Source organism: Pedobacter sp. UYP30 (assembly GCF_040547165.1).
Lineage (GTDB): Bacteria > Bacteroidota > Bacteroidia > Sphingobacteriales > Sphingobacteriaceae > Pedobacter.
On record NZ_JBEPPD010000001.1, the window covers coordinates 230,687 to 288,357 of the forward strand.

The 57,671-nt window shown below is 37.9% G+C and carries 47 protein-coding genes and 1 pseudogene (2 of these 48 running past the window's edge); 31 read left to right on the top strand and 17 right to left on the bottom strand.

All coding sequences use genetic code 11. The features are described from left to right. The 6 genes from ABIB40_RS01070 to ABIB40_RS01095 form a co-directional block, all read left to right on the top strand. Nucleotides 1-530, top strand: partial view of a glycosyl hydrolase gene (locus ABIB40_RS01070; protein WP_354355065.1) — the 3' portion only. Its footprint begins 499 nt before the window's first position; only the last 530 of its 1,029 coding nucleotides appear in the window; the start codon falls outside the window, past its left edge; it ends in the stop codon at nucleotides 528-530. A 7-nt stretch (nucleotides 531-537) separates the two neighbouring features. Continuing rightward, nucleotides 538-1,524 (top strand): hypothetical protein, encoded by a 987-nt coding sequence (locus ABIB40_RS01075; RefSeq protein ID WP_354355067.1) that lies wholly within the window; start codon nucleotides 538-540, stop codon nucleotides 1,522-1,524. A 1-nt stretch (nucleotide 1,525) separates the two neighbouring features. Then, the gene (locus tag ABIB40_RS01080; RefSeq protein ID WP_354355069.1) at nucleotides 1,526-2,986 is read left to right on the top strand and encodes a family 43 glycosylhydrolase; all 1,461 of its coding nucleotides are present in this window, start codon (nucleotides 1,526-1,528) and stop codon (nucleotides 2,984-2,986) included. A gap of 3 nt (nucleotides 2,987-2,989) precedes the next feature. After that, complete coding sequence (locus tag ABIB40_RS01085) at nucleotides 2,990-5,002, top strand: MGH1-like glycoside hydrolase domain-containing protein (RefSeq protein ID WP_354355071.1); 2,013 nt, start codon at nucleotides 2,990-2,992, stop codon at nucleotides 5,000-5,002. Between the two features lie 612 nt (nucleotides 5,003-5,614). Continuing rightward, complete coding sequence (locus ABIB40_RS01090; protein WP_354355073.1) at nucleotides 5,615-6,784, top strand: hypothetical protein; 1,170 nt, start codon at nucleotides 5,615-5,617, stop codon at nucleotides 6,782-6,784. Further along, on the top strand, nucleotides 6,777-9,179 hold the full coding sequence (locus ABIB40_RS01095) for a hypothetical protein (protein WP_354355074.1): 2,403 nt from the start codon (nucleotides 6,777-6,779) through the stop codon (nucleotides 9,177-9,179). Before ABIB40_RS01090 ends, ABIB40_RS01095 begins: the two co-directional genes overlap by 8 nt. Before the next feature lie 256 nt (nucleotides 9,180-9,435). On the opposite strand, the gene ABIB40_RS01100 is transcribed toward ABIB40_RS01095, so the two are convergent. From ABIB40_RS01100 to ABIB40_RS01120, 5 genes are all read right to left on the bottom strand, one after another. Beyond that, a complete protein-coding gene (locus tag ABIB40_RS01100; protein ID WP_354355076.1) occupies nucleotides 9,436-9,627 on the bottom strand; it encodes a hypothetical protein in 192 nt (63 codons plus the stop codon). An 8-nt stretch (nucleotides 9,628-9,635) separates the two neighbouring features. Further along, nucleotides 9,636-9,806 (bottom strand): hypothetical protein, encoded by a 171-nt coding sequence (locus tag ABIB40_RS01105; protein ID WP_354355078.1) that lies wholly within the window; start codon nucleotides 9,804-9,806, stop codon nucleotides 9,636-9,638. Nucleotides 9,807-9,824: 18 nt separating this feature from the next. Beyond that, on the bottom strand, nucleotides 9,825-9,977 hold the full coding sequence (locus tag ABIB40_RS01110) for a type II toxin-antitoxin system HicA family toxin (protein WP_354355508.1): 153 nt from the start codon (nucleotides 9,975-9,977) through the stop codon (nucleotides 9,825-9,827). Nucleotides 9,978-10,080: 103 nt separating this feature from the next. Then, a complete protein-coding gene (locus ABIB40_RS01115; protein ID WP_354355080.1) occupies nucleotides 10,081-11,190 on the bottom strand; it encodes a beta-propeller domain-containing protein in 1,110 nt (369 codons plus the stop codon). 191 nt (nucleotides 11,191-11,381) lie between these two features. Beyond that, a complete protein-coding gene (locus tag ABIB40_RS01120) occupies nucleotides 11,382-13,622 on the bottom strand; it encodes a GH92 family glycosyl hydrolase (RefSeq protein WP_354355082.1) in 2,241 nt (746 codons plus the stop codon). 1,005 nt (nucleotides 13,623-14,627) lie between these two features. On the opposite strand from ABIB40_RS01120, the gene ABIB40_RS01125 reads away from it, so the two are divergent. From ABIB40_RS01125 to ABIB40_RS01160, 8 genes are all read left to right on the top strand, one after another. Next, nucleotides 14,628-15,083: a DsrE family protein gene (locus tag ABIB40_RS01125; protein WP_354355084.1), complete on the top strand. Its 456-nt coding sequence runs from the start codon at nucleotides 14,628-14,630 to the stop codon at nucleotides 15,081-15,083. 404 nt (nucleotides 15,084-15,487) lie between these two features. Further along, nucleotides 15,488-15,913: a QcrA and Rieske domain-containing protein gene (locus ABIB40_RS01130; RefSeq protein ID WP_354355086.1), complete on the top strand. Its 426-nt coding sequence runs from the start codon at nucleotides 15,488-15,490 to the stop codon at nucleotides 15,911-15,913. Between the two features lie 4 nt (nucleotides 15,914-15,917). After that, nucleotides 15,918-16,346 (top strand): thioredoxin family protein, encoded by a 429-nt coding sequence (locus ABIB40_RS01135; RefSeq protein WP_354355088.1) that lies wholly within the window; start codon nucleotides 15,918-15,920, stop codon nucleotides 16,344-16,346. Between the two features lie 43 nt (nucleotides 16,347-16,389). Then, nucleotides 16,390-17,286, top strand: a complete 897-nt coding sequence (locus ABIB40_RS01140) for an FAD:protein FMN transferase (RefSeq protein ID WP_354355090.1) — start codon at nucleotides 16,390-16,392, stop codon at nucleotides 17,284-17,286. 2 nt (nucleotides 17,287-17,288) lie between these two features. Continuing rightward, nucleotides 17,289-17,519: a DUF4266 domain-containing protein gene (locus ABIB40_RS01145; RefSeq protein WP_354355092.1), complete on the top strand. Its 231-nt coding sequence runs from the start codon at nucleotides 17,289-17,291 to the stop codon at nucleotides 17,517-17,519. Nucleotides 17,520-17,529: 10 nt separating this feature from the next. Beyond that, a complete protein-coding gene (locus tag ABIB40_RS01150; protein ID WP_354355094.1) occupies nucleotides 17,530-18,744 on the top strand; it encodes a DUF3570 domain-containing protein in 1,215 nt (404 codons plus the stop codon). 150 nt (nucleotides 18,745-18,894) lie between these two features. Then, on the top strand, nucleotides 18,895-19,791 hold the full coding sequence (locus ABIB40_RS01155; protein ID WP_354355096.1) for a LysR family transcriptional regulator: 897 nt from the start codon (nucleotides 18,895-18,897) through the stop codon (nucleotides 19,789-19,791). 440 nt (nucleotides 19,792-20,231) lie between these two features. Next, nucleotides 20,232-21,212, top strand: coding sequence for a YeiH family protein (locus ABIB40_RS01160; protein WP_354355098.1), 981 nt, complete (start codon nucleotides 20,232-20,234; stop codon nucleotides 21,210-21,212). 76 nt (nucleotides 21,213-21,288) lie between these two features. Here the strand turns inward: ABIB40_RS01160 and rpsA are convergent, their stop codons facing one another. The 3 genes from rpsA to ABIB40_RS01175 form a co-directional block, all read right to left on the bottom strand. Continuing rightward, nucleotides 21,289-23,229: a 30S ribosomal protein S1 gene (gene rpsA / locus ABIB40_RS01165; protein ID WP_354355100.1), complete on the bottom strand. Its 1,941-nt coding sequence runs from the start codon at nucleotides 23,227-23,229 to the stop codon at nucleotides 21,289-21,291. 781 nt (nucleotides 23,230-24,010) lie between these two features. Continuing rightward, nucleotides 24,011-24,715 carry an SH3 domain-containing protein gene (locus tag ABIB40_RS01170; protein ID WP_354355102.1) on the bottom strand — a complete coding sequence of 235 codons (705 nt, stop codon included), beginning with the start codon at nucleotides 24,713-24,715 and terminating at the stop codon, nucleotides 24,011-24,013. A 181-nt stretch (nucleotides 24,716-24,896) separates the two neighbouring features. Further along, nucleotides 24,897-26,384, bottom strand: coding sequence for a TPM domain-containing protein (locus tag ABIB40_RS01175; protein WP_354355104.1), 1,488 nt, complete (start codon nucleotides 26,382-26,384; stop codon nucleotides 24,897-24,899). 174 nt (nucleotides 26,385-26,558) lie between these two features. Between ABIB40_RS01175 and ABIB40_RS01180 the strand changes: the two genes are divergently transcribed. Beyond that, a complete protein-coding gene (locus tag ABIB40_RS01180) occupies nucleotides 26,559-26,864 on the top strand; it encodes a DUF6922 domain-containing protein (RefSeq protein ID WP_354355106.1) in 306 nt (101 codons plus the stop codon). A gap of 8 nt (nucleotides 26,865-26,872) precedes the next feature. Further along, nucleotides 26,873-27,445 (top strand): nucleotidyl transferase AbiEii/AbiGii toxin family protein, encoded by a 573-nt coding sequence (locus ABIB40_RS01185; RefSeq protein WP_354355108.1) that lies wholly within the window; start codon nucleotides 26,873-26,875, stop codon nucleotides 27,443-27,445. Here ABIB40_RS01185 and cmk read toward each other — a convergent pair. After that, nucleotides 27,437-28,129 (bottom strand): (d)CMP kinase, encoded by a 693-nt coding sequence (gene cmk / locus ABIB40_RS01190; RefSeq protein ID WP_354355110.1) that lies wholly within the window; start codon nucleotides 28,127-28,129, stop codon nucleotides 27,437-27,439. The two genes, ABIB40_RS01185 and cmk, sit on opposite strands and share 9 nt — an antisense overlap. A 103-nt stretch (nucleotides 28,130-28,232) precedes the next feature. Here cmk and arfB point away from each other — a divergent pair. Next, nucleotides 28,233-28,610: pseudogene (arfB, locus tag ABIB40_RS01195) on the top strand (alternative ribosome rescue aminoacyl-tRNA hydrolase ArfB); the annotation flags it as partial. Between the two features lie 112 nt (nucleotides 28,611-28,722). Here arfB and ABIB40_RS01200 read toward each other — a convergent pair. Both ABIB40_RS01200 and lon read right to left on the bottom strand, forming a co-directional pair. Continuing rightward, a complete protein-coding gene (locus ABIB40_RS01200; RefSeq protein WP_354355112.1) occupies nucleotides 28,723-29,667 on the bottom strand; it encodes a lipid A deacylase LpxR family protein in 945 nt (314 codons plus the stop codon). Nucleotides 29,668-29,750: 83 nt separating this feature from the next. Then, entirely contained in the window at nucleotides 29,751-32,222 is a 2,472-nt protein-coding gene (gene lon / locus ABIB40_RS01205; protein WP_354355114.1) for an endopeptidase La, read from the bottom strand. 289 nt (nucleotides 32,223-32,511) lie between these two features. Here lon and ABIB40_RS01210 point away from each other — a divergent pair, with 289 nt between their 5' ends. The 13 genes from ABIB40_RS01210 to ABIB40_RS01270 all read left to right on the top strand — a co-directional run bounded on the left by ABIB40_RS01210 (nucleotide 32,512) and on the right by ABIB40_RS01270 (nucleotide 47,093). Continuing rightward, the gene (locus ABIB40_RS01210; protein ID WP_354355116.1) at nucleotides 32,512-33,129 is read left to right on the top strand and encodes a tetratricopeptide repeat protein; all 618 of its coding nucleotides are present in this window, start codon (nucleotides 32,512-32,514) and stop codon (nucleotides 33,127-33,129) included. A gap of 269 nt (nucleotides 33,130-33,398) precedes the next feature. Beyond that, nucleotides 33,399-34,904, top strand: coding sequence for a tagaturonate reductase (locus ABIB40_RS01215; RefSeq protein ID WP_354355118.1), 1,506 nt, complete (start codon nucleotides 33,399-33,401; stop codon nucleotides 34,902-34,904). Between the two features lie 5 nt (nucleotides 34,905-34,909). Then, nucleotides 34,910-36,556, top strand: a complete 1,647-nt coding sequence (locus ABIB40_RS01220; RefSeq protein ID WP_354355120.1) for a UxaA family hydrolase — start codon at nucleotides 34,910-34,912, stop codon at nucleotides 36,554-36,556. A gap of 121 nt (nucleotides 36,557-36,677) precedes the next feature. Further along, nucleotides 36,678-38,078, top strand: a complete 1,401-nt coding sequence (gene uxaC / locus ABIB40_RS01225; protein WP_354355122.1) for a glucuronate isomerase — start codon at nucleotides 36,678-36,680, stop codon at nucleotides 38,076-38,078. Between the two features lie 91 nt (nucleotides 38,079-38,169). After that, a complete protein-coding gene (locus ABIB40_RS01230; RefSeq protein WP_354355124.1) occupies nucleotides 38,170-39,228 on the top strand; it encodes a PfkB family carbohydrate kinase in 1,059 nt (352 codons plus the stop codon). Further along, nucleotides 39,218-39,880, top strand: a complete 663-nt coding sequence (locus ABIB40_RS01235; protein WP_354355126.1) for a bifunctional 4-hydroxy-2-oxoglutarate aldolase/2-dehydro-3-deoxy-phosphogluconate aldolase — start codon at nucleotides 39,218-39,220, stop codon at nucleotides 39,878-39,880. Before ABIB40_RS01230 ends, ABIB40_RS01235 begins: the two co-directional genes overlap by 11 nt. Nucleotides 39,881-39,903: 23 nt before the next feature. Next, the gene (locus ABIB40_RS01240) at nucleotides 39,904-41,343 is read left to right on the top strand and encodes an MFS transporter (RefSeq protein ID WP_354355128.1); all 1,440 of its coding nucleotides are present in this window, start codon (nucleotides 39,904-39,906) and stop codon (nucleotides 41,341-41,343) included. Between the two features lie 468 nt (nucleotides 41,344-41,811). Continuing rightward, the gene (locus tag ABIB40_RS01245) at nucleotides 41,812-42,231 is read left to right on the top strand and encodes a MarR family winged helix-turn-helix transcriptional regulator (RefSeq protein WP_354355130.1); all 420 of its coding nucleotides are present in this window, start codon (nucleotides 41,812-41,814) and stop codon (nucleotides 42,229-42,231) included. Between the two features lies 1 nt (nucleotide 42,232). Continuing rightward, nucleotides 42,233-42,637 (top strand): DoxX family protein, encoded by a 405-nt coding sequence (locus ABIB40_RS01250; protein ID WP_354355132.1) that lies wholly within the window; start codon nucleotides 42,233-42,235, stop codon nucleotides 42,635-42,637. Nucleotides 42,638-42,662: 25 nt separating this feature from the next. Beyond that, nucleotides 42,663-43,340, top strand: a complete 678-nt coding sequence (locus ABIB40_RS01255) for a type 1 glutamine amidotransferase domain-containing protein (RefSeq protein ID WP_354355134.1) — start codon at nucleotides 42,663-42,665, stop codon at nucleotides 43,338-43,340. 155 nt (nucleotides 43,341-43,495) lie between these two features. Next, nucleotides 43,496-44,131, top strand: coding sequence for a nitroreductase family protein (locus ABIB40_RS01260; protein WP_354355135.1), 636 nt, complete (start codon nucleotides 43,496-43,498; stop codon nucleotides 44,129-44,131). Between the two features lie 444 nt (nucleotides 44,132-44,575). Beyond that, nucleotides 44,576-45,721, top strand: coding sequence for a glycoside hydrolase family 76 protein (locus ABIB40_RS01265; RefSeq protein ID WP_354355137.1), 1,146 nt, complete (start codon nucleotides 44,576-44,578; stop codon nucleotides 45,719-45,721). Between the two features lie 214 nt (nucleotides 45,722-45,935). After that, complete coding sequence (locus tag ABIB40_RS01270) at nucleotides 45,936-47,093, top strand: aldose epimerase family protein (protein WP_354355139.1); 1,158 nt, start codon at nucleotides 45,936-45,938, stop codon at nucleotides 47,091-47,093. A 96-nt stretch (nucleotides 47,094-47,189) separates the two neighbouring features. Here the strand turns inward: ABIB40_RS01270 and ABIB40_RS01275 are convergent, their stop codons facing one another. The 6 genes from ABIB40_RS01275 to ABIB40_RS01300 all read right to left on the bottom strand — a co-directional run bounded on the left by ABIB40_RS01275 (nucleotide 47,190) and on the right by ABIB40_RS01300 (nucleotide 55,215). Further along, on the bottom strand, nucleotides 47,190-47,822 hold the full coding sequence (locus ABIB40_RS01275; protein ID WP_354355141.1) for a hypothetical protein: 633 nt from the start codon (nucleotides 47,820-47,822) through the stop codon (nucleotides 47,190-47,192). A gap of 396 nt (nucleotides 47,823-48,218) precedes the next feature. Beyond that, nucleotides 48,219-48,419 (bottom strand): T9SS type B sorting domain-containing protein, encoded by a 201-nt coding sequence (locus ABIB40_RS01280; RefSeq protein WP_354355143.1) that lies wholly within the window; start codon nucleotides 48,417-48,419, stop codon nucleotides 48,219-48,221. Next, nucleotides 48,416-48,937 carry a hypothetical protein gene (locus ABIB40_RS01285; protein ID WP_354355145.1) on the bottom strand — a complete coding sequence of 174 codons (522 nt, stop codon included), beginning with the start codon at nucleotides 48,935-48,937 and terminating at the stop codon, nucleotides 48,416-48,418. The genes ABIB40_RS01280 and ABIB40_RS01285 overlap by 4 nt, the downstream gene beginning before the upstream one ends. A gap of 373 nt (nucleotides 48,938-49,310) precedes the next feature. Then, nucleotides 49,311-51,269 carry a DNA topoisomerase (ATP-hydrolyzing) subunit B gene (gyrB, locus tag ABIB40_RS01290; protein ID WP_354355147.1) on the bottom strand — a complete coding sequence of 653 codons (1,959 nt, stop codon included), beginning with the start codon at nucleotides 51,267-51,269 and terminating at the stop codon, nucleotides 49,311-49,313. Between the two features lie 192 nt (nucleotides 51,270-51,461). Continuing rightward, nucleotides 51,462-52,910: an asparagine--tRNA ligase gene (gene asnS / locus ABIB40_RS01295; RefSeq protein WP_354355149.1), complete on the bottom strand. Its 1,449-nt coding sequence runs from the start codon at nucleotides 52,908-52,910 to the stop codon at nucleotides 51,462-51,464. An 82-nt stretch (nucleotides 52,911-52,992) separates the two neighbouring features. Continuing rightward, entirely contained in the window at nucleotides 52,993-55,215 is a 2,223-nt protein-coding gene (locus ABIB40_RS01300; protein WP_354355151.1) for a putative Ig domain-containing protein, read from the bottom strand. 237 nt (nucleotides 55,216-55,452) lie between these two features. Between ABIB40_RS01300 and dnaE the strand changes: the two genes are divergently transcribed. Beyond that, nucleotides 55,453-57,671, top strand: partial view of a DNA polymerase III subunit alpha gene (gene dnaE / locus ABIB40_RS01305; RefSeq protein ID WP_354355153.1) — the 5' portion only. Its footprint extends 2,215 nt past the window's final position; the window shows 2,219 of its 4,434 coding nt (coding positions 1-2,219); its start codon is at nucleotides 55,453-55,455; its stop codon lies off the right edge, out of view.

Genomic DNA, 57,671 nt, shown 5'->3' on the forward strand with positions numbered 1-57,671 from the left:
CTGCGAAATTGAAAGAATTGCAAGAGGCAAAAATTCCTGTCATATTTAGACCTTACCACGAAATGAACGGCGATTGGTTCTGGTGGGGTGGTAGAAAAGGGTCAAATGGCTTTATTGCGTTGTGGAATCAACTGTATGATTATTACACCAACCATCATCACTTAAACAATCTTCTTTGGGCTTGGACATCTGATAAACCCAAACTTGGCGTGGAGGATTTTTTTCCGGGTATTGATAAGGTAGATTTATTGGGCTGCGATATTTACCCGCAAAAAGATGTTGAAGAAGTTTATCCACAAGAATGGTACGATAGAATGCATAAGTTGGCTGGAGGAAAACCATTAGCATTAACAGAAAATAGTATATTACCGACCTTGCAACAGCTTAAAAAGCAACCTTGGGTTTGGTTTATGCTTTGGAGCGAGAAGTCTTTTAAGTTAAATAAGACAGAAGACATCAAAACCGTATTTAATTCTAAAGCCGTTATAACGAGAGACGAAATTAAGCCGATTTATAAAAATAGAAAATAGCATATAGATGATTTTGAAAAGGATAATGCATTCTTTAGGCATGTTGCTGGTTTTTGTTGCCAATCAAGGGCTTGCACAGCAAAACTTTTTAACTCAACTAAAATCTCCAATTATTTTTAAGGGTGATGAAAAAACAGCTTATAGAGATCCTGCCATTCTTTTTTACGATAAAAAAATGTACCTATTTTTTACTTTGGTAAGAACAGAAGAAGGTAAAGTCTATTCCTACACAGCCATGAGCGAATCGAAAGATTTAAAAAAATGGTCGCCAATCAAAATCATCACACCCAAAGACATGTCTTTGGATTTTTGTAGCCCTGGAAATGTGATAAGGTACAATAACGAATGGATTATTTGCTTACAGACTTATCCGCGACCTAATTATTTGGTTAATCAAATGCCGAAGTTTGGTAGTGGCGATGCACGCCTATACATTATGCGCAGCAAGGATTTAGAACATTGGAGCACACCAGAAATTATGAAAGTAAAAGGGCCAGAAGTTTCTTTTAAAAATATGGGCCGTATGATCGATCCTTATTTATTGGCGGATGAGCAGGAACCCGGAAAATGGTGGTGTTTCTACAAACAAAACGGCGTAAGCATATCTTACAGTTACGACTTGCGAATTTGGAAATTTTTTGGTCACACCGCATCTGGAGAGAATGCTTGCGTGTTGTACGAGAACAATGAATACATTTTGATGCATTCGCCAAAGAACGGCATTGCCATTAAAAAATCTACGGATTTGATTCATTGGGAAGATTGGGGAAACCTAATTACGCTTGGGCAACAACAATGGGATTGGGCTAAGGGAAGAATTACTGGCGGCGTTATGGTCAATCTAAAAAAGAATAAAAATTTCGGTAAATATGTGCTATTTTTCCATGGCTCGGGTCCAAAGACCGAGGAACAGGGAGATTTTGATAAAAACGCTTCTATCGGCATTGCCTGGAGCGATGATTTAATACACTGGGATTGGCCCAACAAACATTGATATGAAAAGAAAACTTACAAAAAACTACGTACTAACTGCATTTGTGCTATTTATTAGCGTTTCGGCATTCGCACAGAATCCAGATCAATCGGTTATTAACCTTTGGTTAAATAAAGGTTCTAAATTTAATGCGCCAAAAAACCATAATCCGCTTTTGCCAGGCTATTATGCTGACCCAACCATTATAGAAGATAATGGTACGTTTTACATTTATGCAACGAGTGACATGCCGAACTGGAACGACATTAACAAAATGGTGGTATGGTCTTCTAAAGATTTTGTAAACTGGAAGGCTGAATACCTTAATTGGCCGACAAAAGAATTATGTAAAAGTACCACTGGAACTGCTTCCGGAGTGTGGGCGCCTAGCGTTATCAAAGCAAAAAATGGCAAGTTTTACATGTACGTAACCATTGGCCAAGAAATTTGGGTAGGAATTGCGGATAAGCCAACCGGTCCGTGGAAAAATGCTAGAGCCGATAATGGCCCGCTTGTAAGGCATAAAGAATATTTTTATGTAGAAACCATAGATGCAGAGTGTTTTGTTGATGATGACGGGCAAGCCTATTTGTATTGGGGATCCTCTGACTCTGGCCGCGACATAGAAGGTCGGTGTTTAGGTGCGAAACTAAATCCGGATATGGTTTCTTTTAACGGGATGCCGCAAGATGTTACCCCACCACACTATTTTGAGGCACCTTATATGTTTAAGAAAAATGGAATGTATTATTTTTCTTACTCTTGGGGCAAAACTTGGGATGAAACTTACCAGATAAGGTATTCTACAGGTCCAACGCCTTTTGGTCCTTGGAAAGAAGGCATGATCCGACCAATTTTAAGTACAGACGATTACGACAACAAAATCAAATCTACCGGTCATCATACAATATTAAAGTTTAAAGACAAGTACTACATTGTTTATCATCGGTTTAATACGTTAGACAGCTATCCGATTTCTCAAAAGCTACGTCAGGTTGCTGCAGATGAGCTACTTTTTAATTCAGATGGTTCAATTAAACGTGTGGTAACTACCCATAAAGGAGTGCCGGCATTACAAGATGTGGCTAGTCGAACAAACATTGCCTTTGAAAGTAAGGTAACCAGTTCGCACGATTTAGACTCCGTGATTACGCAAGCCAAATATGCTGTAGATGAGAACAATGGCACGTTGTGGATTGGCGGTAAATATGCTGAAGAATGGTTGCAGTTAGATCTTGGTAGCGTAAAATCGTTTAAGGAAATTCAAGTATTTCCAGAATTTCCGATAAAAGCCTACCAATATAAAGTGGAGCTTTCTGATGATCAGAAGACATGGAAACTTGCCGACGATAAATGGGAAAACACTAAAATCGGATCGCCTATGGTCACCGATAAGGATATGAAAGCCAGGTTTATTAGAATAACCTTGAGAAACAATCAAGATAATCCTAGACCAGGGATATGGGAAGTTAAGGTTTACTAAGGTATGAAGAAGGTTTTTTTAGTCATTTTTATCGCATTTCTGATAGGCCGTTCGGCTTTTGGCCAATCTAAATCTGGGCAATTTTTAAACGAACGAGAGATTGCAAAATTACAATATGGTAAAGATGCCAATTGGTATTTGCAAAACATCCCATTTTTTGAGTGTTCTGATAAAACATTGGAAGAAGTTTATTATTACAGATGGCGTTTACTTAAAAGTCATGTAATAGATCTTGGCGCTGCAGGCCATGCTTTTACAGAATTTTTAAACGGCATGACTTGGGACCTTAAACCTTGGAATACCATAAACTGTGCAACCACATTTCATATTTATGAGGCTAGATGGCTCAAAAACCCAGAATATGTAGAAGATTACATCAATTTTATGTACAAAGAAGGCGGCAACGATAGGCATTTTACCGAAGCCATCGCCAATGCTACCTATGCCAATTATTTGGTCAATCCTGATAAGAAGTTTATTACTTCTCAACTCAGCGATATGGTTAGGATTTACAATGCTTGGAATGACCACTATGATCCTGCAAAAAAGCTTTATTATGTAGAACCGATTAGCGATGCAACAGAATATACCATATCCTCAATTTTGGCAAATGGTGGTAAAGATGGCTTTAGGGGTGGAGATGCTTTCCGCCCATCCATAAATACATATATGTACGCCAATGCCTTGGCAATTAAGAACGTTGCTTTGCTAAATAAAGATAGCGCAACAGCAAACCTGTTTGCCGCAAAAGCTAAACAATTGAAAAGCGATTTTCAGCGGGATATGTGGAATGAAAAACTTCAACATTTTACTGATAGATATAAGGTAACGAACGAGTTTGTAAAATATTGGGATTTTATTCCGGGTAGAGAATTGGTGGGTTACGTGCCTTGGACTTTTAACCTTCCTGATGATGATAAGAAATTCAGTCAAGCTTGGTCTCATGTTAAAGATAGTACAGAACTTAACGGCAAATACGGATTAAGGACTGTTGAGCCAAGTTTTCCGTATTACATGCGCCAATATCGGTATGATAATGGCACCGGGCTAAAAGAATGTCAATGGAACGGACCAAGCTGGCCTTTCCAAACTACTCAAGTATTAATGGGCATGGCAAATTTGCTTCATAATTATCATCAACGCATCCTAACGGCAGATGATTATACGCTTCAGCTAAAGAAATATGCCAAACAGCATTATTACAAAGACTCTTTAAACATCTTAGAAGATTATAATCCAGACAAACCTGAACCTATTGTTTACATTGATGAACGCAGCGAACATTACAATCACTCTGGATTTGGTAACCTAATTATTTCTGGGCTATGCGGTATTGAACCTCAGGCAAATAACGCGGTTAAGGTAAAGCCTTTAGTAGGGAAAAATATTAATTATTTTTGTTTAGAGAACGTGGCTTACCACGGCCATGTACTTAGCGTTTTATATGATCGAGATGGAAAAAAATACAAGCAAGGTGCTGGTTTAATTGTTTTTGTAGATGGTAAATTAGTAAAAACATTAGGTAATGACACCTATCTGGTTGGTGAAAAAAAGATTATAAGTAAAATTCCAGGGAAAGTAAACCTGATGGTTAATGTAAGTGGAAAAGGTTTTCCAATGGCAAAGGCGTCTTTTACTGCTAAAAACTACTTACCATACATGGCCATCGACGGTCGTAATTGGGATTTTAAAAACGTTAGAAACAGTTGGACTAACGCAGGATCTACCCATGCGCTCGACTGGTTAGAAGTAGACTTTGGGAAAAAGACGGAGATAGGTCAAATCAAAATATTATTTTCTGAACAATTAAAGGAATTCAAAAAGCCCAAAAATTACCTGTTGGAGTATGATAATGGGGAAGGATGGAAAACGTTGAAAGCGGTGAAAAATAGCAATTCGAATGTCTTGACCGATATTATTTCCTTTAAACGCAAAGCGATAAATAAAATCAGACTCTCTGTAAAAAATAGTGGAGATCGTTTTTACACGGCGGTATCAGAGATTAGAGCATATTAACATTAGTTCGATTGTTAATATTGATTCAAATAATATCGCAAGCCTCGGCGAAGCCGTAAAATGTCTGGTATCTGCAATCAGATTCTAGCGTTTTTTCCTCCAAACTGCTGCTAGGCCGATTCCACCAAGTTGGTTATAGTAATTTCTTTAACCAAATTTAAACAGAGTCTTAATTAGCTTAGCAGTTTGGCTTTATTTTTTAACTGTTAATTTTTGGAAATATCAGACCGATGATTTGGCTCATTTTTAATTGATTTTTGGCTCATATTTGGGGTTTTTTGGGCTTCATTCGTCTTTGTAATGAGCTTAAAAAGTATAAAGATGAAAATCCCTATTGAAGTTAGAAAATTAAGGTATTCCAAAAGCACGTAAATTTCTTTGTGAATTGGTCTTGAAAACTTGAGTCTTGCAAGGTAATTATTGTTGAAAATCCGTTTTATAGGAGGAACTTATATCGCTTCAAATATTAGTTTTACACAGAAAATAGTAATTCCATTTTATAAAAACTTGTTTTATGAAGGAGCCGTCATCTTACAGAATGTCGTTGTGTTAAAAATTCAGAGTATATTTAGCAAACTTTGAATCACATAAGGTTAATAATAAAGTAAATTGATGCTCAGAATTGATAGAAATCTTGACACTAGGTCTATTGAAAGTGCTTATGAACAGTTAGAAAATAATAAGCCTGACCTTTTTATTACAAAGAAAATTTCAGAGGAATTTGGAATGGTTCCTGCCATAATCCAATTAATTTCAACTTGGTTCAAGAAAGTGCCAAATGGCAATATTATGGTTGATAGTTCTGTCGGCGATGATTTGAAGTTGTTTTACGACTTAGATTACTTCTTCCCGGCAATAACACATTGTTGGTCTAGGAAGATAGTTGATAATTCAAACAACGATTTAAAGCCAACGCTTAGACAGTATAATGCTGAAGCATATCGTAAAATGACTACCCAGCAAGCGGGTGGCGGTCAAAAGGTTTTATTGTCTTGCTTCGATCACCTGAGCAAGAAAAGGGGACTACTTAATGCTTTTTATGTAGATGGTGAGTTCATCGATAGTGAAATTATTTTTGGAATGTCAATTGATAAAGCCTTAAAACAGGTAGTTTCATTTAATAAGCAAAAGACGAAAAATCTTTCAAACGTATATTTAGATTTGATTGACATAATCTATGAACTTATAAAAAACACCGACAATTGGGCGACTACTGATGAGCAGAATAGACCGTTAGTTCAAAGTTCACGAGGACTTTATATGAAGTTTCATAAAAAGAAGCAAACTACATTAATGGCCGAATTTCAGGAACAAGAAGGCATTCGGAACTATTTCTCTACTTCAAAATTTGAAGAAAATAGTCAAGGTGAAGTTTATTTTCTAGAACTGTCAGTGTTTGATACTGGAATTGGATTTGTCCAAAGGTACAGACCAACTTCCGTCGACAAACCGTATTCATCGGCAGAACAAGTTGAAATCGTAAAAGAATGTTTACTCGTTAATAATACGTCAGCGGTTGGTTTGTCTCAAATGGTTAAGGGGAAAGGTCTTGATAGGATAATGAGTATTTTAAATAAAAAAGGTTTTTTTTGGCTTAGAACCGGAAGTGTTTCTCTCTACAGAAATTTGCGACAAAATCAATATTTCTATGGGGGCGGGAAGGAGGATGTCGTCCTTTATGACTGGAAAACTAATTCAAGTGAGAAATTTGCTCATCTAGAATCAGTAGTAGGCAGCGTAGTATCTTTAGTTTATCCGATATCAGCCCTCCTCAATGAATAGCTTTTTTATTTATCCATCTAGATATTTAAAAGAAAACTCTGGGGGGTATACGGCAGATTGTACCGTTACTATAGTTTTCTGTGAAAGATCTGAACTCGAAATGTCTGAGGTTCAAGGGGCAATAAAATTTTATCACGAAAATAATTATCAAACTGACGAAATATTAATCATATGTGGAAATTATAATAGTGATTTGGTCAAATCAATTTTTATAGACAAGAAAGAAGATGCATTTAAGCACATCCCAAAAATAAATATTGAGCACCTCAGTGAAAATCTATACCTATTGATATTTGACAAGATGGGGAAAGTTAGATGTGGCAATAGTAAAAAGCTGCCTAAAATAGATGTTTTGGAAAAAATTCTGGCTGAAGGATTGACTTATATATTTAAAGACAGGGGTGGACTGATTGAAGCTAGTGGCAATGCACATCACTTCGTTTTTCCGTCAGGAAAACACAGTGATAAATTTTTGCGTACTGGTAATATACTCCTACATAGTTCTGAGATTTATTTTATTGCATTTCACTTACTACGCTATTATAAAATCGAAGAGCATAAAAGAATATTGTGCGATACTTCATCTATTAACACCGTGGCATTTGCATTATTAGATTTGAAAAGAAAGCTAGTAATTAAGAGCTTTAAATCTATTCCAATCATAAGTTTTTCTTCCTACGAAGGTATTTTCTCGAACCAAATTAAATTTTTTCATAATTCACTCATCCTTGTTTCATCTTCAACTTCGGCTAACATAATTGAAAAGTTAACTCGGCACGACGGCCGAATCAATAGATTAGATATCGCAATTCTTTACTTTTTGGGCCCGAACAATTTATATAAATTAAACAAAGGGAATATTTTATGTGACTTGACAAAGTCTGACTCGAATCCATATGGTATTGAATTTTATGATACATATACGGAGGAAGACTGCATTTTCTGCAATAAGGGTTCTTATGCTATAGAAGTCAAGGGAGATGTCTTTCTTCTCGAAAAGCCAAAAATAAGAAAGATTATGTTGAAGATTACCGATGCTCCAAAAGGTCTTTCATCTTTCGTTGATAGATTTAAATCAACAACGCCGAATGAGGATAATATTTTAAAGGTAAATTTTAAAGATGGAAATTCCTCTCCAAACTCTAAATATGAGGTCTATTTCGATATGTTTTATTTGCTGTCCAATATTCAAAAAAATAAATATCTTAAATATGCGGAAAAACTAGATGACTTTATAAATCAATATATTCCAAATAGCGTAAAATATTTAATTTGTTTACCAGATGTTGCATCGGAAGAGCTTGGAGCATACATATTAGAAAAAATTAAAGATAACCACGACTTAGGCAAACTTCCGGTAATTAAGTTATTCAACGAAATACCACACACTTTGCCCGAAAAGAATGAATCTGGCTCGGTTGTAATTGTTGCTTCGTGCATCTCAAGTGGTAAGAATCTATTGTTTTTGAGCAGAGCACTGAGGGAATTTGAAAAGCTAAGGATTGTATATTTTATTGGATTGACAACGACTTCTGACGAAGAATCTTTTAATATTTTAAAAAGCAATTTAACCCAAGGCTTATACGGAAAAAACATTCACTCGTTTGTTGAGGTAGATAATTTTTATTGTAATAAAGATTCTAAAAATACTTCATGGTTAAGGGAAAAAGAATTTATAAAAGAATTATCCGAATACTTTGCTGAAAAGAATTTTATAGAATTTGATTTAACTTACTTTTCCAATAGAGTTAAAATTATTGATGAGAGCATGGGGAATCAGAGTAGAGGGCTTGCGAATAAACTTTTCTTGCCTAATACGTCGGGAGAAGAACTTGCAGTAAGAAAAAGCTTTGCATTTTGGAATTTCGATTGTTATTCAGAAAAGGTTAGCCAGGCTGACGTTTATTTTACCATTTCAGCTATAATTAACAAGTTAAGGTACTCTAAATCGCAAGAACAAACTTTAACACAGACTGAGTTTGTTAGGAATTTAATTGATCCGGGGAACTTTCATCGTTACAACGATGGTGTCATCCAAGCAAGTATATTAAGGTCTTCATATCCAAGCGAAATTTGTTATCATGTAGATGAAAAGTTAAGTGCCTACATGCTAACAATTTTAGAAAAGATTATAACTGATCATAAAAGTCCGCAGGGAGAAGGACTTCTGGAGTTTTTGTACGCAATTGCTATTCAAAAGCTTACTTTGAAAAAAGATCATATGAGAAAGATTTCAATGATGCTCGGGGATATAGAACACGCACTGGTAAAGATATTTAAATTTCAAATCGACGAATTCATCATTAAAATTAAACCTTCATCTGCGGAACAAATTAGAATTTTAGAAACGGAGATTGACAGTCTAAAACTAAAATTAGCTGGAAACGGGAGCTAAAAAGTATTTATATGTTTTCATGTTTAGAATATAACCTTAGAACCATAAAGATGGCTAATCTAAAGATTTTGATTTTACCTCACTTATTGCGAGCTTTACGGCATGTGGACTTTTTATGCCACTTTTAGAAAACTAAGACTTAGTTTTTTGCTGCAAATCTTACACACTTTCCAAAAGAAAATCTCCGTTAATGCCCAACTTGTTGTGTAAGGCTTTTAGAAATGGAACATTCATTACCCTCTAACTCCCTTGCCGTTTAAAGAATAAATTGAATAGAAGCAAGCTCTTTGCCCACCTGTTGTACGCCTTTTAAAATACGCTGGGTTTGATTTGCAGATGGCTTTTTGATGCCGTTAATATATTGCGCTAAAAGGCTTTGAATCATCCCTATACGTTCGCTTAGGGCTTTGGCATTTATAACTTTATAGAATTCAAAAAAGCTAGCCAAATCGGGTTTTAATCCAATTCATGAATTGCATAAATATAGCCCTCATTTTCAAACGCCAGATTGACGGCTTCCAATACCATTGTTTTTAATTCCTCCAATGTTTCGCCCTCTGTTGCAATAAAGTGGTTGCCTATAATTGTATTTGCACTATAGCCGACTTCCTCTTTTACAATTGACATGATTATTTTTTGGCTTTTTCATCTTTTGTTAGTTTTAATTTCTGCCTGTTTAAGTATAGCGCTACAAAGTCCTTTTTTAACCTCTTTAGTGCCGTGGTTAGGTACAGTAAGTTGTTGCAACTTTGTATCGTGCTTCATAATAACGTGACTACCTGTTTGCCTAATCTCAATCCAACCATTTTTTAATCAGCCTAAATAACTTGCAATACTACATCAAACAAGGTAATAAATTAATTACTTTTAAATATCACTTGATATTATAAGATATTTCAGATCAATGTTCCGATTGGCCAGGGATTTCAGGAATACCTGGGTCGTCTAGAATTTGAACGGTAGTTACTGGGCCGAGCGTCTTCCAGTCTTGCAAAACCCATACAACCTTCTTGTCCTTGGTTACCTCTACCATCTGCGGCCCTTGGCCATCATTGTCGCCTCGAGATGTAAAAATGGTATTGCCATTGGCTAAACGCGTACAGGTTTGGGGGGCGGTAGCAAATTGATACGCCGCTGGCAAGTCTGTTTTGGTGTTAAATTCCCAAACCGTCTCTCCTTTAGAATTTACTTCTAATGCCTTGGAATCGGCTTCATTGGTAATTAATGTATTGCCATTCTTTAAACGAATAGCCGACCAAGGTTGCTTACAATCATATCTCCAAATTTCTTTGAAGTCTTTGTCGTATTCAGCAACATATCCAAGACCAAAAACTGAAATGAGATAAGTTCCGGCGGCGGTAACGCGAGCCCGTCTATACTGTCCGTGGATACCATTGGGGTTTGCTGGTTTTGAATATGGAAGCTCATGCTCCACCTCAACAACTCCGGTCTTGATGTTGACAATCATTAACTTGGGTGGCAATCCGTTCACAACAAACATTACTTTGTCCAATCCAATGGGCTGACAGGTATGGATTTCCGTGTGTTTCGGTCCCGCTTCCTTTACACAATCATATCGCCATACTACTTTTTTGTCTGGTGTGATTTCTTCCACGTATTCCATACGAGAGAATAGGATATTTCCATTTGAAAGCATCCATACATCATCGTATTCGTAGCTTGTGCCAGTAGAATAGGTCCAAATTACTGTGCCCTTATTAACTAGGAACATTTTATCGTAATTTTCCCCCACCAAAAGCATTGGGTGCTGGGCCAAACCGTTGCCTGGTAGATTTGGAGGAGTTACTCCATTCTGCCAGTTACCTGCAGGGGAAGGGGTTTCATCCGCACCCAACTCAGGAACGTTGGAGGCCGTAAAAAGGTGCAGTACATCCATACATGGTGTTTTTGTGGATGATAAACTTCTGGTTTTGTTTTTCTTTTGTGCAGAAACAAAATTTGTAGAAACCATCAAAAACAAAATTGTGAGAATCAATTTAATACGAGTCATAATATTTTAGTTTATTTATTGTTCGTTAATTTTCCGTTATTTCAATATTTGCCGGTTCAGCAAGGGTGTCTATCGTGGCACTCCCTGCTTCCAAACCTTTTGCAGTAGCTGAAATCTTCACCTTTCGGGGCTAGTTGTTCGATTTTATAATTGCTTTCGTTATTTGTGGGTTAGGCTCTTCTACCGCTAACCTATTTTGTATAAATATCTAGATTTTTACCTTTTAGCATATCATCGTAACTAACAAACCATCCTTTGAGGGGCTTACTGCCTATAGTAATTTTATCTATATTTTTACCGCCCCCTTTTTTGTTAATGGTAAATGTCTTGCCGTCGCCAAGCTGCATTTCAATTTTATCGAAAATAGGCACCGAAACAATATAGTTTGGATCTGTCGGCGAATAGGGATATATACCCATTGCGTTTAATACATACCACCCAGTTAGGGAACCATAATCATCCATACCTGCTAGCGCAAGGCCTTCTGGTCCCATGCCAAAGTAATCTGACAACAGTTTGGTAAGAATGGCCTGAGATTTTTCTGGCTTGTTTACAAAATAATAAAGATAGGGATAGCCAAAGTCGGGCTGGTTGCCCATGCAGAACTGACCGAGAAAAACCGATAAATTATCCTTTGCATATCCGCCCCAGGGAATCGAGAAAAGTGAATCTACTTTAAGCTCGAAGTCTGCGGGACTTTTATACAGGGAGATAAGTCCTTTGGTATCTTGTGGTACGAAGAACGATGCCTGCCAGGCGTTTGCTTCGCGGTACATAAATTCGTAGTATGGATAATTAGGGTCGAACGGTGCGTACCATTTTCCATCTGCCAAACTGCCTCTCATAAATTCCGTTTGGGTATCAAATACGTTCTTGTAGTTTTCGCTACGCTTCATCATGCTTTTGTACGTATCCTTATCGCCCAGCGCTTTAGCCATCAGCGCAATTGAGTAATCCGAATAAGCGTATTCAAGCGTTTTGGTAGTTCCTGCGGATGATACAGTTTCGGTGGTGGCATTCGAAATGTTTGCTTCGGGAACATAACCGAGTTTAAGATATTGAGCGTTGTAAGGTCTTGGTCCTCGTACACTATCACCGGTAGGAGTGTTGGCATTGTTAAGCATAAGATGGTATGCCTTCTTAACATTGTAGTCCTTTACGCCACGCAGGTAGGCACCAGTGATGTATGATGAGGCGAAATCGCCATGGAATGAAGTAGATAGAAATCCCGAACGCTCGCCAGCCAGAACCATCGATTTGATAATATTATTGCTAACATCAGGCCGAAGCATATCTAATACAACAAGTTGTGTACGAGAAACATCCCAAAGGCCTGGGGCAGAATAGGTGTCAAATCCTGGGATTGTATCTTTTGGTGCATATTCTGCGTTAGGAACTTGGCGTTTTCTTTCATACAGTGCTATTTTACCATCGGCATCGCTTGTAACACTTGGGTACCAGAACTGTCTATACAGGCACGAATAGAACATCTCATTTTGCTTTTTCGTTCCGCCCGTAACCTTGACTTTTCCTAGGGTTTTTTCCCAACTTTCATTAGCATCTTTGTAAACCTCTTCGAAACTCTTGTTTGCTATTTCGGCATTATAATTGAATTTCGCACCATCGGGGCTAACTCTAGAAATAGCAATTTTGACCTCTAATGGCTTGTTAGATTTTTCGAAACTGAGAACTGGGATATCAATGTTTCCTGTAAGTTTTCGCTGACCACCAGCACCCTGCCCGCTACGTGGAATGTCGGGCTGGTTAGGATTGCGTTTGTAAATGTCGATGCTTTTGATCTTAGTGTTTATCACTGCGTAGAAATAGAGATTACCCTGTTTCCCTGTAACGATGTTATCACCGACCTTGTTGAATTCCCAGCTGCTGCTACCGCCGCCAGCGTGTACAAGGTCGAATGCGAGTTTTTTATCTTTACCGCCCAAATAGGTACATTTATAATATGCGCATCTTTTGGTTGCTGTAAGTTCTGCTTTGATATTATAGCGGTCTAACAGAACCCCATAATATCCGGGATGAGCCGTTTCATTTTTGTGGCTAAAGGTCGAAGCAAAATCATCGGCAGTAAAATTATTACCTTCAAGAGGCATAATGGGGATGTTAAGTTGTCCCCAATCGGTTCCGCTCGTTTGAGCGAAAGCTTTGATCGTTTTTACCTCATACTCGTAGCCACTACCGCTGCCATAAGTAGTAACCGGAACTGCTTGCACCATGCCAAAAGGGACGGTAGCTGCTGGCCCTACAAGGCCATTCCAAGTGCGCCAAGGCGGATTGTACCCGAGTAAAGCAGAATCAGTCAAAACCGTTGTTCCGATCAAAGGGTTAACGTAATTTGTTAGGTGAATTTTTGACTGGCCATAAATGAAGGTTGGCAAGATGATTCCAGCCAGAATAAAACTGTTTATTTTTTTCATTATTATTTTATCGGTAAAAAATAGGTTCGGTTTAAGATTTGATAGCTCAATTTATAAAAAATAATCAAACTCTAAACAAACAGTAATTATTTGTACTTGATCGCCTTCATCAATCTGCCCACTTTAAGTTGATGTAAGTATTTCAAGAAACTAAGATAAAATCTAAATTTTTACTTCCGTTTTTTAGGTTAATAATTTGCAGAAAATCACATATTAGGTGTCATTTCTCAATTAACTTTACCAGTTTGAGTCTTTGCACTCTAACTGTTCGATTTCGGAAAGAATCGAACGGATAATGTGGCTCATTTTTAATTAGTTTGTGGGTCATAAACGCTATTTTTTGAGCTATATTTGTCTTTATAATGAGCTTAAAAAATATAAAGATGGTGTCATCTATGGTATTAAGTTCATAGTTCAGTTTTTGATCACTGGAACTTCAATTTCACTATCTTCTAAATAAATTGGCATTACTAAGTATTTTGATAGGTTCCAGCTTATTTTTTTGCAACATTTCAAATTGTTCCATATCAATTTTATTCCCGCTCTTCGACATGCAAGCTGCGCCTATCGAAGGTTAGATAAAGCGGATTTTCGAATCCGCAGTAATAAAACTAGGAGGTCTTTCTCGTTCATTGTGTAGGGCTGTTAAAAATGGAACATCAGGCTCACGCTTTCCGTTTAATATTTGTGATGGTTTAAAAGTTCTTATACCTAATAATGCTGCGAGTTTTAACTGATTAATATTCAACTCTGCTATTTTATGTTGTACAACACCGCTTGGCGTAACAGTTAGGGGTATAAATTTTTAAAATGTAGTTCTAGTTCATTTTCGCTTGTAAGGTATAGCCACAACCTTCTGCTGCCGATGAATTTTTTCTTGAGAGTAGATTTCTTTTTAGAATAACAAAACTGTCCGAGGGAAATATTTATGTTTAGTAATTGCAAAACTTTTATTCCAATTTCTGCTTTATTCAAATTGAACAATAATTCTAAAAATAACATCAAATGAAAAGAGTACATCTATTATTTATCTTGATTATGTCTTTCGCCATGTTAGGCAGTGCCAATGCACAAGTTAAGCTTGCTACATTTACCGGTGCAAAAGCTACTTTAAAAAGTTACAAAGCCCTTTACGTTATCAATAGCAAGGATGAGAAGAAGATTGCAGGCACGCTAAGAAATATGAGAAACGCCATGAACGATTCACGGTTGAAGGGAAAACTGAAATTAGAACTCATAGCCTTTGGCGATGGGGTAGCGGTATACGATAAGAAAGGAACATTTGAGAAAACTTTATTGGCGCTGAAAAAAGATGGGGTGATTTTGGCAGAATGCGAAAATACGGTTCGAGAAAGAAAGATTGAAAAAAGCTGTTTGTTCGATTTTATCAATTATGTACCGAGCGGCAACGGAGAAATAATCATTAGGCAATACCAAGGTTGGGCGGTTGTGCATCCGTAGTTAATGAAAACATCATCATTTGAAAGAATATCTATTCTATATAAAAAAAAGGGAGGATGATTGATGAGCCGGGTGAGCTTTTTTTTTAGCGCCAGCTCAAAATCTTCTTTGCCTACTTTAGTCAATTTATGTGGTCAAACCGCTGCTGATCGGGTATGCAGTACTATAAACAGTCTCCTTCAAAACATTCCGGCCAAATTTCATCGAAAATTCATAAATTTTTTTCTTATTGCAATAGGACTTTTTCGGTTTAAGGTTGTCATACAAAAGAACGAAGTAAAATACGTGCTGAGTTGCTGGCGAATTTTGACACAACAGAACGTATTAAGCATAGTTTTCATGCTTTATTTAAATGATTTTGTGTGCAAATTCTAAGAACAATAAACATTCTAAAGTTTAAAAAAATGGATAGAAAAGATTTTTTAAATAGTATGGGGATGAGCGCTGCTGCCTTTGCACTCCTCAATTGTGTCGGCTGTAAAAAGACCGATGGTTCATCGTCAGCAGGTACAACTGGGCCTACGGGCGTAGACTTTACCCTTGATTTGAGTCTTGCTGCAAATGCATCTCTGCTAACCAACGGAGGTTCACTTGTCTCTAACGGCATAATTGTTGCTAAAACCAACACCGGAAATTATATTGCCGTACAGCGTTACTGTACCCATCAAACCTATCCCTTAACTTACGAAGCATCAGATCATGTGTTCTATTGCCCCAGTCACGGATCTACTTTTTCTGAAACTGGTGCTGTAACAAATGGTCCCGCTGGACGTTCTTTATCGGTATATCATACACAACAAACTGGTTCTTCACTAAGAATTTATTCATAAAACGATGAAATTATTATTTATTTGCCTTATCGGTTTCTTCGTTGCTCCACCGCTTTGGATGGGCGATTTCAGTCAGGCAGAGGTAGAAGCTAAAGCATCACATAAGTTAATATTAATTAATTTTTCGGGCTCAGATTGGTGTGGTCCGTGTATCCGCCTGCGAAAAGAGATACTAGAATCTCCAGAATTTACCGCCTATGCAAAAGAAAAGTTGATTCTTGTCAGGGCAGATTTTACTCGTCAGAAAAAGAACCAATTGGCTAAAGATCAAATAAAATTGAATGAGGCACTGGCCGACAGATACAACATGGACGGGAAATTTCCATATACATTGTTGGTAGATGAAAATGGAAAGGTGCTAAAATCATGGGATGGATTGCCAGATGAAAGTGCCGCGGAGTTTGTCAAAGACATTGCTGAAAATGATCACTAGCGAGATCTATACCCAAACTTCCGTTAATCGGATTCTTAAACTGATGGGCAATCGTTTTGAGTTTACCGTAATTGCCGATGATGAAGACTCTGCAAACTGTGCGATTGATTTGGCGGTGGAAGAAGTACGCCGCATAGAGTACCTCCTTACAACTTTTAGCAATTTTAGCGAGACCCATAAAATCAATGAAGCTGCTGGCTTAGCGCCTGTTAAGGTTTCTCCAGAAGTATTTGAGTTGATGGAACGCGCTATAAAAATTTCTGCCATTACAGATGGTGCTTTTGATATTACGTATGGATCGATTGATAAGAGCCTGTGGAACTTTGATTTAACGATGAAGAGCCTGCCCGACGCTCAAGTGGCACTTCAATCTGTAAGTTTGATTGATTATCGAAACATTATTTTAAACAGGGAAGCACAAACCGTATTGTTAAAAAATAAAGGCATGCGCATTGGCTTTGGCGGGATTGGCAAAGGATATGCCGCTGATAAGGCCATGAAGGTTTTAAAAAACGCTGGAATTAAAAGCGGAATCGTAAATGCAGCGGGAGATTTGGTTACCTGTGGGAGACAATTAAACGGCGAAGCCTGGACAGTAGGTATTGCAGATCCAGATCAGACCAGTCGCCCATTTTCGGCCTTAAATGTTAGCAATATGGCCATTGCCACTTCTGGCAATTATGAAAAATTTGTTACGATTAACGGCAAACGCTACTCCCACACCATCGATCCAAAAACAGGACTTCCGGTAAGCGGCATAAAAAGTGTGAGCGTAATCTGTCCTAGCGCAGAATTGGCAGATGCGCTAGCCACACCAATTGTGGTAATGGGTGTTAAAGTTGGACTTAATTTAATTAACCAAATGCATCAGGTTGCCTGCATCATCATCGATGATCAAGACCAGCTGTTTGCGTCAAAAAATATCAATCTGAAATATTAAATATGAAATTTTCTAATAAAACCATAGCAGTAAGTTTGGGCAGCTTTATGGCAACAACGCTAATGGCTTCTTGTTCGAGCGTTAAGCCGTACCAAAAAAATAAGCTTAACGATGCAGAAATGATTCTTTCTGCACGGAAGGTGCAAAAATTTGAACAAAGTTTTCAGCTGTATCGCGAGGGTGCATCTGGTGCCAACGGCGGCAAAAGTGGTGGTGGCTGTGGCTGTAATTAGGTTTAGTTAAATGAAAAAACTCTATCTAAATGTAGCGTTCATGTATTTGAGCCTACTAAGTGCCTATGGTCAAGTAAAAACCGTACCGATTTCAAGCGATACAAGCAGTTATCAATCTAGAAAACTTAAGGTTGATGAAGTCAATCTGGTTTCTGCCTATTACAATCAAGATGGGAACAATTCTGCAGTTACAGGAGGAATTGGTACAGAAAAGCTTAACGACATAGCCAATACCATCGACGTTCAACTCTCGAGGTTCACTAAAACCGGAAAGAAAGATGCTTTTTCGTTTGAGCTTGGTGTGGATCATTATACTTCGGCATCATCTGATAAGATTGATCCCTCAACCATCTCGTCGGCCTCAAGTAATGACACCAGAGTTTATCCATCATTAAATTGGACACGCTCTAACGAGGAAACCGGTAACTCATTCGGATTTACGGGTTCATATTCTACAGAATTCGATTACCAAAGCGTAGGTGCAGCTTTTAACCTTACACGGCAGTCTAAAAATAAGAATACACAGTTTGATTTTAAAGCACAAGCTTTCCTAGATCAATGGACAGTTATTTTGCCGATTGAGTTGCGAACGCCTAAGCTAGGAAACAAACATGACGAGCAATATGGTACCGCGCCAAGGAATTCTTTTAGTGCATCTTTTGCGCTTTCTCAAGTCATAAATCAGCGGTTTCAAGTCTCCATCAATATAGAACCTTCTTATCAACACGGTTTATTGGCTACTAAATATCAACGAGACTATTTTACAGATGGCTCGCTTAAAGCGGAAACATTGCCAGACAAACGCTATAAACTACCAATTGGTGTGCGGATGAATTATTTTCTGGATGACCGATTTATTATTCGTGCATTCTACCGCTACTATTTGGATAATTGGGGGATAAAAGCGCATACTGCCGAACTGGAAATACCAGTCAAGATTAATTCGTTCTTTTCCATTAGTCCATTTTACAGATATAGCAATCAACAAGGAACGAGATATTTTACTGCTTATGGACAGCACCAAGTTGGCGATCAGTATTTTACCAGTGATTATGACCTTTCTACGTTGAACAGCGATTTTTATGGTGCAGGTATAAGGCTTTCTCCCCCAAAAGGTGTTTTTGGTTGGCAGCGATTAAACAGCGCAGAGCTGAGGTACGGCCATTATGCTCGCTCAACTGGTCTTGCGTCTAACATTGTTTCGCTAAACTTGAAGTTTAAGTAAAAAGAGGATTAATGGTAATTGCACATCCGTAAATGGAAACGGGAATGCCGATGATGTAGGATATTTAGATTGCTGTTAACTTTTTTTTAATTAGAGGACTGTTAACAGCTACTTTAAACTTTCCTATACTTGTAACCCATCAAAAACATTATGCTCGATTTTAGACTACAGGTTTTTTATACCGTTGCCAAAAGGTTAAGCTTTACGCGTGCGGCAACAGAACTTTTTATCTCTCAACCGGCGGTAACAAAGCATATTAAGGAACTTGAATTGGCGTATAAAACAACACTTTTTAATCGGAGCGGGAACAAAAAAATGTCTTTAACGCCTGCTGGTAAGGTATTATTGAATTATGCAGAGCAATTGAATGCGCTTTACGGTGAGTTGGAGTATGACATGAATTTGTTAAACAAAGCCCATGGTGGCATATTAAGAATTGGCGCGAGCACTACTGTTGCACAATACATTTTGCCAAAAGCATTGGCGCTTTTTCATCATAAATTTACTGCGGTGCAGGTTCGTTTGATTACCGGGAATACCGAAGATATTGAACGGGCATTGTTAAGTAAAGATATTGAAGTTGGCATTATTGAGGGAATTTCTAAAAATCCACAATTGAGCTATAAGCCTTACTTGAGAGATGAATTGGTACTGGTGGCCGCCACTGGAAATAAGCGCATTAAAAAGGAAATGTTGAAGCCCGAGGATCTTAAAAATTATCCACTGGTATTAAGAGAACCTGGGTCTGGCACTTTAGAAGTAATTGCAGGGGCTTTTTTGAAACACAAAATTAAACTTGCAGACCTCTGGGTCGAAATGCAACTGGGCGGTACCGAGAGCATTAAATCTTACCTGCTTAATAGTGAAGCTTTAGCTTTTTTGTCTATCCACGCCATACTTAAAGAGTTGAAGAATAATCAGCTTACCATCATAGATGTTAAGGGAATGATGATTGAACGTACTTTTCATTTTATAACACCTCACGGACAAGCGTCTTCGCTTTCGGAACTTTTTATGAAGTTTGCTAGAAATCTAACTTTGGATTGAGTGTGGGATACGGAAGCCGAAAGTGCAAGATTAATGGCTCACGGAAATCGGAGGTTGTAAATCGGACTGTAAAGTCATTTTATTTTAGGTCTTTTATCATGATAGAGAGAATTAAAATTGCATCCTCCATGGTATGACCAGAACTTAAACCTGCGAGTCACTCTAGGCGTCTTTCAGAACCCAATCATCTTTGCGCTAACAATCTTAGTCGCTTTCTTTCGTCTGGCCTTTTCGGCATAAAAAAGATATAATATAGAGCGTGTCAAAGCTCCCAAAATCTTCCAGTTAAAACGCTATTATTTTTGTTCCAAACAAGTGCAGTAACTTTTGCAAATGATTTGGAAATCTGGTTTTCGATAACCTAAAGTTATCGTATATTCATATTTATGATAAAAAAAGGACGGTCGGTCTACTGATATTTGCATATCGAAAATACAGATATGGATAGAGACCACGCACTTAACGAAATGCCAAATGGCTTAATTTTTAAAGTAAGCACCCAAACCAGAAAGATTATATTTTTTACAGGTATATTTTTGTGCGCTACACCTTTTGTAAGCCCTGCAATTGCTCTTTTGCTTGGGCTGATTATTGCTCAGTTTACTGGGCATCCATTTATAGAACTTAACCACAAGGCAACCAATTGGTTACTCCAATTTTCTGTGGTGGGCTTAGGCTTTGGTATGAATGTGCATTCGGCATTACTGGCCGGTAGAGAAGGAGTAGTATTTACCGTTTTCTCAATTATCAGCACGCTATTAATGGGCTATTTGATGGGCAGGTGGTTAAAAATAGAGAAGAAAACCTCGCACCTTATATCTTCTGGAACGGCCATTTGTGGTGGAAGTGCTATTGCTGCCATTGCACCTGTAATACAAGCCGACGAGAAGCAGATTTCTGTGGCGCTCGGTTGTGTCTTTATCCTCAATTCCATCGCACTGTTCGTTTTTCCCATGATTGGGCATCATTTTAATCTATCGCAAACCCAATTTGGACTTTGGTGCGCCATTGCAATACATGATACAAGTTCGGTTGTTGGTGCTGCCGCAAAATATGGTACACATGCGTTAGAAGTTGCCACGACTGTAAAGTTGGCAAGGGCATTGTGGATTATTCCAGTAGCATTTCTATCTACGTTTTTATTTAAGAACAAGTCTAAGAAAATTAAGGTTCCTTATTTTATCTTGCTCTTTATTGTTGCAATGGTGGCCAATACTTATGTTGCCGAAGTAGCTGTATTAAGTCCATACATTACAATGGTTGCCAAAGCTGGGTTAACACTTACGCTGTTTTTAATTGGTGCAGGGCTTTCTAGGAATGTAATTTTAGCAGTTGGGTTCAGGCCTTTACTGCAAGGTGTTGTTCTTTGGCTTCTAATCTCTTCTGCAGCACTTTATGCGGTACTTCACTTCGCATCCTAACATCGAAAAATAATAAGCAAAAAAAAGCGCCTCTACCAAATTTGGTCGAGGCGCTTGCTATCTTATTAAAATAAAACTAGCTCTTTTTAGCGCGATTTTTGTTTTCTTCGCCTTCTAACTGAGTTTTAAGCTGTGCTAAAACGTCTAAGTCTCCTAACGTAGATTTCTCTACAGAATCTTTTACTTTTTTTACAGCTGAAACAGCAGCTTTTGCCTCTTTTTTCTTGGTTGCGCGTTCTTCATTTAAAGAATCTGCTTTTGCTTCTTCCCAAATACGTGCATGAGAAGCTACAATACGCTTAGAGTCTTTGTTAAACTCAATGATCATAAACTCATTAGTTTCATCAGACTTTACAGACGTTCCATCTTCTTTTACCATGTGCTTGGTAGGTACAAAACCTTCTACACCGTAAGGAAGTGCAATAACAGCGCCCTTATCTGTTACTTTAACCACAGTTCCTTGGTGGATAGAATTTAAAGTAAAGATGGTTTCGAAAGTATCCCAAGGATTTTCTTCCAATTGTTTGTGACCTAAACTAAGCTTGCGGTTGTCCACATCAAGTTCTAAAACAACTACGTCTAACACATCACCAACTTTGGTAAATTCGTTAGGGTGATTAATTTTCTTGCTCCAAGAAAGATCAGAGATGTGAATTAAGCCATCAATGCCTTCTTCTATTTCAACAAACACACCAAAATTAGTCATGTTTTTAACAGTAGCGGTATGCTGACTGCCAACAGGATATTTTGCTGCAACTTCTTGCCAAGGATCGGTAGAAAGTTGTTTGATACCCAAGCTCATTTTGCGATCGTCTCTGTCTAAAGTTAACACTTCAGCCTCTACTTCATCGCTAACTTTTAAGAATTCTTGTGGATTTCTTAAGTTTTGAGACCAGCTCATTTCAGAAACGTGAATCAATCCCTCTACACCTGGTATAATTTCTAAGAAAGCTCCGTAATCAGCAACGGTAACAATTTTACCTTTAACCCTAGATCCAACTTGGATGTCTTCGGTTAAATTCTCCCAAGGATGTGGGGTTAATTGTTTTAATCCTAAAGCGATACGTTTTTTCTCATCATCAAAATCCAACACAACAACGTTGATTTTTTCATCTAACGATAACACTTCTCTTGGATGCTCTATGCGGCCCCAAGAAATGTCTGTAATGTGAAGTAAGCCATCTACACCACCCAAATCGATAAATACACCGAAATCTGTAATGTTTTTAACAGTTCCTTCTAATACTTGTCCTTTTTCTAATTTAGATACAATTTCTACTTTTTGGCTTTCTAAATCGTCTTCGATAAGTACTTTGTGCGATACTACAACATTCTTGAATTCGTGGTTGATCTTAACAACTTTGAATTCCATTGTTTTACCAACGTAAATATCGTAATCGCGTATTGGCTTAATGTCTATCTGAGAGCCTGGCAAAAATGCCTCAACACCCATAATATCCACAATTAAGCCACCTTTTGTACGGCTTTTTACATAACCGCTAATAATTTGATCGTTTTCAAGCGCATCATTGATCGCTTCCCAACTTCTTTGGGTTTTAGCTCTTTTACGAGAAAGAACCAACTGTCCGTTTGCATCTTCAGGCGCTTCTACAAATACATCTACCGAATCGCCAGGTTTTAAATCTGGTGTGTCGCGAAACTCTGAGGTAGATACCAAACCATCTGATTTGAAACCTACGTTAAGTACTACGTCTTTGTTGTTAATAGAAACAACAATACCGGGGATGATTTCTCCCTTCGTAATCTGGTTAAACGTTCCGGTATACATCTCTTCATACTTTTTACGGTCTGCCTCGCTGTAATTTCCGAATACTTTTTCGTCAGCATCCCAATCAAAATCTTCTGTTGGTGTTGCTAGAGAAGACTTTATGTCTTCGATCGACAAAGAATCAGCTTCTGATTCAATGGTTTCCTTCGGGTTCAAACGCTCGTCTGAGCCCTGAAGTTCAGCTGTTTTAGCTGCTAGTTCTTTTTCTGCTACTTGTTTTTTTGCCATTAATTAATTATCTCCTTTTTTCCCTATTTAGGGATTGCAAAGGTAGAAATATCTTTTTTAAAAGAAAACTTTTTTTGAATTAATGTGATTGATTTTTAGTGCGTTAAGTATTTAGTATTTAGTATTTAGTATTTAGTACAAGGATTGGGTGCGTAAAAGAGCTAAAAATGAAAAAATAGAGAATACCTTTTGTGCGCAGAAATTAGGCGCTTTACAATTCCCCCCTTTTTAGAGGGGTGCCCAAGGGGCGGGGTGTTCTTTTGAAGTACAACCGGGGTGTTTCTTTGAAACATCAAGCTACTTGATTTTTAAACTAAAAGTGAGATAATTTTGAAAATGAGCGTTCAGTTCTATTCGGCAACTGCAGCCCCGTTATATGCTTTAGCCCCGAAAAAAAAATCGGGGGCTGTCGCTTCTACCGGGTTTAGAAATAAAGGGCAATTTAAAAAAATTGATACTCCGTGCAAATGTTAAATACAATCAAAGGAACCTATTTCTTTTCTCAAATTGGAATTTATGTTTTAGAAAATTACCAATTACCAATCAATGCAAACCTTTTGAATGGTTTTTGCACTCCAATCTAGTGTAATGGCTACAAGCCGAAGTACCTAAACCTAGATGTAGCGGCAGCACCTATTTTTGTAAAAAAAAAATAGGTCTACAGCGAAATACAGGACTGTATTTGGTTTTTTAATGCGTCCTTACGTTTTCTAATAACCAATGGGCGTAAAAACTTTTTATTCTTTTTCTGCCATATTTGTTTTAGCTTAAAAGAAACTTTCTAATTTTTCTTATACGTTCCAGACGTAAACCCTTGTCCTTCTAACGTGTTGTCATCCATAATTAAAAGCATAATGGTATTCTGGCCGTCGGCAAACTTTACTACATCGTTTTCTATTTTATAATGCACGGTAAAAGTAGAATCTGTGTAAGTATTTATTACCGTTACAGAGTCTTTGGGCATAAAATCGAAAGACTTGTATTGTTCATCGGTAGCAGTAGCATACAGCCCGGCCACCGCTTTCTGCTTAAAAAATTCTAAATAACTTAAATAAATTACCGCCAACACCACAATGGCCGTTAGCCAAATTAGAAATTGCCGACTGTTTGCAAACTTATATATCAGTCCAATTCCAATAGCAGCCACCACAATCAGCAAGCCTATATATAAGGTTTCATTATTTTGTTTTTGTACTGCTTTTACCTGTACTTTAACAGGCGACTTTTTGGGCGCAGCAATCCGTTGCAAAAATTTGCTACTTACCCATCCTTCGCCGTTGGTTACCTTTACTTTAAACACGGTAACTTTAGAACTGTCAAGGACCATCACATTTTCTCCTTCCGGCAGATGTCCCAAAATCCGGCTATTTGGTTTTTCAGTTTCTCTAATATTTAAATTGTCGCCAGTAACCTTATACATATCTTGAGCCTTTAAAGCGCCAGAAAGTGTGATGAAACCAAGTAAAAGAAAAATATATTTTAACATGATGTTGCCGTTTTGATGATTAAATTTTCTGTACAGATTTACAAAAGTATAAAACTGTTTGAATACAGGGCAAAACAATGAATTAATTATTAATGGTAAATTGTTAATTAACTGCTATTTCAAAAATAAGAGATTATCAACATTAAACGTTAACCATTTAACATTAAAAATTAACAACTGATTACCAACTTCCGCCAGCGCCGCCGCCGCTGCTACTGCCGCCGCCCCAACTACTGCTACTAGAAGAAGAAGAGGAAGAAGAACTGCTGCCACTACTAGAAGAACTTGAACGAACGAGTTTTGGTAGCACCGCAGAGCTGATAAACGTTTCGAAATGGCAATTCTCGCATTCCTTTATCAGCTCTGCGGTACCAGAACTGCTATAAGTTGCACTTTTTATTGTTTTTTTTATTGGCTGTGTAAAGGTTCTAAAATTACAACTTGGACAAATGCTAAATTTAGAATAATCTTCGCCTTCGTTTGCAATTATTTTAGGCTGGTCGCCTGATTTGCTTAGCCAAATATCATATTCGAAAACCTTAATATGTTCTTCTACTTTTTGTCCATCAGTTAAATAAGGTTTGCCTCTAGGGTTTTCATCTCTGTCTACCCGTTGCATTTCTCTACTATAAGAGTCTAAAACTGGTTCAAATCGAGCACCATTCTTCTTGCGTCTTTTAGCTTCTGAAAATAGCGTAAGTAAAACTAATGGAGAGAATAATACTATCCACCAAGCTGATTTGTTAAAGTTTGCAATTGCGTCCTCCTCATTTTTTGGGTCTGTATGTTGCTGCTTTAATTTACTAACGGCAAATTTATAATTACCAAAAACTACTAATCCTAAAATTATGTATAAAGTAACGGGCAAGTTTTTAGTTTTTACCAAAAAACTTAGGTTTTCAAACCCGATAAATGCGAATAAGAAGATACTACCAAAAATTAATAAGAATATAAGGCCACATCCTTTAATAAGTTTCTTGTCTTTATACTCTTTAAGCGTACCATCAAATTCTTTTAAAGATTTTTTCTGCTTGTTAAACAAATAGAAACAAAAGACGAACGCTAAAACTGTAATTAAAATTTTTAACCAATTGTTACTCGGAATTAATTTTGCAGGGTTTGTAAAAAGCTGATTTATTTCTGAAAAATTTCCTTTGTTAAGCAAGACCACACCCACTTTGTCGATAGCGTCCTCAACGCCCTGTCCGTAGTTATTTTCCCTAAAAGCAGGCACCAATGCTTGCTCGCCAATGTGCCTCAGCTTTACATCGGGTAATAAGCCTTCTAGCCCCGTGCCTGTAATAAAACGGTATTTTCGTCGGTCTTTTGCAACGAGCAGCAATAAACCGTTATTACTTTCTTTAGAGCCTATTCCCCATTGTTTAAACAGGTCAAAGGCAAAGTCAAAATCGTTTTGGTTTGGGTTAAAATTATTAACTATAACAACTGCAATTTGTGCATTTGATTCTTTCTCGATCGAGGATATTTTCGCATTAATATCTTCCACTTCTGTGGCGCTAAGAATGCCATCAGGATTGCTCACATAACCGCCACCATTTTCTTTTGGGTCTGGAATTTGATTAACCGTGTAGGCGGTTTGGCAAAATGCTGTGTAGGTGCATGTGAGTAATAGGAAAAAAATTACTGTTTTGAGAATCACCTTGAGCATTTCGGAATGTTTTTTGGTTATGATGAATAAGTATAAAATATCAAGTTGGAATTTTGTTCGTCAGTTAAAAAGCAAGCTATTGGTAGATAAAGCAACAAGGATAGAAAAATATTCTCTGCAAACACAATTTTAGTGTTAAATTTAAAAGCAGAAAATATTAAGTAAATTTGTGATATGTCTAAAAACAAAACCATTCCAGTATTTGAAAAACGTATTTTTTGGGATGTAAATTTTGATTCGCTTGATTATGATAGTAAGGCTTCTTTTATCATTGAGCGTGTTTTTGAGCGTGGCGATGTGCAAGATATCCGTAATTGTAGGCGGTATTATGGTGATGATAAGATAAGCAAAGTATTAAAAAATGCCAAATGGCTTTCTTTGCAAACTATTTATTTAGCGGCTGCAATTTTTAGAAACGAACTTACAGATTTTAGATGTTACAATACGCAACAGTTAAGAGAAGTTCCCTTCTCATATTAAGGCAGTTAATGGCTTTAAAAGAGCTGGGAAACTTCTGTCTTGTGGGTGGAACAGCTTTGTCATTGTATTATGGACATCGAACATCAGTCGATGTGGATTTATTTAGTGTCTTAAAATTTGAGAATGAAGATATTATAAGAACCTTAGAGAAAAACTTTCCAGGTTTTGTTTACAGAAACGCTAACAACCCGATTGGGGTTTTTGGAGCTATTGATGACCTGAAGGTAGATTTGGTAAATTATCATCATCATCCGTTAATAGAAATTCCATTATTTATTGACGGAATTAGGTTGTACCATCCGCATGATATTTTAGCAATGAAGATAGCTGCAATTTTAAAAAGGGGTGTTAAAAAAGATTTTTGGGATATTGCAGAATTGTTAAATCACTTTTCAATGCAAGATTTTATAGATTATTATACCAAGAAATTTCCTTCTCAGCAACTGATGATTTCTATTCCTTTCGCTATGACTTATTTTGCAGATGCAGAAGAGAGCGAGGATCCAATTAGCCTAAAAGGGCAAACTTGGGAAAGCGTAAAAGCGTTTATCAGCAAAAAAGTGAGCGAGTATTTAAAGTGATGATGTGGGTTGCAAAAATAGGCTTACTTTTTCTAGCGCAAAAGCCAACTGTTCTTTTTCTGTAAGATTGGTGTTGTCTAAGATAATCGCGTCCTCTGCTCGCAATAACGGACTTTCTTTCCTGGTCGTATCGGCATAATCTCGGTGGGCAAGGTTTTCGAAGACATCTTCTAACGTAACCTGGTTATTCCCCTTGTTTTCAAGCTCTCTAAATCGTCGCTCAGCCCTTACATTCGGATCTGCTGTCATAAAAAACTTAACAGGTGCATCGGGGAAAACGGCAGTGCCTATGTCTCTTCCATCCATTACAATGTTTTTAGATTTGCCCATGCGTTGTTGTTGTTTAACCATTTCGTGGCGCACAAGTTTTAATGCAGAAACTTCGCTTACATTTTCAGAAACAGGCATCAATCGAATCTCATCAGATACTTCTTTACCGTTTAACGTAATGTGAGATTGATAATCTCTGGCATGAAAATTTAATTCAATCTGTTTCAAAGCTTCTGCAACCTGGTCATTATCAAACGTATTAACCTTGTTGTTAATGAAATATAATGTTACCGCACGATACATGGCGCCGCTATCTATGTAAATAAAGTCGAGTTGTTTTGCCAATGCTTTTGCCAACGTGCTTTTCCCACAAGAGGAATATCCGTCGATGGCAATAACTAGATTTTTTTTCATGCAGAACAAAGGTAAAAAACGAAATTAAGTTTACGATAATTTTCCTTGGTATTCTTTCTACCTTTGAGTGATGTTACCGCATAAAGATGAAATTCTAAAATTTGTTACTTTTAAAACCGCTAGGAGCGGAGGTAAGGGCGGCCAAAATGTAAACAAGGTAGAAACAAAAGTATTGTTGATGTTCGACTTGGAAAATGCAGCCATTTTTACGGACACAGAAAAAATGCTTTTAAGACATCGTCTGTTTAACCGTTTGGATAGCGAAGGATTTTTACATATTTCTTCCCAAGAAGAACGGAGCCAATTGCTTAATAAAGAACGTGCTATAAAAAAGTTATTGTTGTTGATTGAACGTGCGCTAAAAGTTGATAAACCCAGAAAGCCGAGTAAAATACCGAAATCTGTAATTTTGAAAAGACTGCAAAATAAGGCGGTTAGGGCAGAAAGGAAAAAAAACAGGGCTAAGCCAGATTATGACTAGTGGTTAGATATGAGTCCTGAGATTTGAGACGCTAGATTGAGCGCCCATTCTTGGCCTCAATCTTAGCCTTTTTCGCTTTGGTCTTTGGTCTCAACCTCGTCCTTAGCCTTACCTAATTAAACCTATACACCATACTAAAGCTGCCATAATTTTGCGCTTCAGCAACACTTTTTACTTCTTTGGTTTTAAAAATCAAACTGAAATCAAAACTAAGTCTTCTAATCGTGTAATTTACACCGGCTTGCTGTTCGTAAACAATTGGTTTTACGCCAAACGTAACCGGACTATCATTATTAAACAAGCTGCCTTGTATGGTGGCATCATAAGCTACATAGTTTAATTTTGGCCGTAGGTAAAAGAAAAACTCTTTTTCGTTAAAGCGTTTGTCAGCTGTTTCTCCAATAGTAGCGTTATAGCTGCTGCTGTTAAACAACTGGTTCAGTTTTCCAATTCTTAATAAAGCAGAAATACCTGCGCCAGAAAAGGTGGTTCCTAAGTTTGCATAACCTTCGCCTGTTACATCAAAAATTTTATCGTTTGTTCTGTAGAGCAATTTGGCAGCATTTGCTGATAAATTTATGGCCAGCTCGTTTTTAATTTGGTATTCCCAACCCTCGGGCGTATAGAAACCAACTGTTTTGTGTAACAGTTTTTGCCCTTTTTCTGCTAAAGAGTTTGAACCAACAGTACCTATTTGAGCAGTGGTTTTTAACACAAATTCGTTTTTGTAGAATACCGAGTAGGTTGCTCCAGCATCTAAATAACCGGCAAAAGGCCTATCTTGATTTTCTTTTATTGGTGCATCTCCAGAATAGGGTGTATAGATTTTTTGTGCAACAGAAATTTCATAAGTTTTCTTTGCGATATTAGTTTTAAAATTTGCAGGATTTATCGCCCTACGATAATATAAAAATAGGCCATTGGTGTAGTAGCGATCATTTAGAGTGGCTAAATAAGCATCGTTCTCGGTGGTAAAGCCAAATTCGTTTTTATAAACCTGTGCAGAAGATTGCAACCATAAACAAGATAAAAGTAATACACTAAAAAAATACTTCATAAAAAAAACCTGGGCATTTGGCCCAGGCTGTAAATGTATTTATTGTTGCGCATTGCCACAACTCGATTTGCCAAAAGATGCAATTAATTTACAATTGCAGTTGGTCTTACGCTAAAATCTAATGGTTTTTTAACCTTCGTTTTTGTAAGTGCGAGCTCAATCACTTCGCTCATTTCCGTAACGTAATGAAAAGTTAAGTCCTTTACATAGCTTTCCTTAATTTCCAAAATATCTTTACGGTTCGTTTTGCATAAAATGATTTCTTTTATGTTAGCTCTCTTTGCCGCTAGTATTTTTTCTTTAATTCCCCCAACGGGTAATACTTTTCCTCGCAGGGTAATCTCGCCAGTCATGGCCAAATTGGGTTTTACTTTACGCTGTGTAAACGCCGAGGTAAGCGCAGTTAATAAGGTAATGCCAGCAGATGGACCATCTTTTGGCGTAGCGCCAGCTGGCACGTGCACATGCACATCCCATTGATCAAAAAGAACGGCGTCTATTCCAAACTCCGCAGAATGCGCCCTTAAATAAGCCAAAGCAATTACGGCAGATTCTTTCATCACATCTCCTAAATTACCTGTTAAGGTTAGTTTTCCTTTTCCTGGACTTAAACTAGATTCTATAAAAAGAATATCTCCGCCCACGCTAGTCCAGGCCAAACCTGTTACCACGCCTGCTACGTCGTTTCCTTCGTAAAAATCCTTGTCATAAATAGGAGCGCCTAAAATGCGTTCTACGTCTGCCATGGTTAAATTCGGCTCGTATTCCTCTTCCATGGCAATTTTTGTGGCTACGCCTCGCACCAAAGAACCAATCTTTTTTTCCAGCCCACGTACGCCAGATTCGCGGGTGTAATCTTCAATTACACGCTCTATAATGGCAGGTTTTAAACTTATATCCCTTGCGCCAAGACCATGGTTTTCCTTCTGTTTAGGTAGCAAAAACTTTTTCCCTATTTCTACTTTTTCTTCAATAGTATAGCCATTTACCTCTATAATTTCCATCCTATCTAACAAGGCCGGTTGAATGTTGCTTAAAGAATTGGCTGTGGCGATAAACAGTACGCTAGAAAGGTCGTAATCGGCCTCTACATAATGGTCATAAAAAGCATTGTTTTGTTCTGGATCTAGCACCTCTAGCAAAGCTGAAGACGGATCCCCACGATGATCTGAACCAACTTTATCTATCTCATCGAGTACAAAAATTGGGTTGTCTGAACCTGCCTTTTTTATAGAAGAAATAATTCTACCCGGCATGGCGCCAATGTATGTTTTTCTATGCCCTCGTATTTCGGCTTCGTCTCTAATGCCACCCAAAGCCATCCGCACGTATTTGCGGCCCAAGGCTTTTGCTATGGATTTGCCCAATGAGGTCTTTCCAACTCCCGGAGGGCCAACCAAGCACAAAATAGGCGCTTTCATATCTCTTTTGAGCTTTATAACGGCAAGATATTCTATAATGCGCTTTTTAACTTTTTCTAAACCGAAGTGGTCTTTGTCTAAAACACGTTGTGCCCGTTTTAAATCGAAGTTGTCTTTTGTAAACTCGCGCCAAGGCAAGTCTAATAAAAGCTCTAAATAATTTAACTGGATAGAATAATCTGGTGCAGCCGGATTCATCCTCCCCATTTTATCCAACTCCTTATTAAAATGGTCTGCTACAGTTTGCGGCCATTTTTTCTTGCCTGCACGTTTTTCTAAAGCCTCTATTTCTAAATCTGTAGAGTTGCCACCGAGTTCTTCTTGTATAGTTTTTAACTGCTGATTTAAAAAATAATCTCGCTGTTGCTTATCTAAATCTGTACGAACTTTAAATTGGATTTGATTTCTCAACTCCAACACTTGCAACTCGATCATCAATAAGTCCATTACCTTTTTAGCGCGATCTTGCAAATTATCCATTTCCAGAATACTTTGCTTATCAGCCATTTCGGCATTCATATTTGATGAAATAAAATTAATCAAAAACGAATTGCTCTCTATGTTTTTCAGTGCGATACTTGCCTCACTAGGTATATTGGGTGAAAGTTGAATAATTTGAGCAGAAATCTCTCTTATAGACGCAATTAATGTTTTAAACTCTTTATCTGGTTTAACTTTTGCGTCCTCAAACTTCTGTACAACGGCTTTAATGTATGGCCCGCCTTGCACTTCCTCAACCAGGTTAAAGCGTTGCTTACCTTGTATAATTACAGTGGTGTTTCCATCTGGCATTTGCAAAAGCTTAATAACATTAGCAACCGTACCCACGCTATTTAATTGGTCAAAAGTAGGGTCTTCTATAGATACGTCTTTTTGAGAAACAACTCCAATAATTTTATTGCCTTTATACGCTTCCTTAACAAGTTTAATAGATTTATCTCTACCAACTGTAATGGGAATAACTACGCCAGGAAAAAGCACTGTATTGCGCAAAGGTAAAATAGCCAGCGTTTCTGGTGGATCTTCGCTGTTCATATCATCCTCATCTTGTTGAGACATAAGCGGGAAAAACTCTGTATCTTCATTTATGATTGGCATTGAATTACTGAAATCAAAAATATTTTCTTTACTCATGTTCACATTATCCTTATCGCGACACATTGACAGTGGCATCGCATCTTTTGTAATATTTTTTAGTTAGCCTTTTGTTTTCAACTCTTGTGCCAGTATCTTGTTTTAAGACAGCGTATGTTAAAACGGCAGTTTTTATTTTTAGTTAAAAAAATCATAATGCAGCTTTTTTAGCGTTATGAAGATTATTGTAGTGCAAAAAAGCTTTTTTTTTCTTTATTTTAAAAAATAATTGGATTTTGCACATATATAGATAAAAGCAATTCAAAGGGTTTAAACTAACTAGCAGTAAATGAATTTATTAAAACAGACCTGCATAGGTCTACTCGTTTTTTATTCGGGCAATACCTTTGCACAAAGTAATTTCGATAGAAGCGTACAGGCAATTGTAAGAGCGGACTATAAAACTGCAGTGGCACAATTAGAAAAAGCTGACGCGAAAGACCCAGACAATGCCAAGGTATTGAAAATGCTTGGGTACTCGTACTTTCAAAACGGAAACAACGAAAAGAGCATTGCTACCTACACCCGGTTGGCAAGCGTTCAGCCTAATGATGTTTCTGCTTATTATTACAGAGGGAAAGCTCGTTTAAAGATAGCAAATGACCCAAAAGAAGCAGATAATTCGCTTAGGGAGAGTTTCTATACTGCTGCCATAGCCGATTTTACAAAGGCGATCGAGTTAAGCCCTTCAGATATTCAAATGTATCAAAATAGAGGTTTAGCTTATAAAGACTATGCCATTTTTAGGTCTTTTAAATCAAGAAAGAAAGCTGAAAAAGCGGCTTGTATAGCAATGTTTAGCAATTCGATAGCAGACTTTCAGAAATTGCTCACCATGCAGCCCTTGCGAAAAGACATTATAGATTGGATCGCTTATGATAAAGCGCAAATTAAAAGTTTAAAATAAGAACGGTGTTCTTACAACAAAAGCCTCCAAAATTAATGGAGGCTTTTTTTTGAATTATTAGGATGAAGTTTTTAAACAATTCGTCAGTTAATTAAATTTTCAGATAATAGACTCGTTCATTAAGCAGTTTCTTGTCACTACATTTTTACTTATAGTTAAATTTTTGATAAACCGATGTTAAACAGCACGATAGGTGTGTGGTGTGAAATTTAAAACTATTTTGAACAAGTAAAGTCTTAAATTGGCCGTGTAACCAGTCTACAAAAAAAATGGCAGTTGTTTTAAATCGAGAAAATTTATCAAAAATAGCGGATAAGAACGTTTCTATACCTTCTTCAGAAACGTTTGAGTTACCGGAAAGGATTATTCAGTTTGGCACGGGTGTGCTGTTGCGCGGCTTGCCCGATTATTTTGTTCACAAAGCAAACCAAATTGGCCTATTTAACGGCCACATTTTGGTTGTAAAATCTACTTCTTCGGGCGGCACCGATGCTTTTTCTGAGCAAGACGGTTTATACACACTTTGCGTTAAGGGAATAGAAGACGGCCAAAAAGTCGAAGAAAATATCATTAACGCGTCTATAAAAAGAGTGCTTTCTGCTTCGCAGGATTGGGCAGAGATTTTAAAAGCTGCGCAAAAGCCAGAGATGCAAATCGTTATCTCAAACACCACAGAAGTGGGTATTGTAGAAAGTGAAGATAGCATCCAAGATACGCCGCCCAAAACCTATCCGGGCAAACTGCTCTCTTTTTTACACGAACGTTTTACGGCCTTCGGCGGGTCCGCATCGAGTGGGATGGTTATTTTGCCAACAGAATTGATAAGTAACAATGCCGATGTGCTTAAAAATATTTTAATAAAGCTTTCTAACCATAATAAATTAGGAGATGATTTTTTAAATTGGTTATCAAACCATAATTATTTCTGTAATACCTTGGTAGATAGAATTGTGCCTGGAAAACTTTCTACTATCGATCAAAACAAACTGGAAGAAATACTAGGTTACAAGGATGAATTAGCCATCATGGCAGAGCCTTTTAGGCTTTGGGCAATCGAATCTAAAGAAACTCGGGTTGCAGAGCTTTTATCGTTTGCTGCTGCAGATAAAGGTATTTTTATCGTGCCGTCTATCGAGAAATTTAAAGAACTAAAGTTAAGATTGCTTAACGGAACCCACACCATGATTTGTGCGTTAGCCATTTTGGCAGGCTTCGATACCGTAAAAGAGGCCATGGCTAATGGCGCATTTAAGCATCATGTACTAAAATTGATGGAAGTGGAGATTGTTCCAGTTGTAGAAAGTAAAGACATTTTTAAAGCTGAAGCAATGGAATTTGCTAAAAGCGTGGTAGATCGTTTTAGCAATCCAGCTTTGGAGCACCATTGGCAAGCCATCACCTTAAATTATACCTCAAAAATTAAAATGAGGAATTTGCCCTTAATTGAAAAATACTACGCTAAAGAAAATAAAGTGCCTAAACGTAGTGCTTTAGGTTTTGCTGCTTATATCGTGTTGATGAAGTCGAAGAAAGAGGGTCAAGATTATTTGGCAAGTTTAGCTGATACCAGCTTCAAATTACAAGATGAATCTGCGGCAATTATTTATCAATATTGGCAAAACCCAAGCAATGCAGTCAAAAATATATTAAGTGATGAGGCCTTGTGGGGAACAGATTTAACGCGCTATGTAGGTTTTTTAGATGCCGTTAAACAAAGCGTGGACCAATTGCAGGCTAAAGGCACAAAAGCAATTTTACAAGAAATAAACGGGTAGTAGAAATGGCAAGTAGAATTTTAAAAATCCATCCAAACGATAATGTGCTCGTTGCTTTGCAAAATTTGGCGAAGGGCGAAACCATTATACATGACGGAAACGAATACGTTTTGCAAGACAACATTGCAGCTAAGCATAAATTCTTTATGCAAGACATGCAGGCCGGCCACTCGATTATGATGTATGGGGTTTTGGTGGGGAAAGCACAACATTTTATTGCAAAGGGTGGTTTAATGGATACAGAAAACACTAAACACGCTGCCGATTCCTACCAATTTAAGCCTTATCATTACAGTTGGAGCCCGCCAGATGTTTCTAAGTTTGAGGGGCGAACCTTTAACGGCTACATCCGCAGTGACGGTAGGGTAGGCACGGCCAATTATTGGTTGTTTATTCCAACTGTTTTTTGCGAGAATAGAAATTTGGATGTAATTAGAGAAGCGCTGTACAACGAGCTGGGCTATGCCGTAACTGATAAGTACAAAACCTTTACACATAAGTTGGTTGAAGCTTACAAGGAGGGCGAGAGTTTGGCAGGTGCAGATCTGCTTGACATAGGTAGCCCAAACGCCGCCGCAAATCGCGTTTTTAAAAATGTAGATGGGATTAAGTTTTTAAACCATCAGGGTGGTTGTGGCGGAACTAGACAAGATGCGGCCGTTTTAGGCAAGTTGTTGGCGGCCTATGCAGACCACCCAAACGTGGCGGGAGTTACCCTTTTAAGTTTGGGTTGCCAAAACCTACAGGTAAAAGATTTTATAGACGATTTAAAAGTACGAAATCCAAATTTCGATAAACCGCTTTACATCTTCGAGCAACAGCAATCGCAAAGCGAAGAACAACTTATAAAAGAAGCCATTAGAAGCACCTTTTTAGGCCTTGTAGAAGTTAACAAACTTGAACGGAAACCTGCCCCGCTTAGCAAATTGGTACTGGGCGTTAAATGTGGCGGCAGCGACGGTTTTAGCGGCATTAGTGCAAATCCGGCTGTCGGCTATACCTCCGATTTATTGGTAGCCCTTGGCGGGAAGGTGTTGCTTGCAGAGTTTCCAGAGCTTTGCGGTGCAGAACAACAGTTAATTGATCGCACAAAAGAAGAAACGGCAGCGAGGAAATTTATACAATTGATGCGCGCCTACAGCAAAGCTGCCGAAAACGTTGGTTCTGGCTTTTTTATGAACCCATCGCCTGGAAACATTAAAGACGGTTTGATTACCGATGCCATAAAAAGTACTGGTGCTGCAAAAAAAGGCGGTACATCTCCTGTAGAAGATGTGTTAGATTATACAGAACCCGCAGTTAAATCTGGATTGAATTTGGTCTGCACGCCAGGAAATGATGTAGAGGCTACCACGGGAAAAGCTGCAGCTGGTGCCACGCTGATTTTATTTACCACCGGGCTTGGTACGCCAACAGGTAATCCCATTTGCCCAACCATTAAAGTAGCAACAAATAATACCTTGGCCAAACGAATGAGCGATATTATCGACATAAACTGTGGGCCTATAATAGAGGGTGAAAAGACCATTGAGGAGATGGGAGAAGACATTTTAGACTACTGTATTAAAGCGGCAAGTGGCGAAGTCATTCCGAAGGCAGTTTTGTTAAACCAAGATGATTTTATACCTTGGAAGCGCGGAGTAAGCCTTTAAACTATAAAGTGAGCTAATGAGCTGCTAAACTCATAGATCAGTTTGTCATTTTGAAGATATTTAACATAGAAAATTATCAGAGGTAATTAAATCTTAGCTCTAAACTTTTTACATCACCCACATGAAACCTTTTTTAAACGAAAATTTTCTTTTACAGAACGGAACAGCAGAAAAACTATACCACGATTTTGCAAAACCTTTGCCCATTATAGATTATCACAACCATTTAATTCCCGAACAAATTGCCAATAATACCCAGTTTGAGAACATTACGCAAGTTTGGCTGTATGGAGACCACTACAAATGGCGAGCAATGCGCACCAATGGAATTAATGAAAAATACATTACAGGAGACGCAAGCGACGAGGAAAAGTTTATAAAATGGGCAGAAACCGTACCTTATACGCTTAGAAATCCACTCTATCATTGGACACATTTAGAGCTTCAACGTTATTTTGGTATTGATGATTTGCTTTCTGAAAAGACAGCAAGCAAAATTTACGAACAATGTTCATCAAAGCTACAAACGCAAGAATTTTCGGTTAGAGGACTACTTTCCAAAATGAACGTAGAAACAGTTTGTACAACAGACAATCCCTTAGACTCGCTAAACTTTCATCAACAAGTTGCCAAAGAAGGTATTGAATTTAAAATGTTGCCTGCTTTTAGACCAGATAAAGCCATGAATAGCGACGATGTGAAGACGCTAAATGAATATATAAACAAGTTAGAAGGGGTTGTAAATAAAAGCATTAGCTCGTTTGCAGATTATTTAAGTGCGTTAAAATCGAGGCATGATTATTTTGCAGAAAATGGATGTTCGGTTTCAGACCATGGTTTAGAGCAAATTTATGCAGAGGACTATAGCGAGCAAGAAGTGGCTGTAATTTTCGATAAAATTAGGAGTAAAAAAGACATTTCGCACCTAGAGAATTTGAAGTTTAAATCTGCCATGCTCGTTCATTTTGCACAATGGAACCACGAAAAGGGCTGGGTACAGCAATTCCATTTGGGCGCTTTGCGTAATAACAATGCCAGAATGTTGCGGCAGTTGGGTCCAGATACAGGCTGGGATTCTATCGGCGACTTTAGCCAAGCAAAAATGCTTTCCAAGTTTTTAAACAAGCTTGATAACGAAGATAAATTAAGCAAAACAATTATTTACAACCTTAATCCCGCTGATAATGAGATGATTGCTACCATGATTGGGAATTATAACGACGGAACAGTTGCCGGTAAAGTGCAATACGGAGCCGCATGGTGGTTTTTAGATCAAAAAGATGGCATGACAAAGCAACTAAACACGTTGTCTAATATGGGTTTAGTGAGCAGAATGGTCGGTATGTTAACCGATTCTAGGAGTTTTCTGTCCTTTCCACGACACGAATATTTTAGAAGAATTGTTTGTAATTTGTTTGGGGAGGACGTAGAAAATGGAGAATTGCCGAATAACATGGAGTGGATTGGCAAAATAGTGCAAGACATTTCCTATTTTAATGCCAAAAATTATTTTAAATTTTAATTCTGTAAATTTAGCGTGCGCATTTTGATGCTAAAAAAAGGAAATCAATTTTATTATTGATTCATCGCAATCGCGCCGATTTAACATAAAAATGAGCGACCAAATACCACTCGTAGCAAAACAAGGTGAAAAAGTTTTAAGTTTTGGAGAAATATTGCTACGTATTTGTCCAGATTTGCAAGGCAATTGGTTAAAAGAAAATAAATTGCCTTTTTACATCGGCGGAGCAGAACTTAATGTTGCTACGGCATTGGCTCTATGGAATGTGCCTTCTGCGTATTTATCGGCCATGCCAGATAATGCCATCACTAGAGAAATAGAGCAAGAGTTAAAAGACAAGCAGATTGATACTTCGGCCATGCTTTTTGAGGGAGATCGTTTGGGGCTATACTATCTTCCCAAAGGAAATGACTTAAAACACGCAGGTGTAATTTACGATCGGGCAAATTCGTCGTATGCCGAGTTAGCTGTTGGACAAATTAATTGGGATGAAGTTTTTAAAGGCATAACCTGGTTTCATTTTAGTGCGATTTGTCCAGCAATAAATCAATCTCTTGCAGATGTATGTTTGGAAGCGCTAAAGGCCGCAAAGGAGAGAAATATTAGTGTTTCCCTAGATCTAAACTATAGAAGTAAACTTTGGAAATACAAAAAAGCCCCAATTGACGTAATGCCCGAACTTGCGAATTATTGCGATTTGATTATGGGCAACGTTTGGGCGGCTCATAGCATGCTGGGCATCCCATTGCATCCACACTTAGAAAAAAGCCAAGAATACGACAACGAAATTTTACTCCAGCAGGCTATGGATACCTCTAAAGCCATACTTGCTAAATTTAAAAGTTGTAAAGCTGTGGCAAACACGTTTAGATTCGACCATGGCGCGGGGATAAAATATTACACCACACTGTATACAGAAGACCAATTAACAGTATCTCCCGAATATGTTTCGGACGATATTTTGGATAAGGTTGGGAGCGGAGACTGCTTTATGGCGGGTTTAATTTTCGGGTTTTACAATAAACTAACCATTAAAGAAATACTTTCTTTTGCTACCGCAGCAGCATTTGATAAATTATATATTGCTAGCGATGCCACCACAAGTACTGTCGACGACATTAAAGCAAGAATGAAAAGAGATGATGAGTAACAAACATAAAATATTAGATGCCATTTTAGTTCAGGGCATGCTGCCACTATTTTATAATGACAGCGAAATGGTTAGTATTGAACTGATGCGTACGCTTTACAAAGCTGGCGTTCGGGTATTCGAGTATACCAACCGAGGTAAAGCCGCTTTGCCAAATTTTAAGAAATTGGTAGAAGTAAGAAATGCAGAAATGCCAGATTTATATCTTGGCATAGGTACCATAAAGACCATCACAGATGCCCATGCATTTATAGATGCCGGAACAGATTTTGTCGTAGCTCCGATTGTAAATCCTAAGGTTGCAAAAATTGCGAATAAAATCGGCATGTTGTGGATTCCGGGCTGTATGACACCCACTGAAATAAGTGTAGCGCAAGAAAACAAAGCCATGCTGATCAAAATTTTTCCTGCCAATATCTTAGGTCCGGAGTTTCTATCGTCCATTAAAGATTTGTTTGCAGGCCAACTCTTCATGCCAACAGGTGGCGTAGAAATCAACGCAGATAACCTTAAAACTTGGTTTGAAGCAGGCGTTTGCGCAGTAGGCATGGGAAGTAAATTAATTAGTAAAGAAGTGATGGCAGAAGGGCTCTATGAGGAGCTTTTTAAAAATACGCAACTTGCTTTAGCACTCATTAACGAAAGTAAATAATACCTCCAAAAAAATCTAACCAAATGAAAAAAACTAAAATGACCAATTACAGGTGGACCATCTGTTTCATCCTCTTTGCGGCCACTACTATAAATTACCTCGATCGGCAAGTACTTTCCCTTACTTGGAAAGATTTTATTGCTCCTGAGTTTCATTGGGATAACAACGATTACGGCAACATTACTGCATTATTTTCTATTTTCTACGCCATATCTTTGTTGTTTGCCGGTAGGTTGGTAGATAAATTGGATACTAAGAAAGGCTTTTTATGGGCCATTGGTGTTTGGTCTGTTGGTGCTTGTTTACACGCTTTTTGTGGTATCGCAACCGCTGGTTATATTACCGGAGACTGGTTTTTAAATTTCGAACTCGCAAAAGAAACCATTCGTGCAGTCAACAACACGGGTTTGGTTATTAATGTAAGTGTTGTATTGTTTATTTTTGCTCGCTTAGTATTGGCCATTGGAGAGGCCGGAAACTTTCCGGCTGCAATTAAAGCCACGGCAGAGTATTTTCCAAAAAAAGACAGGGCTTTTTCTACCAGTATTTTCAATGCCGGAGCAACGGTTGGTGCCTTGGCAGCGCCTATTTCCATTCCATTTATTGCAAAAGCTTATGGTTGGGAAATGTCTTTCCTCATAATTGGCGCCCTTGGTTTTATTTGGATGGGCTTTTGGGTGTTTATTTATAAAAAACCGCATGTGCACCCAAAGGTAAATACCGAAGAGTTAGATTACATTCAACAAGATTTGGCTTACGACAGAACTTTGGAAGACTATGTAGAAGAAACTGAAGCGAAGGTTTCTTTTGTAGAGTGTTTTAAGCACCGCCAAACCTGGGCTTTTGCATTTGGCAAATTCATGACGGATGGTGTTTGGTGGTTCTTCCTGTTCTGGACACCCGCATATCTGAGCGACGTATATGGAATGGATTCAACACAAAGCGCATTTCCATTATTCATTTTATACTCCCTTACACTTTTATCTATTGTAGGGGGTTGGTTACCGACCTATTTTGTAGAGAAAAAAGGAATGAATCCTTATCAGGGAAAAATGCGGGCGATGCTTATTTTTGCCTTTTTCCCTTTGTTAGCATTGCTGGCACAGCCCTTAGGACACATTAGCTACTGGCTTCCTGTAATCATAATAGGTATTGCCGGCGCCGCACACCAAGCATGGTCGGCCAATATTTTCTCTACCGTTGGCGATATGTTTCCTAAAAAAGCAATTGCGACCATTGTTGGTATTGGAGGTATGGCTGGCGGAATTGCAGGCTTTATTATAAACAAAGGTTCTGGCATGCTGTTCGATTATACTGGGCAAAACCACATCGTTTTTATGGGCTTTAAAGGCGAAGCGGCAGGATACTTCATTGTATTTTCTATCTGTTCTGTTTGTTACCTTATAGGTTGGGTGGTTATGAAAGCGTTGGTGCCAAAATATAAACCAGTAATTTTTAAATAGTGGCCGCGTAATTGGCCCTGAAAATAGTTTTGGTTGTTTTAGGTTTCGTGAATTATAGTCAGATTTAGCTATTGCAATTATTTGTAATTAGCTATAAGTTAGCTTTATAAAAATCAGGTTTTTGGTATCATCAATACTGTCCGGTCTATAATTTTAGCTAGGTAGTATCCATTTTGTTGATTGTCTAAATCTGTGTAGAACTAAAGTTTTATAAATATTCATTTAACGAAGTTTGAAATATTTTTATCTAAAATCAAGCTGTTAAAAATGATTTCAAAAAAGAAGCCTAGTAAACCAATCGAAATTCTTGTTTGAAAAATTTTTCAAAACCGTATGGTTTGTCTCTCCAGAAAACCAATTCTGATTTCAACATGCTAATCAACCAACATTATCAACTTTCCGCATAAGTAAATTGTTAAAAATTAAATTGTGTAAAACTTATTTACATTTGTGTTGTTAAACATACAGATGGAAGATTTACTAAAACTCGAAAGTCAACTTTGTTTCCCCGCTTACGCTTTTTCAAGAAAGCTAACAAGTTTATATAGACCGTTGTTGTCGGCAATAAACCTCACTTACCCACAATATTTGGTAATGCTTGTGTTATGGGAGGAAAGGGAGTGCACGGTGAATCAGTTAGGGGAGAAGTTAGATTTAGATAGTGGGACACTTACTCCCTTGTTAAAGAGACTCGAACAAAAGGGCTTTGTTGACAGGAAGAGAAGTCGTGCCGATGAACGCGTAGTAATTATTACACTAACGGAAGCTGGCAATCAACTTAAGCAAGGGGCAAAAGAGATTCCGAAAAAATTAGTAAAATGTTTAGATGTCTCTATGGACGAACTTCTTCATCTTAAAGGCATCTTAAACAAAATTTTGAACAAATAATATGCAAACCTCAAAAATACAAAACGTTGCTAGAATAATTTTAGGGCTATTTTTAGCCTTCGCCGGAGTGAGTCATCTTACTTTTAATCGGGAAGAATTTGCAGCGCAGGTACCAAAGTGGTTGCCGCTCGGATCTGATTTTACGGTTATAGCATCCGGTATGGTAGAGATAAGCCTTGGGTTGGCACTTATATTTTGGGTTAGGAAGAAAAAATGGGTCGGACTTGCTGCTGCGATATTTTTTGTGCTAGTTTTCCCCGGAAACATTGCGCAATATGTTAACAAAGTCGATGCTTTTGGACTAAACACAGATAAATTAAGGCTAATCCGTTTGTTTTTTCAGCCAGTTTTAATTATTTGGGCCTTATGGAGTACCAACGCCCTAAAAAGAAGAAAAATTAATTAATAATAATCATAAAAATAATAAGCACATGAAAATTTTGTTTGTAGTTACCTCACACGATAAATTAGGCGATACCGGTAAAAAAACTGGTTTTTGGGTAGAAGAGTTCGCCGCACCCTTTTATAAGTTTCAAGATGCAGGTTATGAAGTAACCGTTGCCACGCCAAAAGGCGGCCAAGCGCCAATTGATCCATCTAGCGAAGCAAAATCTGCACAAACCAGCGCTACAGAGCGCTATTATAAAGATCAAAAAGTTCAGGAGATTATTGCAAACACAAAGCAATTGTCTAGCGTAAATGCCGCAGATTTTGATGCTGTTTTCTTTCCTGGTGGTCATGGTCCACTTTGGGATTTGGCCAACGATGCCGATTCTGCCAAGTTGATCTTAGATTTTTACAACAGTGGAAAGATTGTGGGCGCAGTTTGTCATGCTCCAGGTGTTTTCAAAAATGTAAAGTTAGAAAACGGAGAACCATTTGTAAAAGGGAAAAATGTAACCGGTTTTTCTAATACCGAAGAAGCGGCCGTACAGTTAACAGACGTAGTGCCTTTTTTGGTGGAAACAGAACTGAAAAGTTTAGGTGGCCACTATAGCAAAACCGAAGATTGGGGCTTACATATAGTGGAAGATGGTTTGTTGATCACCGGACAGAACCCTGCTTCCTCTGAAAGTGTTGCCGAAAAAATGATTTCGCGCCTGAAGTGAGTATTTCAAAAGGTCGCTTAGAAAAACTCTAAGCGATTTTCACTCAACAGAAGTTAACAATCGGCTAATAAATTTCAGCACTATTTTGGGACTTATAAATTTAATGTGCTGAACATTTATAGTAAAATATCATCAATAACAATCAGAAAATAAAGATGTCACTAATAGAATCATTGAAGTGGAGACATGCCGTAAAAGCATACGATCCAACAAAGAAAGTAAGCGAAGAAGATTTAGATAAAATTGTAGAAGCTGCTCGTTTAGCTCCCACATCTTCTGGATTGCAGCAGTATCGTATTTTAATAGTTGCTAATCAAGAGATTAAAGAAAAGCTTTCGCCAAGTGTATTAAATGCCGAGGTAATGAGAGATTGTTCTCATGTATTGGTTTTTGCGGCTTGGGATCGTTATACCGAAGAAAGGATAGATGCTATTTACAACCGCACTACAGACGAGCGAGATTTGCCCCGGGGTAGGTTTAACAGCTATACAGATAAAATAAAGGAAATCTATCTTAAAGAAACGGCAGATGAAAACTTTGTGCATACCGCCCGCCAGTCTTATATTGGGTTTGCAATGGCTATTGCAGAAGCGGCAGAGTTGAAAGTAGACACTACACCTGCAGAAGGTTTTGACAGTGCGCTTGTGGATGAACTTTTGGAATTAAAAGCCAAAGGTTTAAAAAGTGTAACCTTGCTGTATTTAGGCTACCGCGATACAGAAAAAGATTGGTTATCAACCATGAAAAAAGTGAGAAATCCTACCGATGAGTTTGTGATTGAATATAAGTAGGTAAGAAGCGACGCTATAAAATTGGTTTTCTCAACCAATCGTGTTTAAACAGGATTAAGCTGCACATGCTGCTTATCCTGTTTTATTTAAAAAAAGGTATTGCTACTCTTAAAGTTAAATATTAGTTGGTTTTAAAGCAGGCCTATGCCATACGAACAATTTCTGTGAGAGGTAAATTACCTCATTTTATCAGACGTGTTGTTTTTATGGACAGAAGAACGATTTGTTAAAAAATTGGTACAATCTGGCTTTTTATATAGGCGGTTAAATGCTATGTTTGTAATTAACATAAACCTTATCATCTTCTCAGTTTGATATATGCATTAAAATGGGGTAACGAAAAGAACCAACTAGTAAAACTTTGGCATCTTTTGTAATGATGTATATTCCTACCAAAATCGGCTAAATCTCCAACAACAACATCGCTAAATAAATTATCTGACCATGATTATCACTAAAAAATATTTCTCAGTTCTTTTGTGTTTAACCTTTTTCTCAAGTTTTCTTTCAGCACAGCAGAAAGCAAAAAGAGGCGATGGTTTTTATAAAAAAGAAATGCAGTCGCTTCAGGCTGCAATTAATAAAAACTTCTACAACCAGGCCTCGGGGTATTACAAAATAGTGATAGATTCTACTCAGTGGGAAGTTAAAAACGGTTTTCTTAGAAAGTACACCTATTTCTGGGCACATTGTGCATTATACCAAGCGGCGAACGAGATAGAAAAACTAGAACCGAAAGACGAGTTGATGGCTAGCATAGAAAAGCAACTTACCTATTATTACGATACTGCCGCACCCGCACCAGGCTACTCTGACTATATCATGAAATTAAAACCTGGAGAGCGTTATTACGATGACAATCAGTGGATAGGAATAACCGCTTTAAATGCTTACGCCCGTACAAATCAGAAAAAAGACCTCGAACTTGGAAAGGCAATGTATAATTTTATGATGACTGGCCATGACCAAGTTTTAGGCGGCGGATTGTACTGGAAAGAAGGTTCAACAAGCTCTAAAAACACCTGCTCTAACGGCCCTGGCGTGTTGGTAGCATTGCAATTGTATCGGGCTACCAAGAACAAAGCCTACCTTGACACAGCGTTGAAAATATTTGACTGGACAAACGAGAAATTGCAGGCTCCCAATAAACTGTATTACGACAATATAAAAACAGCTGATGGCAAAGTTGATGGGCCAATTTTATCTTACAATACCGGCACTATGCTAGAATCTAACGTGTATTTGTATGAAATAACAAAAGATAAAAAATATTTAACAGAAGCAAATGCCATAGCAGATAGTTCGCTTACATTTTTTTATGGCCGTGATAAATTTAGAGACGGTTATTGGTTTAATGCAGTATTGTTGAGGGCTTATCAGCATTTATTAAAATATAACAAAGACACAAAATACGTTATGGGTTTTAAAAAATGCCTTGATAATGCTCTACAAAATGAAAAAAACAACCAAGGAGTGTTTACTGGAAAAGACGGTGTACAAAATTTGGTAGAACAGGGAGGAATGCTAGAAATACTTGCGCGTTTTGCTTGGTTGGAAAAAAATAATAATTTAGCAAGCACCAAGCGTTAGCGTCTTTAGACTTAAAGAAAATATTGTTAAAAAAGTATAAGCTGTTGTTGTTTTTGTCTTCAGCAGTTGTTTTGAAAGCCTAGAAAAGCACCAATATTTAGCTGATATAATCCCAACAGCCGACTAATTAGCAATTACTATTGTATTAATTATGATGGTGGGTAGATGTAAAATAAATAATCAATCATAATTTTTTAAAATTCGATAAGTGTTAGTGAAAAAAATAGTGCGCAGCTTCTTCTTTCTTTTTCTAGTTTTATTAACTACTTCTACTTTCTCGAAATCATTGCACCGTAAGCATAAAGGCAGATTTCAGGCAGTTAAACCTACGATTTCCAAAGCACTATTTGGCGAACTAGATGGTCAGAAAATTTATAAATACACCCTTAAAAATAGCCGGGGCATGTTGGTAAAAGTAATCAACTATGGTGCTGCGATAATAGATATAGAAACACCCGATAGAAATGGCGAAATGGGTAGCGTTGTGCTCGGGTTCGATTCGCTCAAGTCGTATACCGGGAAGCAAAACCAATTGCTCGGTTCTGCAGTAGGTCGTGTGGCCAACCGTATTTTTAATGGAAAATTTACGCTCGATGGAAGGGAATTTCAACTAACTTCGAACATACACGGCGGCAAGCTCGGGTTTGACAGAAAAATTTGGAATATTGAGGAAGTTCCCGGCAAAAAGCAGGTGGCTTTAAAGGTAACTTATTTTAGTAAAGATGGCGAGGAAGGTTTTCCGGGAAACTTACACGTAACTATAACTTATACGCTTACCAACGATAATCAATTGAGCATAGATTATGCTGCTACAACTGATAAAGCCACGCCCGTTGTCCTTACCAATCATAGTTACTTTAATCTTTCTGGCGGTAAAAACGACAAAGTTTTGAATACAGAGTTGAGTATTAATGCTGATAAATACCTACAGGCTGACAAAGACGCAATGCCATCTGGTAAATTGCTAGATGTAAAAGGAACGCCTTATGATTTTACTAGCGCAAAGCAAATAGGCAGAGACATTTTAAAAAATGATGAACAACTAATTTTCGGCCAAGGCTATGACCTCACGTTTGCATTGCGCAATAAAACAGGTAAGTTAGCATTGGCAGCTTCTGCTTTCGAACCTTTGAGCGGAAGAACGCTGCAGGTTTATACCACCGAGCCCGGACTGGTATTCTATACGGCCAATTATCTAAATGAAAAAATAATTGGACGAGGAGGTAAGCCGTTGGCAAAAAATGGAGCGTTTTGTCTAGAAACACAACATTATCCAGATTCGCCAAACAAGCCAGAATTTCCGAATACAATTTTAAGGCCTGGAGAAAAATTTAGTTCGCAAACAGTATTTAAATTTGGAGTGAGGAAATAACATCTAATCTTTGCGAGCTATTTTATGCTGGTTTCCAGTTTTATTCATTTTAATTAATAATTCGAAATGTTATCGAATATTACTCAATACGCTCGTTTAATTTAGTTTTACATGCACCACTTCTCCTGCTTCATTAACCTCTACAATTTCCTTAATTAAATCTTGATTGTAATTGGTATAATTTTGATTCTGATAGTAGTCTGCCCTATCTCCGTAATTGTCATAGCCACTACCTGTATATTGTTGATAAGTGCCACTTCGGGTCCAATTGATGATACCTTCGATGTAATATTTACCCGGCTTCATATTTGGGAAGGTAAATTCTCCTGAGCTATTCGTAACCGCTTCCAATCTATACTTAAAGGCTTTTGGCGACATAAAAGCAAATTTTAGTTTTTTGGGATTTTCTTTTTTCTTCAAATCCAAAAACTCATTAAAATAAGAATTAACGGGGAAAAGTTTAATTAATATTTTATTTGCATAGAGTTTCTTACCTGGTAAGTTAAAAGACATGTGGTTTTTTGGTCTTATAAAAGCCACTCCTTTAATGGTTGCCGTGCCTTTGCCAAGTTCGCTTTTGGCCAAATTTACATCGAAGGGTCTTTTAGGCATCAAATAAGTGGTGTCATTTCTTTCTGGTTGCACATATCTTTGCGCAAAGGTAGGTTCTGCGAAAAAAACACAGATTACTAAAGAAATAAACAGGACGGTATTAATTCGTTTATTCATTTTAAGTTTTATTAACGTTTTAAGGACGGGTGGATTAACGTGACAAATCATTTTTTTACTAAAGTATAGAATTCAATTTGATCAGGAATTATTTTTTTAATTTTTTTTGGTTAAATCCTGTCTTACTCGATTAATTGAAGGATGAGATTTTAACAATTTTAGGTAATCATTGTAAATTCTAAAAAGAAAAAATTCTTCAGGCCTCTCAGATAAAAAAAAATAGAGGAAGGTGCGAAAACGGAAGCTTTTGAACTAAAGAAATCCGGCATGACATTTTATATAGCTCATAAGATTTTAAAAGAAAATTTGTTGGAGACTTTTTTCAGGTTTATATTTTTTATGTGCTTCAAGTTTGGGTTAACGTAAAATCGTTAATCTGCCAGAAATAGGGCCGCACTAAGCGCTGATTTTTAATATGTAAAAATATACTCCGTTTGGCAAATCAACACCCTTTACTTTTCCATCAAATGGGGTTTGATAATTTAGAGACTCGAAAACCAACGCGCCAAGCCGATTAAAAATTTTACCGAAATATTTGGATAATTTCCGATATCTTTTAATATCAAGATGTCGTTTATTCCATCTCCATTTGGTCAAATAGTATTTGGGATGTTATACAAGTTGAAGCCAATTTTAACCTTTACTTCTTTTCTGGAACTCTCACAATCGCCTGTAAACTGGGTAATACACAAACTTTTCTTTTTGTCTGTAGTGATGTTGGAGCGCCCGGATTTTTGATCATCTAACGGAATAGAATTTTCAAAATCATCGTACAAGCGATATCCAAATTCAGAAGAAGGGTTGTTGATAATTAATATCGCAGCGCCTGGCGCACAAATTTTTAAGTCATTTGCAAAGGGCTGTGCAATAGCTTTAGAGTTTTCTTTAATTAGAAATGTATATGTTTTTTGGCAACCAACGCCATCCTCAACGTTTAGTTCGTATCTGCCAGATTTCATCATGGAAATATTCTTGTCTGTTATAAAAATCTGACCTTTTTCGTTAGTCCATTTCTGAAAACCTAGTTTTTGGTAAAACATCCCCATTCTTGCAAGATTGTTATAATACTCATTTTTACATTTTGGTAATAGTACTTTTCTGACTGGATAAAACATGTGCTGCCTCCAAGTTTCTCGGCTAAAAACCATTTTTCAAGCAGTCTTCCAATTCTACCGTTGCCATCGCTAAATGGCTATAAAAACCAAATGGAGATTACTTGTGTTTCACATAGCTTTGCAATTCCATTTGCTAACCCTCAATTTTAGAATAAGACATTACAGAAATAGAGGTGTAAAAAGTAAAACTTTGCGGTTCTAACACCATTTGTTTAACCTTTCCAAGCGATTTCTCGATATCAAAATCAAGAAACGATTTTCAGGTATCAAACCATTAATCTGTTGTTAACTCTTTCATTTTTACTAATTAAAAACAAACCCAAAAAAGCCCCATTTTTCAATGAGGCTTTTAAGTACTATTTATTTGCTCCAACTACGCATCAATCTTTGCATACTTAGCATTACGCTCTATAAACTCTCTACGTGGTGCAACTTCATCGCCCATTAACATAGAAAAAGTATGATCGCACTCTGCGGCATTTTCTATGGTTGCTTGCAATAAAGTACGCGTTGCAGGATTTAAGGTAGTATCCCAAAGTTGTTCTGCGTTCATTTCTCCCAAACCTTTATACCGCTGAATGTGCACACTTTCTTCTTTACCTGCGCCCTTTAATCTTTGTACCGCAGCATCACGTTCCTTGTCATTCCAGCAATATTCGAAATCCTTACCTTTTTTTACTTGGTACAATGGCGGAGACGCAATATACACGTATCCGGCTTCTATTAGCGCACGCATGTAGCGATAGAAAAATGTTAAAATAAGCGTGGTAATGTGCGAACCATCAATATCCGCATCCGTCATGATTACGATTTTATGATAGCGTAGTTTTGCAATGTTCAAGCCTTTGGCATCCTCATCTGTACCTATGCTTACTCCTAAAGCTGTGAACATATTCTTTATCTCGTCATTTTCATAAATTTTATGCTCCATGGCTTTTTCCACATTCAGAATTTTACCCTTCAAAGGTAAAATGGCTTGAATGTTTCTATCTCGTCCTTGTTTAGCTGTTCCACCAGCCGAATCTCCCTCAACCAAATAAATTTCGCATTTTACGGGGTCGCTGTCAGAGCAATCGGCTAATTTTCCAGGAAGTCCAGAACCGCCCATTACACTTTTACGCTGCACCATTTCTCTGGCTTTGCGGGCGGCTGCACGTGCGGTAGCGGCTAAAATTACTTTACTGATGATCATCCGAGCTTCCTTAGGATTCTCCTCCAAGTAAGCTCCAAGTGCCTCTCCAACAGCTATATCGACTGCGCCAGATACCTCACTATTACCGAGTTTGGTTTTAGTTTGACCCTCAAACTGTGGCTCCTGAACTTTTACAGAAACAACAGCAGTAAGACCTTCACGAAAGTCATCGCCCGTAATTTCCATTTTCAGGTTTTTTAACATCCCAGACTTATCTGCATAAGATTTTAGTGTACGTGTTAAACCTCTTCTAAAACCGGCGATATGCGTTCCACCTTCGTGTGTATTAATGTTATTTACGTAAGAGTGGACATTTTCCGCATAACTGTCGTTGTATTGGAAAGCCAATTCTACGGGAACACCATTTTTAATTCCATCTATGTAGATTGGCTCGGGTAAAAATGACGCTCGAGTTCCGTCTAAAAAGCTAACAAACTCCTTTAGTCCGCCTTCAGAATGAAAGATTTCTTTTGGAAATTCTCCTTCAACCTCAGGGTCGCGCTCATCAGTGAGACTTAGCGTAATACCTTTATTTAGAAACGCAAGTTCGCGTAATCTTCCCGCAAGGGTATCATACTTATATTCTGTGGTCTGGGTAAAAATGGTATCGTCTGGTGTAAAGGTTACAATAGTACCGCGTTTGTCTGTTAAGCCTATCTCTTTTACGTCATAAAGTGGCTTACCAATGTTGTATTCTTGCAACCAAATTTTGCCTTCTCTATGCACCTCTGCACGTAAATGTGTAGAAAGCGCGTTTACACAACTTACCCCAACACCGTGCAAACCGCCAGAAACTTTATAAGTGTCTTTGTCAAATTTACCACCTGCGTGTAAAACCGTCATTACGATTTCTAATGCTGATTTTTTTTCTTTTTTAGTAATTCCTGTTGGAATACCACGGCCATTGTCTTCAACTCTTATAGAATTGTCTTTTAAGATGACAACATCAATGGTATCTGCATGGCCAGCCAAAGCCTCATCTATAGAGTTATCTACAACCTCATAAACCAAATGGTGCAAACCTTTAACGCCCGTGTCTCCAATATACATCGAAGGGCGCTTACGCACCGCTTCTAAACCTTCTAAAACCTGTATATTATCTGCCGAATAATTTGACTTTGATTCTTGTTCTTCGCTCATTTGTTAATTAAAAACTATAAGTATCAAAAATACGCAAAATATGCCATTTTACCCAATGTGTTGGTAAGTTTCGGCCATATTGAATAACGCTTTCTTTAAGCGTTAAAAGTCCTCTCGTTTTAGAAATGGGCGCTTAAATCTGTTATTTTTGATTGATCTCTTTAAACTTAATAAAGTGTTGACTAGCAATTACTAAAACTCTGCATTTTTCGGAAACCTTGGGAAAGCAATTACGTCTCTAATATTGGTCATACCGGTTACGAAAAGCACTAAACGCTCGAAACCTAAGCCAAAGCCAGCATGTGGCGCTGTACCGAATCTGCGTGTATCTAAATACCACGAGAGTTCTTCTTCTGAGATGTCCATTTCTTGCATTCTCTGTGTTAGTTTATCCAACCGTTCTTCTCTTTGCGCCCCACCAATCATTTCACCAATGCCTGGAAACAAAATATCCATTGCGGCAACGGTTTTTCTACCTTCAGCATCAGGTTCGTTCTGCCTCATGTAAAATGCTTTGATATTTGCAGGATAATCCGTTAGAATTACCGGCTTTTTAAAATGCTTCTCAACCAAATACCTTTCGTGCTCACTCTGCAAATCTGCACCCCATTCATCTATCAAGTATTTAAATTGCTTTTTCTGGTTTGGTTTAGATGATCTTAAAATCGCTATCGCTTCGGTGTAGGTTAACCGCTCAAAATCGTTGTCTAAACAGAACTGAAGCTTGTCTAATAAATTGAGTTCCGAACGCTCGTTTTGAGGCTTCTGCTTTTCTTCCTCCAACAACCGGTTGTTTAGAAAGGCTAATTCCTCCTCGCAGTTTTCTTTAGCATAGCTGATGACGTATTTCATCATGTCTTCTGCCAGCTGCATATTGTCATCTAAATCTGCGAAAGCAATCTCTGGTTCAATCATCCAAAACTCTGCAAGGTGACGTGTTGTATTGCTATTCTCTGCCCTAAAAGTAGGGCCAAAGGTATAGATCTGCCCAAAAGCCATTGCGGCAAGTTCTCCTTCCAACTGACCAGATACTGTTAAATTAGTGGCACGAGCGAAAAAATCCTCAGAAAAATCGACCTTTCCATCTTCGGTACGTGGGGTATGATCAAAGTCTAATGTGGTAACTTTAAACATCTCGCCTGCACCTTCTGCATCACTTGCCGTGATGATAGGCGTATGCATCAACACAAATCCTCTGTCGTTAAAAAACTTATTAATAGCAAACGATAACGCATGCCGAACTTTAAAAACTGCATTAAACGTATTGGTTCTAAAGCGAAGGTGTGCAATTTCTCTCAAAAACTCTAAACTATGTTTTTTAGGTTGTAGAGGAAACTTCTCTGCGTTGCTATCACCCAAAATTTCTAGCTCATTTACTTTAATTTCTACCGTTTGCCCTTTGCCCAGAGATGCAATCAAGGTTCCGGTTGCAGAGATGGCCGCTCCGGTAGTTATTCGTTTAACGGTACTTTCTGGAAGTGAATCTAGTGCGATAACCAATTGAATATTAGAAAGACAAGACCCATCATTTAAAGCAATGAATCGGTTATTGCGAAAGGTTTTTACCCAACCCATAACGGTAACTGTAGCATCTAATTCTCTACTACTTAATAAATCTTTAATTTTTCTTCGCTTCAACATGTTTTCTTTTATTTGCCGACAAAAGTACAAATCAACAATGATAACTAGAAAAGAGATTAAAACAGAAAAGTTTAATCATTGCCTACTTAACCGTTTTTAGCAGCAAAACTCCATGCGGTGGGATATTTGAATTCGCCACACCTGTTAACTTTCCTATGTCCTTTTGTCTCCAAACATCCCTACAATCAACATCTTTAGCAATGTTCATTTTATCTAAGTCGATAGGAACGGTTTGGTAATGTTCTGAAAGGTTAAAAATTCCAATTGCTTTTGTCCCGTCGCTCAGGTCTTTAATCCATATTTGGTAAGTTGGCGTTTTAACCACCTGTCTTGCAGCCAATCCAAGTTCGTCTTGGTTTATAGCGAGAACTTCATCGTTGGTTAAAAGATTTAGCGTAAAGTTATCTAGCTGACCCATGTCGCAACCTATAAGTAGTGGTGCGGCTTGCATAGACCATAAACTAATGTGGGTATATTGCTCATCGGGTGTTAAACGAGTATTATGCAGGTTTGGACCCCAGCCCACTTTGCCAACCACCAACATATCTGGATCGTTAAAATGTCCAGGTTCGGCATACTTTACCACGTTTTCTTGGTTAAAGCCTATACCAGACATGCTTTGCCAAGAGTCGTTAATGTCGCCTGTTGTGCGCCAACTGTTCGCGCCTATGCTCGCGCCCCATTTCCAAACATCTCCCATGCCATATTGGCAAAGGCTGTAAATAATATCTCTTTTTGCGATATTTAATTCCCTGCGCATCACTTCATAAGGCTTCTTGAGTTCTGCCAAATTTGGATTGTTCGGCGCAATATCGCCGTAAGAACACCAGTCGTATTTTAAGTAGTCGATTCCCCAAGCCGCATAGGTTTGAGCGTCTTGCATTTCGTGTTGATAACTCCCCAAGTAGCCTCCACAAGTTTTTGGTCCGGGCGAGGAGTAAATCCCAATCTTTAAACCGAGTGCATGTACGCTGTCGGCCAGTGCCTTCATATCTGGAAACTTTTCATTCGCTACTATTTCGCCATTTGCGGCACGAGTTTCTGCTTCCCAACCATCGTCTATGTTAATGTAACTCCAGCCGTGTCTGCTCAATTTATCAGCCATTTGCTTGGCAGAAATCATTACTTTTTCAGAACTCACACTCAATCCCCATGCATTCCAGCTGTTCCAACCGAGCGTAGGAGTAAGACCAATTAGATTGCCCACTTTAATTTTTAAAGTTTTCGCTGCCGAGCCGAGTTCGTTTTTAACGGATAATTTAACAGCATATTCGCCATCTTTTGGAGTCTTCCCAGTAATAATTCCCGTTTTTTCGTCTAAAGTTAATCCAGTTGGTAAATCTGTTGCGCCATAGGTAAGCGGTTGCTTACCTGTTGCTGGTATCTTGTATAAAAAATCGTTACCAGAGGTAGCTCCATAATCCGAAGCACCGTTTACTTTTGGTTGCAAACTTACCTTTGGAGTTAAAATATACGGCGTGAAGATGGTTGATGTTAATGCCTTTCCAGAGGTTGATTCTCTAAATGTATAGGTTAGTGCATAAGATTTTGCCATAGGCATATTTTCTTTGAAAGTAAAAGTAAACGGCTTGCTTTTGGAGGTTTGTACAGAAACGAATCGCTCTGCATATTTTCTGCGAGTTTCTGGGTCTTTAAAACTTATAGAAAGCTGCCCTCTGTAGGTTTTATTAGAAAGTGGGATAATTTTTATGGTTTGAGAGAAATTATTGCTTCCGGTTAACACCATATCTCCTCCAGTATCTATTTTGAGTTCATCGGTTACGTCAATCATGCGTATCGAAAAATCGCTGCCTGTTATGCCCCCGGCACCGCCGCTATCATAAACACGTACTGCCAATAGGTTTTCTTTTTCCCAATTTAGCGCAGGATTGTTTACCGATATTTTATAGATTCTCCTGCCGTATCTTCCCTGCTTAATGTCATCGCCGCCGCCATTTCCGTTTATACCAATCGGCTGGCCATTTAGGTAAACCTCATCACCATCATCTACATCACCCAAACTCAACATTAAACTGTCTTTTAAGAATGATTTTTGCTTAATTGCCGAGGGCAGTAGAAAATGTACCCGATACCAGCCAAAGCCATCGTAATTGGCGTGCCCCTGCATTTCCCAACTTTCCCCAACTGCAATGTTTTGCCAGTTTGAATCATCGAATGTTGAGGTTTTATAAATGCTGCTATCTCCTGTTGTAAACTTCCAACTGTTTGAAAGATGGATGGTTTGAGCATGCGTATTTAAAATAAATGCTGTAAAAACGAGCATAACGGTCAAAAATTTTCTCATGTTTTTTTCTTAAATGCGCCCTAAGGTAAGGAAAAAAAATACTTTTTTTAATTGCCATTTCTCCATCATGCTAGCGCTGGTTTCTCTAAAAGTCTAGTAAGAATTTAAGTAAGTTAGAGTTTTTTCTTTAAACTATTTTTACGCAATTGTTGATAAATACCTGACAAGCTTCGGTGCTAAATTCCCTATTTTTGAAATCCATTTTTTATCTTCTTCTGGAGAGATTACCCAATAGCTATGTACCTAATTTTTGATACCGAAACAACCGGATTGCCCCGTAATTATAATGCCCCAATCTCTGATGTAGAGAATTGGCCCCGTTGTATCCAAATTGCTTGGCAGTTACATGATGAGATGGGCAGGTTAATATCTCACGAGGATTATCTAATTAAACCCGTAGGTTTTAACATTCCTTACGATGCAGAAAGGGTACACGGTATTTCTACTGAATTAGCAGAAGAGCAGGGAATATCTATAGAGGATATGCTGGAGAAATTTCAGCTTGTGCTTTCAAAAACCAAATTTATTGTTGGCCAGAATTTAGGCTTCGACGTAAATATTATGGGCGCTGAGTTTTTTCGACTTGGCGTTTCCCAAAGCTTAGCAGAATTACCACTGCTAGATACTTGTACAGAAATAACCGCGAGCTTATTAAAACTGCCAGGCGGTAGAGGCGGTAAGTTTAAATTACCAACACTTACCGAATTACATCAATATTTGTTTGGCAGTCCATTTAATGAGGCACATAACGCTACAGCGGATGTTGAAGCGACTGCAAAGTGTTTTTTTGAATTGCTAAGAAACGGTGGTTTCTCAAAAGAGCAATTATTGGTCGATGCTGAATATTTTCCGAAGTTTAAAGAGGTAAATCCAAGCCAAATCAAAAACTTTGGCATTAAGCACTTCAATTTAAAAAGCGCTTCTGAGGAAATAAGGAAGCGTTTGCAAAAAAGTGAAGGTACAGGAATCTCTAAACAAGACATTGCAGAGAACAAACAAGAATTGGTTTCGGCAGAGTTTGCTCATCTTCATAACCATACACAGTTTTCTGTGTTGCAAAGTACCATAAGCATTGGCGATTTAATTAAAGCAGCAGCCGATTTAAAAATGCCAGCCGTTGCCATTACCGACCATGCAAACATGATGGGGGCTTTTCATTTTGTTGCCCAAACTTTAAACCACAACAAAGCGGCAGAAGAAAAGAATGCAGCTTTGTTAGCAGAGGGGCAGAAAGCGACAGAAACCATCGTAAAACCAATTGTAGGTGTAGAATTTTTTGTTTGTAATGACCATTTAGATAGAAGCCATAAAGACGATGGCTACCAAATGGTATTTTTGGCTAAGAACAAAAAGGGATACCACAATTTGGCCAAAATGTCGTCTATTGCGTACACAAAAGGCTTTTATTATGTACCCAGAATAGACAGGAAAATTGTCGAGGCCTACAAAAATGACATCATTGTTCTTTCGGGAAACTTATATGGAGAAATCTCCAACAAGCTCTTAAACCTTGGTGAAAAGCAAGCAGAAGAAGCTTTGCAATGGTGGAAACAGACTTTTAATGAAGATTTTTATGTTGAGGTAATGCGTCATCATCAAGAAGATGAAGACAGGATTAACCAAGACCTCGTCTCGCTAGCAAAAAAACACCAAGTAAAATTGGTTGCTACAAATAACACGTATTATATTAATAAAAAGGATGCCAACGCACACGATATTTTACTTTGTGTAAAAGATGGCGAAAAGCAAGGCACACCGATAGGCAGAGGTCGTGGTTTTAGATTTGGATTGCCAAACCAAGAGTATTATTTTAAATCGGCAGAAGAGATGAAAAACCTTTTTGCAGATTTGCCCGAGGCAATTTTTAACATCAAAGAAATTGTAGATAAGATTGAAGCCTATAAATTAGCAAGAGAGGTTTTGCTGCCCAAGTTTGATATTCCGGAAGAGTTTTTGGTGGTTGAAGACGAGGCAGATGCAGGAAAAAGAGGAGAGAATAAATTTTTAAGCCACTTAACGTATGAAGGAGCGGCCAGAAGATACGATGCAATTACCGATGAAATTAAAGATCGACTTGATTTCGAATTGGCAACTATAGAGAAGACCGGTTACCCGGGATATTTCTTAATTGTACAAGATTTTATTGCCGAAGCGCGGCGCAGAGATGTGTCTGTTGGGCCGGGCAGGGGTTCTGCAGCAGGCTCTGTAGTGGCTTATTGCCTTGGCATAACCAACATAGATCCCCTTAAATACGATTTGCTTTTTGAGCGTTTTCTAAATCCAGATCGTGTGTCTATGCCCGATATAGATATAGATTTTGATGACGAGGGCAGAGGCCGGGTAATGGATTATGTAATCAATAAGTATGGTTCCAGTCAGGTGGCGCAGATCATTACCTACGGTACCATGGCTGCAAAATCTTCCATTAGAGATACGGCAAGGGTGTTGGATTTGCC

Bases quoted from the DNA above. Each gene is read 5' to 3' on its own strand.
- ABIB40_RS01075 (WP_354355067.1), top strand. From the start codon at position 538: ATGATTTTGAAAAGGATAATGCATTCTTTAGGCATGTTGCTGGTTTTT.
- ABIB40_RS01080 (WP_354355069.1), top strand. From the start codon at position 1,526: ATGAAAAGAAAACTTACAAAAAACTACGTACTAACTGCATTTGTGCTA.
- ABIB40_RS01085 (WP_354355071.1), top strand. From the start codon at position 2,990: ATGAAGAAGGTTTTTTTAGTCATTTTTATCGCATTTCTGATAGGCCGT.
- ABIB40_RS01090 (WP_354355073.1), top strand. From the start codon at position 5,615: ATGCTCAGAATTGATAGAAATCTTGACACTAGGTCTATTGAAAGTGCT.
- ABIB40_RS01095 (WP_354355074.1), top strand. From the start codon at position 6,777: ATGAATAGCTTTTTTATTTATCCATCTAGATATTTAAAAGAAAACTCT.
- ABIB40_RS01105 (WP_354355078.1), bottom strand. From the start codon at position 9,806: ATGTCAATTGTAAAAGAGGAAGTCGGCTATAGTGCAAATACAATTATA.
- ABIB40_RS01115 (WP_354355080.1), bottom strand. From the start codon at position 11,190: ATGACTCGTATTAAATTGATTCTCACAATTTTGTTTTTGATGGTTTCT.
- ABIB40_RS01120 (WP_354355082.1), bottom strand. From the start codon at position 13,622: ATGAAAAAAATAAACAGTTTTATTCTGGCTGGAATCATCTTGCCAACC.
- ABIB40_RS01125 (WP_354355084.1), top strand. From the start codon at position 14,628: ATGAAAAGAGTACATCTATTATTTATCTTGATTATGTCTTTCGCCATG.
- ABIB40_RS01130 (WP_354355086.1), top strand. From the start codon at position 15,488: ATGGATAGAAAAGATTTTTTAAATAGTATGGGGATGAGCGCTGCTGCC.
- ABIB40_RS01135 (WP_354355088.1), top strand. From the start codon at position 15,918: ATGAAATTATTATTTATTTGCCTTATCGGTTTCTTCGTTGCTCCACCG.
- ABIB40_RS01140 (WP_354355090.1), top strand. From the start codon at position 16,390: ATGGGCAATCGTTTTGAGTTTACCGTAATTGCCGATGATGAAGACTCT.
- ABIB40_RS01145 (WP_354355092.1), top strand. From the start codon at position 17,289: ATGAAATTTTCTAATAAAACCATAGCAGTAAGTTTGGGCAGCTTTATG.
- ABIB40_RS01150 (WP_354355094.1), top strand. From the start codon at position 17,530: ATGAAAAAACTCTATCTAAATGTAGCGTTCATGTATTTGAGCCTACTA.
- ABIB40_RS01155 (WP_354355096.1), top strand. From the start codon at position 18,895: ATGCTCGATTTTAGACTACAGGTTTTTTATACCGTTGCCAAAAGGTTA.
- ABIB40_RS01160 (WP_354355098.1), top strand. From the start codon at position 20,232: ATGGATAGAGACCACGCACTTAACGAAATGCCAAATGGCTTAATTTTT.
- rpsA (WP_354355100.1), bottom strand. From the start codon at position 23,229: ATGGCAAAAAAACAAGTAGCAGAAAAAGAACTAGCAGCTAAAACAGCT.
- ABIB40_RS01170 (WP_354355102.1), bottom strand. From the start codon at position 24,715: ATGTTAAAATATATTTTTCTTTTACTTGGTTTCATCACACTTTCTGGC.
- ABIB40_RS01175 (WP_354355104.1), bottom strand. From the start codon at position 26,384: ATGCTCAAGGTGATTCTCAAAACAGTAATTTTTTTCCTATTACTCACA.
- ABIB40_RS01180 (WP_354355106.1), top strand. From the start codon at position 26,559: ATGTCTAAAAACAAAACCATTCCAGTATTTGAAAAACGTATTTTTTGG.
- ABIB40_RS01185 (WP_354355108.1), top strand. From the start codon at position 26,873: ATGGCTTTAAAAGAGCTGGGAAACTTCTGTCTTGTGGGTGGAACAGCT.
- cmk (WP_354355110.1), bottom strand. From the start codon at position 28,129: ATGAAAAAAAATCTAGTTATTGCCATCGACGGATATTCCTCTTGTGGG.
- ABIB40_RS01200 (WP_354355112.1), bottom strand. From the start codon at position 29,667: ATGAAGTATTTTTTTAGTGTATTACTTTTATCTTGTTTATGGTTGCAA.
- lon (WP_354355114.1), bottom strand. From the start codon at position 32,222: ATGAGTAAAGAAAATATTTTTGATTTCAGTAATTCAATGCCAATCATA.
- ABIB40_RS01210 (WP_354355116.1), top strand. From the start codon at position 32,512: ATGAATTTATTAAAACAGACCTGCATAGGTCTACTCGTTTTTTATTCG.
- ABIB40_RS01215 (WP_354355118.1), top strand. From the start codon at position 33,399: ATGGCAGTTGTTTTAAATCGAGAAAATTTATCAAAAATAGCGGATAAG.
- ABIB40_RS01220 (WP_354355120.1), top strand. From the start codon at position 34,910: ATGGCAAGTAGAATTTTAAAAATCCATCCAAACGATAATGTGCTCGTT.
- uxaC (WP_354355122.1), top strand. From the start codon at position 36,678: ATGAAACCTTTTTTAAACGAAAATTTTCTTTTACAGAACGGAACAGCA.
- ABIB40_RS01230 (WP_354355124.1), top strand. From the start codon at position 38,170: ATGAGCGACCAAATACCACTCGTAGCAAAACAAGGTGAAAAAGTTTTA.
- ABIB40_RS01235 (WP_354355126.1), top strand. From the start codon at position 39,218: ATGATGAGTAACAAACATAAAATATTAGATGCCATTTTAGTTCAGGGC.
- ABIB40_RS01240 (WP_354355128.1), top strand. From the start codon at position 39,904: ATGAAAAAAACTAAAATGACCAATTACAGGTGGACCATCTGTTTCATC.
- ABIB40_RS01245 (WP_354355130.1), top strand. From the start codon at position 41,812: ATGGAAGATTTACTAAAACTCGAAAGTCAACTTTGTTTCCCCGCTTAC.
- ABIB40_RS01250 (WP_354355132.1), top strand. From the start codon at position 42,233: ATGCAAACCTCAAAAATACAAAACGTTGCTAGAATAATTTTAGGGCTA.
- ABIB40_RS01255 (WP_354355134.1), top strand. From the start codon at position 42,663: ATGAAAATTTTGTTTGTAGTTACCTCACACGATAAATTAGGCGATACC.
- ABIB40_RS01260 (WP_354355135.1), top strand. From the start codon at position 43,496: ATGTCACTAATAGAATCATTGAAGTGGAGACATGCCGTAAAAGCATAC.
- ABIB40_RS01265 (WP_354355137.1), top strand. From the start codon at position 44,576: ATGATTATCACTAAAAAATATTTCTCAGTTCTTTTGTGTTTAACCTTT.
- ABIB40_RS01275 (WP_354355141.1), bottom strand. From the start codon at position 47,822: ATGAATAAACGAATTAATACCGTCCTGTTTATTTCTTTAGTAATCTGT.
- ABIB40_RS01285 (WP_354355145.1), bottom strand. From the start codon at position 48,937: ATGTTTTATCCAGTCAGAAAAGTACTATTACCAAAATGTAAAAATGAG.
- gyrB (WP_354355147.1), bottom strand. From the start codon at position 51,269: ATGAGCGAAGAACAAGAATCAAAGTCAAATTATTCGGCAGATAATATA.
- asnS (WP_354355149.1), bottom strand. From the start codon at position 52,910: ATGTTGAAGCGAAGAAAAATTAAAGATTTATTAAGTAGTAGAGAATTA.
- ABIB40_RS01300 (WP_354355151.1), bottom strand. From the start codon at position 55,215: ATGAGAAAATTTTTGACCGTTATGCTCGTTTTTACAGCATTTATTTTA.